Annotated in this window: 39 protein-coding genes and 1 CRISPR repeat array; of the genes, 14 read left to right on the top strand and 25 right to left on the bottom strand. The window is 45.2% G+C overall.

The window, feature by feature from the left end:
- Positions 1 to 61: 61 nt before the first annotated feature.
- Positions 62 to 3,782: direct repeats of the CRISPR family, unit length 29 nt; unit sequence CTCTTAATCGAACTTGGTAGAATTGAAAT.
- A gap of 226 nt (positions 3,783 to 4,008) precedes the next feature.
- Positions 4,009 to 6,297 carry a T9SS type A sorting domain-containing protein gene (locus WD077_01310; GenBank protein MEX0965848.1) on the bottom strand — a complete coding sequence of 763 codons (2,289 nt, stop codon included), beginning with the start codon at positions 6,295 to 6,297 and terminating at the stop codon, positions 4,009 to 4,011.
- Positions 6,298 to 6,442: 145 nt separating this feature from the next.
- On the opposite strand from WD077_01310, the gene WD077_01315 reads away from it, so the two are divergent.
- Both WD077_01315 and WD077_01320 read left to right on the top strand, forming a co-directional pair.
- The gene (locus WD077_01315) at positions 6,443 to 7,015 is read left to right on the top strand and encodes a cupin domain-containing protein (protein MEX0965849.1); all 573 of its coding nucleotides are present in this window, start codon (positions 6,443 to 6,445) and stop codon (positions 7,013 to 7,015) included.
- A gap of 112 nt (positions 7,016 to 7,127) precedes the next feature.
- The gene (locus WD077_01320) at positions 7,128 to 7,955 is read left to right on the top strand and encodes a DUF3883 domain-containing protein (GenBank protein ID MEX0965850.1); all 828 of its coding nucleotides are present in this window, start codon (positions 7,128 to 7,130) and stop codon (positions 7,953 to 7,955) included.
- An 81-nt stretch (positions 7,956 to 8,036) separates the two neighbouring features.
- Here WD077_01320 and WD077_01325 read toward each other — a convergent pair whose 3' ends face one another.
- The 4 genes from WD077_01325 to WD077_01340 all read right to left on the bottom strand — a co-directional run bounded on the left by WD077_01325 (position 8,037) and on the right by WD077_01340 (position 11,947).
- Complete coding sequence (locus tag WD077_01325) at positions 8,037 to 9,425, bottom strand: gliding motility-associated C-terminal domain-containing protein (protein ID MEX0965851.1); 1,389 nt, start codon at positions 9,423 to 9,425, stop codon at positions 8,037 to 8,039.
- 213 nt (positions 9,426 to 9,638) lie between these two features.
- Positions 9,639 to 10,658 carry a cation transporter gene (locus WD077_01330; protein ID MEX0965852.1) on the bottom strand — a complete coding sequence of 340 codons (1,020 nt, stop codon included), beginning with the start codon at positions 10,656 to 10,658 and terminating at the stop codon, positions 9,639 to 9,641.
- On the bottom strand, positions 10,636 to 11,313 hold the full coding sequence (locus tag WD077_01335; GenBank protein ID MEX0965853.1) for a transporter substrate-binding domain-containing protein: 678 nt from the start codon (positions 11,311 to 11,313) through the stop codon (positions 10,636 to 10,638). The genes WD077_01330 and WD077_01335 overlap by 23 nt, the downstream gene beginning before the upstream one ends.
- A gap of 199 nt (positions 11,314 to 11,512) precedes the next feature.
- Positions 11,513 to 11,947, bottom strand: a complete 435-nt coding sequence (locus tag WD077_01340) for a response regulator (protein MEX0965854.1) — start codon at positions 11,945 to 11,947, stop codon at positions 11,513 to 11,515.
- Positions 11,948 to 12,478: 531 nt separating this feature from the next.
- Here WD077_01340 and WD077_01345 point away from each other — a divergent pair.
- Both WD077_01345 and WD077_01350 read left to right on the top strand, forming a co-directional pair.
- Positions 12,479 to 14,095 carry a peptide chain release factor 3 gene (locus tag WD077_01345; GenBank protein ID MEX0965855.1) on the top strand — a complete coding sequence of 539 codons (1,617 nt, stop codon included), beginning with the start codon at positions 12,479 to 12,481 and terminating at the stop codon, positions 14,093 to 14,095.
- Between the two features lie 57 nt (positions 14,096 to 14,152).
- Positions 14,153 to 14,458, top strand: coding sequence for a hypothetical protein (locus WD077_01350; protein ID MEX0965856.1), 306 nt, complete (start codon positions 14,153 to 14,155; stop codon positions 14,456 to 14,458).
- Between the two features lie 75 nt (positions 14,459 to 14,533).
- Here WD077_01350 and WD077_01355 read toward each other — a convergent pair whose 3' ends face one another.
- Together WD077_01355 and WD077_01360 are read right to left on the bottom strand one after the other, a co-directional pair.
- Positions 14,534 to 15,676 carry a hypothetical protein gene (locus WD077_01355; GenBank protein MEX0965857.1) on the bottom strand — a complete coding sequence of 381 codons (1,143 nt, stop codon included), beginning with the start codon at positions 15,674 to 15,676 and terminating at the stop codon, positions 14,534 to 14,536.
- A gap of 117 nt (positions 15,677 to 15,793) precedes the next feature.
- Positions 15,794 to 16,705 carry a class I SAM-dependent methyltransferase gene (locus WD077_01360; GenBank protein MEX0965858.1) on the bottom strand — a complete coding sequence of 304 codons (912 nt, stop codon included), beginning with the start codon at positions 16,703 to 16,705 and terminating at the stop codon, positions 15,794 to 15,796.
- Between the two features lie 299 nt (positions 16,706 to 17,004).
- Between WD077_01360 and WD077_01365 the strand changes: the two genes are divergently transcribed.
- The 4 genes from WD077_01365 to WD077_01380 all read left to right on the top strand — a co-directional run bounded on the left by WD077_01365 (position 17,005) and on the right by WD077_01380 (position 19,610).
- Entirely contained in the window at positions 17,005 to 17,415 is a 411-nt protein-coding gene (locus WD077_01365) for a secondary thiamine-phosphate synthase enzyme YjbQ (GenBank protein ID MEX0965859.1), read from the top strand.
- Positions 17,416 to 17,459: 44 nt separating this feature from the next.
- Complete coding sequence (locus tag WD077_01370; GenBank protein MEX0965860.1) at positions 17,460 to 17,783, top strand: hypothetical protein; 324 nt, start codon at positions 17,460 to 17,462, stop codon at positions 17,781 to 17,783.
- On the top strand, positions 17,783 to 18,502 hold the full coding sequence (locus WD077_01375; GenBank protein MEX0965861.1) for a TerC family protein: 720 nt from the start codon (positions 17,783 to 17,785) through the stop codon (positions 18,500 to 18,502). The genes WD077_01370 and WD077_01375 overlap by 1 nt, the downstream gene beginning before the upstream one ends.
- 151 nt (positions 18,503 to 18,653) lie before the next feature.
- Positions 18,654 to 19,610 carry a cytochrome c gene (locus WD077_01380; GenBank protein MEX0965862.1) on the top strand — a complete coding sequence of 319 codons (957 nt, stop codon included), beginning with the start codon at positions 18,654 to 18,656 and terminating at the stop codon, positions 19,608 to 19,610.
- Between the two features lie 154 nt (positions 19,611 to 19,764).
- Here WD077_01380 and WD077_01385 read toward each other — a convergent pair whose 3' ends face one another.
- The 12 genes from WD077_01385 to WD077_01440 form a co-directional block, all read right to left on the bottom strand.
- Complete coding sequence (locus tag WD077_01385) at positions 19,765 to 20,406, bottom strand: response regulator transcription factor (GenBank protein MEX0965863.1); 642 nt, start codon at positions 20,404 to 20,406, stop codon at positions 19,765 to 19,767.
- 212 nt (positions 20,407 to 20,618) lie between these two features.
- The gene (locus tag WD077_01390) at positions 20,619 to 22,061 is read right to left on the bottom strand and encodes an adenylate/guanylate cyclase domain-containing protein (GenBank protein ID MEX0965864.1); all 1,443 of its coding nucleotides are present in this window, start codon (positions 22,059 to 22,061) and stop codon (positions 20,619 to 20,621) included.
- A gap of 28 nt (positions 22,062 to 22,089) precedes the next feature.
- Positions 22,090 to 22,548 (bottom strand): hypothetical protein, encoded by a 459-nt coding sequence (locus WD077_01395; protein MEX0965865.1) that lies wholly within the window; start codon positions 22,546 to 22,548, stop codon positions 22,090 to 22,092.
- Between the two features lie 10 nt (positions 22,549 to 22,558).
- Positions 22,559 to 23,581 carry a hypothetical protein gene (locus WD077_01400; protein MEX0965866.1) on the bottom strand — a complete coding sequence of 341 codons (1,023 nt, stop codon included), beginning with the start codon at positions 23,579 to 23,581 and terminating at the stop codon, positions 22,559 to 22,561.
- 151 nt (positions 23,582 to 23,732) lie between these two features.
- Positions 23,733 to 25,115: a mercuric reductase gene (locus WD077_01405; protein ID MEX0965867.1), complete on the bottom strand. Its 1,383-nt coding sequence runs from the start codon at positions 25,113 to 25,115 to the stop codon at positions 23,733 to 23,735.
- A 171-nt stretch (positions 25,116 to 25,286) separates the two neighbouring features.
- A complete protein-coding gene (gene recO, locus WD077_01410; GenBank protein ID MEX0965868.1) occupies positions 25,287 to 26,015 on the bottom strand; it encodes a DNA repair protein RecO in 729 nt (242 codons plus the stop codon).
- Between the two features lie 2 nt (positions 26,016 to 26,017).
- Complete coding sequence (locus WD077_01415; GenBank protein ID MEX0965869.1) at positions 26,018 to 28,285, bottom strand: two-component regulator propeller domain-containing protein; 2,268 nt, start codon at positions 28,283 to 28,285, stop codon at positions 26,018 to 26,020.
- 572 nt (positions 28,286 to 28,857) lie between these two features.
- Positions 28,858 to 29,256 carry a type II toxin-antitoxin system VapC family toxin gene (locus tag WD077_01420; GenBank protein MEX0965870.1) on the bottom strand — a complete coding sequence of 133 codons (399 nt, stop codon included), beginning with the start codon at positions 29,254 to 29,256 and terminating at the stop codon, positions 28,858 to 28,860.
- A complete protein-coding gene (locus WD077_01425; GenBank protein ID MEX0965871.1) occupies positions 29,253 to 29,558 on the bottom strand; it encodes a hypothetical protein in 306 nt (101 codons plus the stop codon). Before WD077_01425 ends, WD077_01420 begins: the two co-directional genes overlap by 4 nt.
- A 133-nt stretch (positions 29,559 to 29,691) precedes the next feature.
- On the bottom strand, positions 29,692 to 33,438 hold the full coding sequence (locus WD077_01430; protein MEX0965872.1) for a T9SS type A sorting domain-containing protein: 3,747 nt from the start codon (positions 33,436 to 33,438) through the stop codon (positions 29,692 to 29,694).
- A 185-nt stretch (positions 33,439 to 33,623) separates the two neighbouring features.
- Positions 33,624 to 37,376 carry a T9SS type A sorting domain-containing protein gene (locus WD077_01435; GenBank protein ID MEX0965873.1) on the bottom strand — a complete coding sequence of 1,251 codons (3,753 nt, stop codon included), beginning with the start codon at positions 37,374 to 37,376 and terminating at the stop codon, positions 33,624 to 33,626.
- Positions 37,377 to 37,463: 87 nt separating this feature from the next.
- A complete protein-coding gene (locus tag WD077_01440; protein MEX0965874.1) occupies positions 37,464 to 38,108 on the bottom strand; it encodes a protein-L-isoaspartate(D-aspartate) O-methyltransferase in 645 nt (214 codons plus the stop codon).
- 86 nt (positions 38,109 to 38,194) lie between these two features.
- On the opposite strand from WD077_01440, the gene WD077_01445 reads away from it, so the two are divergent.
- Positions 38,195 to 38,587 (top strand): SxtJ family membrane protein, encoded by a 393-nt coding sequence (locus tag WD077_01445; GenBank protein ID MEX0965875.1) that lies wholly within the window; start codon positions 38,195 to 38,197, stop codon positions 38,585 to 38,587.
- Positions 38,588 to 38,593: 6 nt separating this feature from the next.
- On the opposite strand, the gene WD077_01450 is transcribed toward WD077_01445, so the two are convergent.
- Genes WD077_01450 through WD077_01460 form a run of 3 tightly spaced genes read right to left on the bottom strand, consistent with a single transcriptional unit; the run spans position 38,594 to position 40,218 of the window.
- Entirely contained in the window at positions 38,594 to 39,286 is a 693-nt protein-coding gene (locus tag WD077_01450; GenBank protein MEX0965876.1) for a TrkA family potassium uptake protein, read from the bottom strand.
- Positions 39,276 to 39,908, bottom strand: a complete 633-nt coding sequence (locus WD077_01455) for a uridine-cytidine kinase (protein ID MEX0965877.1) — start codon at positions 39,906 to 39,908, stop codon at positions 39,276 to 39,278. Before WD077_01455 ends, WD077_01450 begins: the two co-directional genes overlap by 11 nt.
- A gap of 55 nt (positions 39,909 to 39,963) precedes the next feature.
- A complete protein-coding gene (locus tag WD077_01460) occupies positions 39,964 to 40,218 on the bottom strand; it encodes a Rho termination factor N-terminal domain-containing protein (protein ID MEX0965878.1) in 255 nt (84 codons plus the stop codon).
- A gap of 228 nt (positions 40,219 to 40,446) precedes the next feature.
- Between WD077_01460 and WD077_01465 the strand changes: the two genes are divergently transcribed.
- Positions 40,447 to 40,917 (top strand): cytidine deaminase, encoded by a 471-nt coding sequence (locus WD077_01465; GenBank protein ID MEX0965879.1) that lies wholly within the window; start codon positions 40,447 to 40,449, stop codon positions 40,915 to 40,917.
- 285 nt (positions 40,918 to 41,202) lie between these two features.
- Here WD077_01465 and WD077_01470 read toward each other — a convergent pair whose 3' ends face one another.
- Together WD077_01470 and WD077_01475 are read right to left on the bottom strand one after the other, a co-directional pair.
- Complete coding sequence (locus WD077_01470; protein ID MEX0965880.1) at positions 41,203 to 43,548, bottom strand: TonB-dependent receptor; 2,346 nt, start codon at positions 43,546 to 43,548, stop codon at positions 41,203 to 41,205.
- 232 nt (positions 43,549 to 43,780) lie between these two features.
- Positions 43,781 to 44,140 carry a hypothetical protein gene (locus WD077_01475; protein ID MEX0965881.1) on the bottom strand — a complete coding sequence of 120 codons (360 nt, stop codon included), beginning with the start codon at positions 44,138 to 44,140 and terminating at the stop codon, positions 43,781 to 43,783.
- 670 nt (positions 44,141 to 44,810) lie between these two features.
- On the opposite strand from WD077_01475, the gene hflK reads away from it, so the two are divergent.
- From hflK to WD077_01495, 4 genes are all read left to right on the top strand, one after another.
- Positions 44,811 to 45,803, top strand: coding sequence for an FtsH protease activity modulator HflK (hflK, locus tag WD077_01480; protein MEX0965882.1), 993 nt, complete (start codon positions 44,811 to 44,813; stop codon positions 45,801 to 45,803).
- 35 nt (positions 45,804 to 45,838) lie between these two features.
- Positions 45,839 to 46,783, top strand: a complete 945-nt coding sequence (hflC, locus tag WD077_01485; GenBank protein ID MEX0965883.1) for a protease modulator HflC — start codon at positions 45,839 to 45,841, stop codon at positions 46,781 to 46,783.
- 85 nt (positions 46,784 to 46,868) lie between these two features.
- Complete coding sequence (locus WD077_01490) at positions 46,869 to 47,837, top strand: glycosyltransferase family 2 protein (GenBank protein MEX0965884.1); 969 nt, start codon at positions 46,869 to 46,871, stop codon at positions 47,835 to 47,837.
- Between the two features lie 147 nt (positions 47,838 to 47,984).
- A complete protein-coding gene (locus WD077_01495) occupies positions 47,985 to 49,040 on the top strand; it encodes an oxidoreductase (GenBank protein ID MEX0965885.1) in 1,056 nt (351 codons plus the stop codon).
- 34 nt (positions 49,041 to 49,074) lie between these two features.
- Here the strand turns inward: WD077_01495 and WD077_01500 are convergent.
- Positions 49,075 to 49,461, bottom strand: a 387-nt coding sequence (locus WD077_01500; GenBank protein ID MEX0965886.1) for a gliding motility-associated C-terminal domain-containing protein, incomplete at its 5' end; no start/stop codon positions are given.

Below are 49,461 nucleotides of genomic sequence, written 5' to 3' on the forward strand. Positions count from 1 at the left end.
GAAATAGACCTAAACTCTTTTGAAAAATCTCTCCAAGAAATAGGGGTCTAAGACATAATGACTCTTAATCGAACTTGGTAGAATTGAAATTTCAATGCCGTAAAGGGCAAACTCGGAGCGCTGGGCCTCTTAATCGAACTTGGTAGAATTGAAATGGGCATACTTTGACGGATTCCATATCCGGATGGTGCCTCTTAATCGAACTTGGTAGAATTGAAATGCCTTGAGGAGGGCGACTCAAAGACCATCCAGGACGCTCTTAATCGAACTTGGTAGAATTGAAATCTGTGTGGATGATGTGGACGTTTACCTGAAATTGCTCTCTTAATCGAACTTGGTAGAATTGAAATAGAACCCTGATGATGTAGTGATCAACTACCCCAGCCCTCTTAATCGAACTTGGTAGAATTGAAATGCCTTCAAGCTGAACGACTTCGGAATGGAAGAATGGCTCTTAATCGAACTTGGTAGAATTGAAATGAATTAACAATAAAAGAAGATAAGGATACAAAAAGCTCTTAATCGAACTTGGTAGAATTGAAATGAAGAAATAGAAGATATATTGGATTTATCAGAAATACTCTTAATCGAACTTGGTAGAATTGAAATACCTGGAGTTATGAGCAATATTATCAAGCTATAAGACTCTTAATCGAACTTGGTAGAATTGAAATAAAGAAGGATCATTTGAATTAGATGGTGATATAATGCTCTTAATCGAACTTGGTAGAATTGAAATACAAAAAGAAAGAAGAGAATCCTTTTGAGAAACTATTCTCTTAATCGAACTTGGTAGAATTGAAATCTTGGTGGAACTTTAATGATACCAATTCTTGTTTTTACTCTTAATCGAACTTGGTAGAATTGAAATCTATTTATTTAGTAATTTTGTCTTGAAGCTTGCTGATCTCTTAATCGAACTTGGTAGAATTGAAATGGAGAAGATCCTGCTGATCCCAAAACTCTCAACACACTCTTAATCGAACTTGGTAGAATTGAAATTTTACAAGGAGCGGCACATTGGTTTTATCAGCTGGAGCTCTTAATCGAACTTGGTAGAATTGAAATCTTGTTTGTTGTCACCAAAATCAAATAAAGAATCACTCTTAATCGAACTTGGTAGAATTGAAATTTCCAATCATCAGACAAATATTCAAACAAAAACTCACTCTTAATCGAACTTGGTAGAATTGAAATTTTTCAAGTGCTTTTCTGAGTCTATTTGAAGACTGACTCTTAATCGAACTTGGTAGAATTGAAATCTCATCCTAAAATCAATGATTTCAATGAGTGTACCTCTTAATCGAACTTGGTAGAATTGAAATTGTGCCAGTTGCCATAATACCATCTACAATCAATACTCTTAATCGAACTTGGTAGAATTGAAATTTCTTTCGTTGTATAATCTCAATGCTTCTTCTGATTCTCTTAATCGAACTTGGTAGAATTGAAATCAAGGAATTACCTTATAGGAAAGGAATTGTGCCAACTCTTAATCGAACTTGGTAGAATTGAAATTACATCATTAGTAATGTGGAGATATCCGATTCGCGAGCTCTTAATCGAACTTGGTAGAATTGAAATCTGCTCTGGTAGGCGGTGTCGAGCGCTTCGTACTGGTCTCTTAATCGAACTTGGTAGAATTGAAATTTCTCAAAAAAAACATATTTTCCATCTTACAGTCGCTCTTAATCGAACTTGGTAGAATTGAAATACAGAATCTAATACAGTTGCCGTGCTTAATCCCTGCTCTTAATCGAACTTGGTAGAATTGAAATACGGATTTAAATTCATGTTCATATTCTTTTGTTTCCTCTTAATCGAACTTGGTAGAATTGAAATTGCAACAAGCTGTTATTGAGGGAAATGCAAATTTACTCTTAATCGAACTTGGTAGAATTGAAATTTTGAAGGATTAGCGGATGCTTTAGACGAATTAAACTCTTAATCGAACTTGGTAGAATTGAAATCCCATTACACCACACCAAAAGACAAATCAGATCAACACTCTTAATCGAACTTGGTAGAATTGAAATTTCCCTCCGGAACATCCCTATCAACATTATTGAAAACTCTTAATCGAACTTGGTAGAATTGAAATTCCAGAGAGGGCCGGGCTTCCACGCCCGAAACAGAAGCTCTTAATCGAACTTGGTAGAATTGAAATCCCCTACAGGTGATGTTGGGCCTGCCGGTCCGCCCCTCTTAATCGAACTTGGTAGAATTGAAATGAACGTAACCCTCCGCCACTGCCTCTCCATCAACACCTCTTAATCGAACTTGGTAGAATTGAAATGCAGCTATTAATCAATCAGAAGAAGCATTGAGATTGCTCTTAATCGAACTTGGTAGAATTGAAATCAGGGTCGCCCGCGTCCATAATTGCGTAGAGGTCTCTCTTAATCGAACTTGGTAGAATTGAAATCAGCCAGCGCGGTAATTGAGGGACGATGAACGCTGACTCTTAATCGAACTTGGTAGAATTGAAATATTCAAAATGAAACGTCAACACACCGGGGCACTCACTCTTAATCGAACTTGGTAGAATTGAAATGTAGTACGGATTGTGTGTAGTCCTCGCTCGCGGAGGCTCTTAATCGAACTTGGTAGAATTGAAATGTGTTTTTGGGGCGGATAAATCCGATGGAATTGGCCTCTTAATCGAACTTGGTAGAATTGAAATCGGTGAGGGAAAGTGGTTCCGCTGTGGGTGGGATGACTCTTAATCGAACTTGGTAGAATTGAAATTCGGTGCCGCCTACTACTGATCCGATTCCTGCGGTATCTCTTAATCGAACTTGGTAGAATTGAAATTTTCGAAGCCTCCCCAAACCCCCCAGCAATCGCCCCCTCTTAATCGAACTTGGTAGAATTGAAATTGCCTCCGGTGTCTTTGAGGTGGTACCAGTGCGGACTCTTAATCGAACTTGGTAGAATTGAAATTTACGATTCCGGAGGGCATCACTATTCACATGGTTCTCTTAATCGAACTTGGTAGAATTGAAATTTAGAGCATCTTATCAGCGTTACCGGTTCTTCACCCTCTTAATCGAACTTGGTAGAATTGAAATTTAAACTCCGTAAATGTGCAGGCGGTGAGTATGAACTCTTAATCGAACTTGGTAGAATTGAAATCACCAAAAAGAACTATGGTTTCAACGATAAATGTACTCTTAATCGAACTTGGTAGAATTGAAATTTTGAAGCCAGCGAGCAGTTTTGAGGAAGAGGAGTCTCTTAATCGAACTTGGTAGAATTGAAATCCTCCACCTGGTAACGGTGGCGATCCACCTCTATTTCTCTTAATCGAACTTGGTAGAATTGAAATCCAGGGGTTACACCTTTAATGCCGGATACATCAAGCTCTTAATCGAACTTGGTAGAATTGAAATGGTTTGTTCTTCTACCTGCCGTTTTATATTTGGTTTGCTCTTAATCGAACTTGGTAGAATTGAAATGTCGCTTATCTTCTACATTCAAGTAGTCCAGCGCATACTCTTAATCGAACTTGGTAGAATTGAAATAAAGTGCTTTGCGGGTATCCTTTTCCACCCAGGCACTCTTAATCGAACTTGGTAGAATTGAAATTGAGCAGGATCCGGTTCACGTCCAGGTCAGATCCTCTCTTAATCGAACTTGGTAGAATTGAAATATTATAGCAGACCCGATCCGGTTAATCCCATCTGCAACCTTTAATCGTACTTCGTAGAATTGAAATACTTTGTGCCTGCGCTGGATGGTCTTCTCAGCCTCCCTTTAATCGTACTTCGTAGAATTGAAATTTATCAGCCGTTTGGCCTTGTCCTCGTTCTCTTAAATAAACTACAAAGTCGCCTCCAGGCATGCGCCCTTACAAGCATTTTGCATCATTTGATATTTTTGCAGATTCGTGAATGTTCGGTCGGAGCAATTGAAAAAGTAAAATAATTATAGTTTTAGCTTTTAAAATACAAGGGCTTCGTATTCCATTTATCCATACTATGTTGAAGAAAACCACACCCCAATCAGCTACTCCCCCTTAATCCACTTGCTTATGTACGTCATCTGCTCAGTAGCAACTTCAATAATGTAAATCCCGTTTTTCAGGCTACCGAAATCCTGCGACACTACCTTAACCTGACCATAGTTCGTTTGCTGGATTTTCCTTCCATACAAATCGTACAGAATGAAGATGGCCTGGCTGGCGGCTACAGGCAGTTCTACGGTTACCACGCCTGTTGATGGATTGGGGTACAGCTTTATTCCATCAGCCTTATCAACTCTATCAACCGACTGCTCAAGCGGAATCTGAACTTCCACCTCATTGGTAATGACCGGTGGATTTAAATCGAAGAAAATCCCCGCCTGATTATAGATGAAATCGCCCTTATTAGCTGATGAATCAACCTCCACTGAAAACTTTACAAAGCCATTGCTCCCCACCCAATCCGAGCCGCTGTCAGGTAGCATGATGTTCATGAATTCCCACACGATTTCATTGTCATTGATATACACATTATAATCATGGCTGGCAGAGATCATTTCAAATGTGGATGGCTTCAGCAGCATATCCAGGGTATCGCGTATCACGATGTTGAATGCAGGAGCGTTTCCGGTATTCTGAAACCTCACTTTATAGGTGAGTCTGCTCCCAGCTTCAATTACCGCTTCCTGACTTGTTTCATGCAGCTTGTCATTTGGATCCCAGGAAGCCACAATTACCTGGCATGTTGTATCATACAGATTGCTGCTGCCGCCTGATGAGCCAAAATCCATGTTTGCTACTGTGCAAGCGGTTTTGCCAATCGTACTTTGATCAATTGAATTCTCAAGAACAAGCAATATCTGCCGCTCTTCTGAGGGATACATATCGCTGAAATCAAATGAATACTCATTGTCATTAATTGCGTCAGGTGCCGGGGTAGCTGAAACATAATCGAAAAGTGTATCCAAATGGTAAGTCACCGTTCCATCCAAATCGGTATTGCCAGAATTCTTGTAAGTGATGTAATGATTCAGCCGGGTATTGAGGTGGTACGTAGCGGCATCCTGAACGTCAAGTGTAACGGTAGCGCCATCTGCTGAAGCTCCTGTGGCTTCAAGTCCAAAATCCACCCCCGAAGTATCTTCGCCATTTCCGGTAAAAGTTACATTGTATTCAGGAGGTGATGTGGTGAGGGCAAAAGGTCCGTTGGCAACAACAGAAAGCTTGTATGTTCCCGGGCCTACAGGTAAACTGAAATTACCTTGTCTGTTGCTATAGACATAAAAATTCCCTGGCTGTACCAACAGCGACTGATTGATTAGTGGGCCATCATTGTTGTCCTTCACGCCATTTCCATTTCTATCGTAAAAAATGGAACCGTTAATTCTGTTGAGTTTTACACTTGGCGGATGTATCGTACCGGCAATGGCTTTCATATCTCCAATTTCCAGTTCATCCAGCACTTGTCCATTATTCAGATCTATCATCAACAATAACCTTTGGTATGGACTAAGGCTTTTTATACCGTAGTGATAATAAATGTGGGCATCAGGATCAATAACAGAGTTGAAACCCGGATTTCCGGCTGTGGATTGTAAAGGCAGTGAATCCACAATCACATGAATTGCGGGCAGAGAATCTGGAATAAAACCTATGAACTGTGTTTTTCCTCCAATAACGTGAGCCACATAAACCGAATCATTATAAATATGCGTTCGAAGAACTCTTGCCGCCCAATCATACCTGGTTTTATAGGAACCATTGCCCTGCAAGGTGTACTCGAAAAATTTGTCCACCCGCCCTGGAGATGGCGTTTCACCCGGAATATACAGCCGCTCTGCAGCGCCATGCACGGTAATGCCTTCAGGATAGAATGAACCAACCTGACTTGGAAAGTTGATTCCGGTAAAAACGGTTGCTTGCCCATTAGCGGGATTTAACCTGATGGTCTGGGAATTCGAGCCACTCACACGGAATCCATACAGGAAATCATCCTCTGCATTCATTGTAAGGGCATAAACATTGGGAATAGGAACAATATCTATGAGGCTGCCATCAATGAGGCTGATCGCCCAGAGCTGGCGCTGGTTTGCCGTATCATTCCCATAAATGTAATAGGTATTTGAACTGCGGTTAACCAGCCCGGGAGTTCCAAATGGTGTCTTCAGGCTTTTAATCGCTGACAATTCAGTAACTACTTCAGTTTGCACATCCATTGATACAAACTTCCATTCGTCTGTGGCGGTATCCTGCAACAGCCCCCGCAAGTGCTGACCATTTACATTGAACCCAATTAAGAACAGCACCGCGGTGAGGATAATTTTATGCTTCATGATAAATATTCAAATGTTTCGGCCAAGATATTCATTATCTGCTGAACCTGCTTAAAATAATCCCTAAAAAAATTGGTGAGGGAATGCTCATCTCCCCCATCTCTACGAGTAAAAGATTTTGCTATATTGTGCCAAAAAAGCAACGATGGAAATTACTTACCCCTATACCATTGACAATGGCAGCGGAGAACAACTCACCTTTCTGCGCCTGGTTGAAGAAAACGGCAGCGAACCCTGGTTGGAAGTAGAAAATCTGGTTCAACCCAATTCAGGGCCGCCCATGCACATTCACTTTTTCCAGGAAGAGGCGCTGACGGTGGTTCAGGGACAAGTTGCCACCCAAGTGCTTGGACACGAACCGCAATTTTACGGTCCGGGGGAAACCTGCACGTTTAAAGCACGGGTGCCACATAAATTCTGGAATGCAGGCACCGGACCGCTCATTTGCAAGGGCTACATTAAGCCGGCCCATAATGTGGCTTATTTCCTTTCAAAGATTTATGAATCTACAAAGGAAAACGGGGGCAAGATGCCAGATCCTTTTGATGCCGCTTACCTGATGCACCGTTACCGTACCGAATTCGATATGCTGGAGATTCCACCCTTTGTGAAGCGGGTTATATTTCCGGTAACGCGTTTCATGGGAACTTTGCAGGGTAAGCATAAAAAGTTTGCTGATGCCCCGGAACCGGTACGCGAAATTGGATTGCGTAGCTGAAAAAGCAAGACTATAAGTTTTTACGATTTTTCAATAGACTGAACAGCGGGTTTATATTTGTCGGGTACACAATGGATTCTAAATAAATTGGCCACTCAAATTTCAGAGAACTTTGGACTGGACTGCAACAGAGGTTGAACTCATCATTTATGATTACTTCCAAATGCTCACTTCTGAGCTTAAAGGAATTGCCTATAATAAAACGGAACACAGAAAGACACTGAAGCCTCTTTTACAGAAAAGATCGGATGGATCCATTGAGTTTAAACATCAAAACATCAGTGCTGCCCTCGTAAAGAATGGACTACCATACATTAAAGGATACAAACGAAGATGGAATTATCAAACACTGTTAGAAGATAAAGTCGTTGAATACGTGAAAAACAACTACTCGTTAGCATCTAATTTTGACCAGTTTGCCAATCAAGAACTCAGGTTTGAACAGCCTACAGTTTCATTCGAAAACTGGATTGTTCAGCCTCCGGAACTTAGGCTATTTCATGAACCGGAAGTTCGTTACAGAACACCTGTAAAAAGGAATTATCTTGAAATTGAGCAGAAAAATAAAAGTATTGGTGAGTCAGGAGAACTATTATCCTTAGCGTTTGAGAGATGGACTTTAAAAAGAAATGGTTATTCCGCTCTTGCCAAACAAGTAGTGTGGACATCAAAAGAAGAAGGTGATGGTGCCGGATATGATATTTTATCAAAATACCCGGATGGAAGCAATAAGCTTATTGAAGTTAAATCCACCACGTTAGGAAAGGAAACGCCCATTTACTTTTCAAAAAATGAACATGATTTTTCAAAAGACAATGCGGGCAAATTTCACCTTTACAGAGTTTTTGATTTAAAAGAAAAGCCCAGAATGTTTGAACGAAAAGGACTGTTTGAAGATTTCTGCCACATAGAAGCAGTAAATTTCAAAGGCTATTTTTAATCAGGATTTCCTCAATTTTCTCCAAAAGCTCATTTATTGAAAAATCAATTGAAGGTGCCTCTCACAGTGATGAACTCGCACCTACCTCACCAGTTGCACTGTACCGCTGTCCCGAATAATATCACCACCAAGAGTTTGGCCCTGGAAAATCCACAGATAGGTTCCTTCAGGGGCATTGTTACCATTCCAGCCGCTGGTGGTCTCAGCGCCATCGAAGATGAGCTGCCCCCAGCGGTTGTAGATCTGGAAGCGGTAACGGCTCATGCGGCTCGTAACGGGCAAGAACACATCGTTCAGGCCATTGCCGTCTGGGCTGAATGCTGTAGGAATGAAGGCCGCAGGATTACACACCTCCACATAAACGGAATCTTCCGCCATGCAGGGGCCTACCATTGCGCGCACTCGGTACAGACCGGAAGCATCCACGGAGATTGCTGCGGTCGTATCTCCGGTAGACCAGGTGTAAACGGCTCCCGGATTGAAAGCATTGAGCACCAGCACCGGCTCTTCGCAAAGCAGCGTATCATCCGGTAAAGCGATGGCCGGTGGGGGAAAGACAACTACATCCACGGAATCTGTGAAATCGTCTTCCATTGAATGAAAAACGAGCGTAACAGTTTCTGTGGGCGTAATGGTGAAGTTATTGGCGGTGCTGAGTGTATCGGCCGGATGGCCTGCATAATGCCAGTAAAAGCTGCCGGAATAGCTAGTGGAAATTTCTACTTCCGTCCCTTCACAGATCAGTGTATCGGAAACCTTCATCTCAGGGATTTCCCGCACCTCCACATCGTCAATGTAATACCAGGCAATAAAAATATGGTTGCTGCTGGCGGGCCGTATAATTTGGGTATTTGCGTTGTCGAAGAAATTGGCAATCGCCAAATACGCATAAGCCGAGTCCGCTTTAATGACCCCGGAAATCTCTGTCCAATTTGTGGTGTCGGTGATGATGGCTTTTGAATAAACGTGGGAAATGTTATCTGGCTTTAACGAGATGCGGTTCTCATCCCATTGGGTAAACAGCCGCATACCAAGTCCATTGGAATAAAACACCTGCACATCAGGGGGATGGCCACTGCCCCTGTTGTCAATCGCAGAGACTTTCATGCTTAGCCGGTAATGCCGCCCCACCACCAGCGGCCTGGAAAGCCGTGTGGCCGAAAAGGAGCGATTCGTAGGCTGGCCCATTGAGGAATCATAATCATCGTAGGTGCTAATGCCAATATATGCCGATCCATCAGCCGGTTCTTGATAGCCGTCAATATTTATTGGTGTGGAAAATTTGTCTCCGCAGGTATGGTAATATTGGCCTATGCCATACCAGTTTGTTAAGTATTCCCCATGAAAATTATCGCGGTGGACAGGACACTTGTCAAAGACCTCGAATGAGGGATTGGTAACCAGATTTTGCCCGGCTATTGAAAAATAGAAAGTCAAAAAGAAGATCAGAAATGGGAATTGGCGGAGCATATTATTATTAAGCGAATTCCTTTCATGACGGTGAAAACCTTTTAGCGGTTGTACCAACTATTTAAAGGTTGTAGCGTTTCTTAGCCTAAGTGTCCGCAGAAGTTTGTAGTTCAGGTGTTAATAAAATAAGATACCTCTGACTCATAGCTGCTATAAGGGATTATTAGTCTTGTGATCTATTTCATTACGAAGTTTTCGCAGTACCTCGAAGGCCTATACTTTCTCAACTTTCTTAAATCCTTTTACCGGCTGAATAGTCAGATCATGAATTTTCCAGTCAATTTGCCGGATCTCTTTATAGGATTGCTCTATTTTCCCAATTAAATCATCAGTAGTCTGAATGTGGTCGGCAGGTATAATAAATACTTCTCCAAAGAATACAGCGCCATTTTCCCTTAGCCTCACCCTCACATCCTTTACCCAGTCAAGCTCCTTGAAGAATTCGTAGATTTTGAAATCCAAGGAATGTAGCTTGGTGTCCTCATCAATTTCCGTGGGAACCTGCTCCATAATATCTGTTATTGCGCCTTTAGTACGTAAGAATCCATCCTTGGCGATATTTAAAGCTATGAACAGGGCAGCAGCAGAATCAAACCACCATATTCCAAAACCGACTCCAATAATGCCTGCAATGGCAGCACCGGCAGTCTGCCAGTCCGCTTTCTGCGTATTGGCATCTGTAAATAATATCTTATTGTGCAATTCTTTTGCGTAAGATAATTTCCTCCTGCCAAGGAACAATGCCGGTATAAAACTCCATAGCAATGCCGCGATCATCAACCAGCCCATCCAGACGGTATGGCCAAACATTGTGGTATTTCCTATAGTGGGATGTTCTGCCCTTATCAATGCCATTGCAGAATCATATACAGTATATAACCCCATTAACAATAATGCAAAGGATCCGATAAGGAATGCAACTGTGAAAACTTTATGAAATCCATACTGGAACTTATGATCAGGTGGCCGTTTGTCATAGATTGAATAAGCAATAAGAAAGACCAATGCCGGTATTATACTTAAGGTGTCTTCGAGCCAGGCAGTTTTCATTGCCTGAGAAGAGCCAAGTGTCAAATACATTACAATAACCACAGAAATTAAATAAACAATGGTTACCCCTTCCAGCTTTTTTGCCTTTTTCAGTTTATTCCTCTTATCATCAGGCAGTTCATGAGCTTCGGTGCTTAAGAATTTATCACTGTGCTCTTTATTAGCTTTTTCCAGCTTTGACATAATCTTTAATGAATTGTTCCAGATCTGTTAACAAACCATTTTCTCCTTTAGGAACGGCCAGCACATGTGCAATTTCTTTCAGGTCTTTTTCAGATATATTTAAACCCATTGATTTTAATTCATCTTCTGGGGCAACAATAAGCTGAGTGAGGATACCCGGTAAAGAGTCATAAATCACAGGTTCTCCATTATTTTCTAATACTGCCAATAATGCATCAGAACCTCTTTTGACAAGTACCTTTTTGTTTTTAATTTCTTCAGAAATGGTAATATTGGAAGGAGCACCGATCTTTATTCTTTCAGTAAAATAGGGTTGGGTAAACCCTGCATGTGATTTAAAAACAGAAGATTCGGTAAAGCCGCCAATCGCGATATCGATCTGATATTCCTTTAAAAGGCCAATAAGATGTTCCTGTGACCCTGGGTACCATTCTATATTTGCATTTAACGTTTTTGCATAAGCTTTAATAATTTCGGCTTCTATACCTATAGCTTCACCTGTATAATATCCACTCCATTTACCATCTTCGGCTATGCCAACCCTGATTGTCTTGCCTTTGATCCGTTCTAAGGTATTCTCAGGATCCTTTGGAAAATCATCACATGCAAAAAGCAATGTAATTGCTAATAAATAAAAAATCTGAATAAATTTCATCAGCAGCAGGAGTTAATCGCGTATATAACAGAAAGTTTAAATCCTTTGTTGCGGATTTAGGTAGCCGCTGCTGATGGGTGATACGAAGTATTTAACAGGTGGCTTTTAAATCCCTGTCCTACATTTTAAGCTCCTGCCATTCGCTGATAGGAAAATGAATCCCCATAGCTTTTCCTTTTATTGATTATGAATTATACTATCACATCCAGGCCATTTTATTCGGATGGCGGCAAATAATCCAATACTTGATGATCCGGTCCAGCATTTCGGCCATTTCCTCGGATCTCATTGGCTTTTCAAAGTAGCCTTGTACACCATACTGGTATGCCTGGAAAACTTCTTCCTTTGTCGCTGAAGTACTTGAAAAGATAAAGGGAATAGATTTGATCTTCAGCTCTTCATCCTGGTCTATGGCTTTCTTTAATTCAAGGCCATTCATTTCCGGCATATCCATATCTGAAATGATCAGGAAAATTGTCTCCTTTGTATCCTTAAGATACTTCAGCAATTCTTCAGGATTATTAAAATGTTCAACTGCAATATCCCATTCCAGCGCTTGCAGGCTTCTTATTAATAATTCCTTCTCAAAATCTTCATCATCTACTAGTATTAATTTTCCTTTTACCTTCTTCATGGTTCTATAATTCAATTTTTGTATTATTATTTTAACCCTGATTTTAAAATACTTCTTGCAGAACAGTTACAGGCTAATTGCCTGCCGCGCTTCATGCCGGTTCTATGCAAATTTCAACATTCGCCAGGTCCTTTCCTGTCATCAAAAAGTGTTACAAAATCTAATGCAAAGATCATAAAGATGTTTGTTTTAAGGAAACGACAGGAATGTACTGATAGCGCTAAAGGGAACTCATTCCGTTGCATCTGCAAGCTTAACCCCGCCTGCGCAATACCTGCCATGTGATCATTGCGGGCGGTAAGGAGGTCGGTAAAGGAGTGGTGGATCATCCACCAAGCAAATGCATAAAATGCGTAATTTTGCACCCTCTTATGCCAGCGTATCTCAAACATAGCATTACTTCTCCGCCCTGAGGTTCTCCCCCTCTGCTGCAACTGCCGGTGGGCCGGTGCCTGCTTTTCTCCTGTGGTACGGTATTCTATTTTCAGCTTTTAAAAAAGGAGCTAATTGGCAAACGATATAAACAGAAAAATGAAAAGGGAAGACGAAATAAAAAAAAGAAGAACGTTCGGAATTATCAGCCATCCTGACGCGGGTAAAACCACGCTTACGGAAAAACTTCTTCTGTTTGGAGGCGCCATCCAAACGGCCGGTGCTGTAAAAAACAATAAGATAAAGAAAACCGCTACTTCTGACTTTATGGAAATAGAGAAACAGCGGGGCATTTCTGTAGCTACATCGGTAATGGGTTTTGAATATCGTGGGTTTAAGATCAACATCCTGGATACTCCGGGCCACAAGGATTTTGCTGAAGATACTTTTCGCACCCTGACGGCCGTGGACAGCGTAATCCTGGTAGTGGATTGTGTAAAGGGTGTGGAGGAACAAACCCGGAAGCTGATGGAGGTCTGCCGGATGCGGCATACACCTGTTATTGTATTTATCAATAAAATGGATCGTCCCGGCAAAGATCCTTACGATCTCCTGGATGAACTGGAAGCTGAGCTGAATATCCATGTACGGCCCCTGAGCTGGCCCATCGGATCAGGATCTTCCTTTCAGGGGGTATTTAATCTGGCGAACCAGCAACTGCAGCTTTTTACGCCTGGCAAAACGGCCCTTCCTGAAGATACTATTGAAATACCTGACCTTAACGATGAAATCCTGCAGCAGCAAATCGGAGAAAAGGCAACACTGCAATTGCGTGAAGATGCAGACCTGATCAACGAACTATATGAACCCCTGGATGCATCACTTTACCGCGATGGCTATCTTGCACCGGTATTCTTCGGAAGTGCGCTTAACAATTTCGGAGTCCGCGAATTGCTGAATACGTTCGTAGACATTGCCCCGTGGCCACTGCCCCGCCCGGCCATTGAGCGCGAAATAGATCCGTTTGAAGAACAGTTTTCAGGATTTATATTTAAAATACACTCCAATCTTGATCCTAATCACCGCGACCGCCTGGCCTTTTGCCGTGTATGTTCGGGCAAGTTCCAGCGCAACACTTTTTATTATCATACCCGCCTCGGCAAAAAACTCCGGTTCTCAAGCCCGGCCAGTTTTATGGCCAATGAAAAAAGCCTTACCGAAGAAGCCTGGCCCGGAGACGTTGTGGGGCTTTATGATAGCGGTAACTTCAAAATCGGAGATACCCTTACCGAAGGAGAAAACCTGACTTTCAAGGGAATTCCCAGTTTTTCGCCAGAGATATTTAAGGAACTGCAAAACAATGATCCTTTTAAAACAAAACAATTGGAAAAGGGAATCCGGCAACTCACTGAGGAGGGCGTGGCGCAGCTATTCATCAAGCAGCCGGGAAACCGCAAGATTGTAGGAACCGTGGGCGATCTGCAGTTCGAAGTAATCCAGTTCCGCCTGCTGCATGAATATGGAGCCGCCTGTTCCTTCACTCCATTGAATTACCACAAGGCATGCTGGCTATCCGCAAAAAATGATGCAGCCCTTCGCCACTTTGAAAATGTGAAATCTCAGCATATTGCTTATGATAAAGCCGGGCGACCCGTATTCTTTGCTGAGAGCGAATGGTCATTAAAAACCACCAGAGATGCCTATCCGGAAATTCAGTTTCATTTTACTTCTGAATTTGAACAACCTGCAGGGAGCAGCATTCAAACCCCTGCGTGATAAACTGTTCATAATTAATTCTTTTGAATTACGTTTAACATTCAAAAATTCAAAAAAATGAAACATTCAACAGCTTTATTTTTTAAGAAAAACCGGTCAGTAATCCTGCTGCTGATCAGTGCCCTCCTTATCACCAACTTTCTGTTTTTTATTGATGAAGGATATTATGATTTCAGGTGGATGAAAAGACTCGGAAACTGGATTCCATTCGTGGTTTATGCCGGTGCTATTTTTCTGGCTCAGTTAGGAATATACCACTTGATACTAAACCGGTATAAGGGCCGTGGCAAGACGGTGTTGAGTATATTAGGTGGAGCCACTTTAGGAATAATATTCGTGATCAGTCTGATTTTTACCAATTAAAAAAAACACCCCACAATCCTGAGATAGTGGGGTGTTAAAAGTTTTTATTAAGTATTTAAAATACCTTACCTTGTACTATTCTGCTTGTACGGGCAATATTCTCACGAGTTCATCATCAGCCTGATTGACAAACCAAAGCTTGCCGTCAGGGCCAACCTTCAATCCCATTATTCCCGCTGAGCCTGTGCTGATACGGGCCAGTTCTGATTTGGATTCAGTATCGTAGGCGATAATTTCACCTGTGTCAAAATCACTCACGAAAAGCCTGTTATCCACTAACTCAATCCCCGCAGGGGCAGAAAGACCGGTTTCAGCAAAAACCTCCCATTTCGTATCGCCCATCTCCCAGTGCTCTTCAAGGGGCTCATTGATCAACGGCAAATCAGATTTTTTCACGCCTGAATTAATATCCATCCTGATGATTCTTTTGTTGCCATTATCGGCAATGTAGAGCCAGCCACTGGTTTTATCCAGGATCATGTGGCTTGGTGCGTCAGGGTTCCACTTTACCTCTACATCACCATAGCGATGAACAAGTGCATCCCCGTGATAGTCGTTACCCGGCCCGTGATCATCCACAAAGTCATACCTGACGATGTGTTCATGGTATCCGTCATATACCCAGTATACATTATCTTTTTCGTGCGCAATGCCCATTGAATGAGGGCTTCCATGCAGCATATCAAGGTGGCTGCCATTGCCTCCGGAAGGTTCAGCAAAAATACTCAGGTCTCCTGACCATAACGAAGGTCCGGTAAAGGTTCCGCCACTATGGTTGGCGTCCTTCACCGCTGTGGTTGTGGCAAAATTTCCATTATCGCCAAAAGCGATGGCAGAAGGCAAAGACATGAAGTGCCATGCGTTGCCATCTGTTTTTCTTTCAAAACTCTGTCCGTCAGTTCCTGCTTCAAAGAAAATGGTAACGGAACCTCCGACAGACTCTATAGAGTGATTGATAACCCAAAGTTCGTCAGGCCTTTCAAAATTAAAATCCAGATCCCAGGGATCCTTGATTATCGGTGAGCCGGCAAGTACTTCAAACTCGGGTGGATGAATTCCATATTCATCTTCCACCGCCTCTTCATAAAATTCAGGAACAGTATTGAGCATCTCCTCCTCCGGATCAGGCAGTGGCGGATCGGGTTCCTCGTCCTTTTTACAAGATGAGAGGGCAACAAGCCCTGCACAAATAAAGTAGATTAGCTTTTTAGTCATCATTCTGTTATTTTAGTTATTAAGTGTTTCGTTGTTTCAAAAATAATACTTTGCTCAGACAACCTTTTTCAGAAAAGTCTGATTATGTCTTTCTGAATTTTCCTGAGGTTGTCAGATGTGTCATGATTTATCGGTTGTTTTCCAGAATTCGATGCCGACCGGTGTATAAACAGGATCCCATTTCCCCCACGGCATTCCAAGATTTCCTGATTTAAAGTACAGGGGGGCAAGATTCTTTTGTAAATACTCAGAGGCTTTAACTGATTGGAAAGCTGCGTCATAACCGTCTGGGTCAGGTTCCATATTCTTGCCAAAAATGCGATTCAGCGCGGGTCCGTCAAAGCACCAAGCCTTTGAGGGCTCATGATACCAAAGTTCCTTTGCTGCATTTGTCGTGATAAACATGGGCTGTCCAGGCTTCAACACCCGTTTTAGTTCTTTAATGGCCTGGGCAGTCGCCTCAATCTGAGGTATATGCTCTATTGCGCTCGTTGAAATAATTGCATCCACCGAGTTATCCTCGAGAATGGACAAATCCCTGAGATCAGCCTGAAGGAAAGTGATATTGCCTTTAACGCGTTTTCTGGTTGTTTCCTTCACCATGGAGGTAGTCAAAGCCCGGTAGAGCAATTGTCTGTACTTGAATGCCATTGATGGTTGAATAGATTTTTGTCCTGCCTTTAAATGCTGCACATACTCTTCGGTTGAAGTGAAATGCTCTTTTTTCTCAATCCGGAAAAGCAGCGTTTGCAGCCGGGAAATCGCGCGGGGAGCATAGTCTATACTTATTAAATCATAACCATTAGCCGCTAAAAGAAACTGCATCAAACCCTGGCCCGCTCCTGCGTCCAGAATTTTTGCACCCCGCCCAAGCTGTAGTTCTTCTATTTTCTCCAATTGCCAGATCAGGTCGAGCACATAATGCCACCCAAGCTGTGCATTAAATATATTTCTCCAGTATTCAATCAGCCGAAGCGCTTTATCGTTTTCCAGCAGCCGCGGAGTAAGCAGCCTCCAGTTATCCTGTTTCATTATTTTATGCTAAAAATTTCTTGTGCTATTGAGCCGTGCAGTTTGGCTTCCGGTTTCACGCTGGAATTAGTGGCTCCTGAACGAAGAGAAAGCCAAACGGGCAAAGATATGTAAGAAGAAAATACAGGGCGGCATATTGCAGTATCAGTATTTCCATGATTTACAGGTTCCTGATCTTAATTCTGCAAAAATTCAAGAGGCAGCCGGAGCCCGAATAGCCATTCAAAGAAAACGTTGCCGTCACAAAAATGCTTTACAGATATCACAAAACATGCTCATTGCACTGCATCTTTGCACCTGTGATTACCCAACACGAATTTATACTCCCGCCTCATCCACGAGGCTTCCATATCATTACCCGCCAGGTTGAGGAAGCTCTGCCACCTCTGCCGCAGGCGGGCCTTCTTCATGTTTTTATTAAGCATACCTCCGCAGGACTGGCGCTGAATGAAAATGCTGACCCCAGCGTCCGCAGGGATTTTGAGAACAGCTTTAACCACTTGGTGCCGGAAGATGAACCTTATTACACCCACACAATGGAAGGCAGCGATGATATGCCGGCCCATATTAAAGCTGCTTTGACAGGCAGCAGCATTACGGTTCCGGTTTTTCGCGGGCGGCTGAACCTCGGCACCTGGCAAGGCATTTATCTTTGCGAATTCCGCAATCATGGCGGCCCACGTAACATTGTACTAACGCTGATCTCCTAATGGTTCGGACAACTCCTTTGCAGCGCTTATTATCTTTACCTGTTATGGCAGTTCTTGTTCTTTTTGTGTCTTGTAACTCCAATAACGAAGAGCACCATAGTGAAGCAACATGGACTGATGAAGACAAGGAATCATTTCTGGAAAATTGCCTGATGAACTCTGCATCGTATCCTGAAGTGGATGCTGAAAAATACTGCGAATGCGTAGTGGAGAAAATGCAGGATGCCTACTCCCCGGAAGAACTTGGCCGGTTGTCAATGGGCGAGGTGACTGAGGAGATGGGTGAATTTGGACGAGCCTGCCTTAAGGATCAGGGACTGAATATCGCTGATTTAGAAATAGAACCCACCGACTCAATAACACAATAATGTTCGAATTCTCTGTTTTTGCTACTCCGGAAGCCTGGATCAGTCTCGCTACTTTGACGCTGCTTGAGATTGTGCTGGGAATAGACAACATCGTATTCATCTCCATCATTGCTGCCAAGCTCCCGAAAGAGCAGCAGGATCTTGCACGAAAGGTGGGGTTGATCCTTGCGCTGGCCGGCCGCCTGGTAATGCTGGGCGCCATTGCCTGGCTCATTGGCCTGGAGAAAAGTCTCTTCACCGTTTTTGAACGGGATATCAGTATCCGCGATCTTATCCTGATCCTGGGAGGATTATTCCTGATGGCGAAAAGCGTAACGGAAATTCACGCTAAACTACAGGGATCCGAAGGCGATCATACGGTGAACGTGAAAGCGAAGTTGAGCAATGTGCTTATCCAGATCATATTGCTGGATCTGGTTTTTTCGCTGGATTCTATCCTCACAGCTATCGGACTGGTGGAGGAACTGGTGATCATGGGCGTGGCCATAATGATTGCAATAATGGTAATGCTCGTTTTTGCCAGGGCCATAAGCGATTTTGTGAACAAGCATCCCACGATCAAGATGCTGGCCCTCTCGTTCCTGCTCATGATCGGGATGCTGCTTGTTGTGGAAGCATTCGAGGTGCATGTCCCCAAAGGCTACGTTTATTTCGCAATGGCATTCTCCCTGTTCGTAGAGTTGCTGAACCTGCGGTTGCGGAAGCCGGAGAAAAAATAATCGCTCCCGCATCTTCATATTTCAGACTCCGTATGTTTCCCCCAAAACATAGGTGCGACATTGCGCAAAATTTCTTTTGGGTATTTCTAAATAAATGAAGAAATCTTCATTTTCATTTAATACTTTTATCCCCGAATTAAAATTAACTACCATGAAAAAATTATTACGAATTCTCCTCATCATTGCCGGAGTAGTGGTCCTGCTCGTTGCAGCCGTTGCCATTTATAATATTGCAGCACCCCTGCCTACCTATGAAGCCCGCGATGTGAACATCAACGTTTCTCTCACCTCCGCGCAGCTTGCGAAAGGAAAACTGCTGCTGACGGAGTGCTCCCATTGCCATGCGGGTGAAAACACTAACGCTTTCGTAGGCAGAGAACTGAAGGATATGGCGGCTTTCGGGACCATTTATTCCGCTAACATTACCCAGGATAAAGAAGATGGTATCGGCAACTGGACTGACGGCCAAATTGCTTATGCTTTACGTACCGGCATCAACCCTGACGGCAAGTATCTCTCTCCGCCAATGCCCAAGTGGCACCTGCTTGCTGATGCCGACATAATGGCTATTGTCATGGCTTTGAGGTCTGACCATCCCGCTGTACAACCTGCCAAAACAGATCATCCTGAGATGGAGCTAAACTTTCTTGGCAAAATGCTCACGCGCTTTGCTTTTAGACCGCTCGATTATCCGGAAGCCCCTATGCCTGTTCCTGACACTAACAATACGGTGGAACTGGGCAAGTATCTTGTCCATGCCAAATATCTGTGCTTCGAATGTCATTCAAAAGATTTCTCCACCGTAAACTATTATGAGCCAGAAAAATCAGAGAATTTTATGGGTGGTGGAAATGTAATGTCTACCTGGGATGGTGAAAAAATTACAACTCCCAACATTACGTTTGATGAGACCGGAATAGCGCATTATACCGTGGAAGACCTAGGCAATGCCGTGCGATTTGGAAAGGCTCCTGACCGCCCTTTGATCCAACCTATGCCCAAATTCACAACGCTGGACGACAAAGAGATAGAAGCCATGTATGCATACATGAAGACCATAAAAAAGATCCGGCACGAAACTCCTGTTGGCGTACATAAGGAAGAATAGCTGCCGGCAATCCTGTTTTCATTCCTGATTATAAAGGCGCAAAAGATGGATTAATTCCAGGATTCAAAAAAAGCCTGAGGTTTCACATACTAAGTGAGGTCTCAGGCTTTCTTATAATTAACTAAGAATAAATGGATGAATAATGTTATGAATTTCAAATGACACGCTGCGCATACAACTGCAATTCCCCAGGTTCTCTGAAGCTGAGTTTCTGCGTCAGGTTCCGGATATAACTTTCTATGATAAATAAACTAAAACCTATAAGCCGTGCTATTTCCAACGGGGCCAGGCCGGCTCCGAAAAGCTTCAGTACTTGTTGTTCCTTTTGGGTAAGGAAAACTCCCCTTCTTTCTAGAGGCTGATAATCCTCAGCATTCTGGGAGGAAATTCTTTCCTGAACAAGCTGCGTAACATCCTGCGAATAATATTGCCCTCCATCTGCTACTATCCGCAGTGCCGTCATCAACTCCTTTTTGCTGGTATTTTTAATCAGATAACCATCCGCTCCACATTTCTTTAAAGTCCTCAGGGTTTCATCTCCCAGCACCATGCTGAGAAAAATGACCTTCACCTGCGGGAATAATTTCTTTAGTCTGAGGGTAGCTTCTGCACCCCCCAGCAACGGCATCCTGAGATCCATCAGCACCACATCCGGCATTAAGTCGTTGATCATCTTTAGTGCTTCGGAGCCATTTCTGGCGTGACCTAAAAATGCTATTGAGGGTTGATCCTGTAAAATCCAGGTCAACGTCTCGGCATAGACTTCATGGTCTTCGGCAATTAATATCCTGATCACGGGCAGCAAGAATTAGGAGGAATATGAAAAGGTGCTATGTTAGGGACAATCTTAAAATATCCGTAACAAATATGCGGATGATCGTAATCGTCCCTATCCCTGGAATTCAGGATATGGCTATCCCTGAAAACAGTGAAAATTATTTGTTGGCAAAGGCTGAAAAAGCCTGGTTAAAGAATATGGCTACTCCTTTCATGAGATTGGGCCGGGCGCTACGATTTCTGATCCTGAACCAGAATAATCTCCTCAAGGACAAAATACATTTCTACCTGGCCTTTGTGCTTGGCCTCCACCTTTCCGCGCGATTTCACCTTGAAGCAGTCTTTCACCAGACCGTAGGTGGTACCTGAAATGTTGATCTTTCCGGCTTCTCCGCTTTGCTCCATCCTTGCGGCAGTATTTACCGTATCGCCCCAAATATCGTAGGCGAATTTCTTGCTGCCTACTATCCCCGCCACCACCGGCCCGGAATGTATCCCGATGCGTGCTTCGAAAAACGGCAGCTTTTCTTTTCTGCGCGAATCCTGGTATTCATGCAGGTATCGCTGAATTTCGAGGGCAGCCCGCACGATATGAAAAGCATGGGTCTGGTTAGGAGAAGGCAGGCCGCTCGCACAGAGATATGCATCCCCGATCGTTTTTATTTTTTCTATCGGATAATTCCCAATAATCCGGTCGAAAGCGCGGAAAAGCAAATCAATTTCAGCAACAAGGCGTGAAGGCGTAAGATGCTCAGCAATGAGCGTAAAATGACTGAAATCCACGAACATCACCGTCACCATATCGAAATTCTTAGGCTGCGATTTTCCAAATTTCTTTAATTCCTCAGCCGTCTCCTCCGGCAAGATATTGCGCAACAACTCATCAGAGCGCCTTCTCTCCTTTTCTATCGCAACATTCTTTTCTTCAAGATGCAGCAGAGTGTTTTCCAGCTCATTATTCTTTTGCGTCAGACGTTCTTCGGCTGTAGCGAGGCCCACCACCATTTTATTAAAAACCTGTGTAAGCTCTCCGATTTCATCCTTGGAGCGGGTTTCTACCCGTTGGGAGAGGTCGCCCGCTCCTACCTTCAGCGCGGCATCCCTTATTCTCAGCACCGGGATAGATATGGTGCGCGCCAGCCAAAGCCCCAGCAAAATTCCAAATACGAATACAATGAAACTCACCACCACAGCCACCAGCCGTATTTCCATCATGTTCTTCCTGATCTCGGCTGTGTTAAAGCCAGTGATAATGTTCCCGTTGAATACAGACGACTGAAATGCGGCCCGCTTCACGATGAGGTTTTCAGAAGATTCTACTCCCGGATCAATTTCCACTGTGTCAGGATAAACCTCTATCACGTTTTGCCTCAGGGTGTAGTTACGATAGTTTTCATCCCATACGGTATCCGACTGCACAATCGCCACAAACTCCAGCCGCGTGTCATTCTTCACAAAGTCCATTGCGGTTTGCACGCCTTCAAAGTTTTGCTCCGTGAGGGCAATTTCAACCCCGAGTGCCACGGTATTGGCCAGGTTCTGTACTTCCTTATTAAAATTACTGGTAAAATACTTTTGCTGTTGCGTGGGTACAATGTAGAGGAGGAGGAGCGTAAAGAAGAGAACGATGCTCGCTACAGTAAACCAAATTCTGCGGGTAAGGGTAATTTTCATGTTCCGGAATTTCCCTTTCTTGAGATCATTACAGCTTTTCCGTTCCGGTGATCGTCAGTATCTTAAAATTGCCTTCCGTGCCGGCTGAGACAATTCCTATAGCTCCGGGCGTTGTGCTGACATAATTTATCAACTCCGGCTCGGAATTGAAAAAATTGGGAGCCTTGGCTTTCCCCTGAAAAACTACACTTAGCCAGTACTTATTAAGCTCATTACCCGACATTGCATAAATGCGCTCAGCCGTAAGTTGGCCGGTGGGATGAGAAGTTTTCATCAGGGCAATACTCACTTTAGTGCCATCATCCCAACGTTGTTTTTCTCCTCTGATTATTCTTATGAACTCCTGATAGCTAACCGTTTCCTGCACACCCGAATTAACAACTATTGACAGATCAGTTGCAGGAGGCGCCATTGCACCCATGAAAAGGAACAAAACCATTCCGAGGATAATTGGGTACAGCACCACGATCTTTATTTTTTTATCCATGATTTCTGTATTAAAATCCAATGGCAAATTGAAAATTGATCTGGTTATACGATCCCGCAGTCTCTGTCTCAAGATACGAATATTCTAGCTTTGCCACAGCCAGAAAATTAAATTCATATCGCAAACCTGCCGTAAGTCCCAGTTTGTCATTTGCGTTGTAATAGCGCTCTTTATCATCCTGATACGCAATGTAATCAACCCGTACGTACGGCACCCATTTATTATCCAGCACGTAACCGGAATATGCATACATGGCAACAGTATTAGACGCATCGAAGCGTGCATAGTCATTAATGGCGTAGGATGCCTCGGCAAGGAATTCGAATTTTTTTGCAAAATGAGCAAGATAAAAGGAATAGATCATTTCATCCAGTGCAAGCGAATCGCCAAGCTGGCCTGAGCCGTGGCTGTGGCCTCCACCCTCTGTTGGTGAAATATGGTCGTAGTATCCGGAAATGCCGATAGTGGTCGGGTCAGCAGGCTTCATCTGAATGCGTGCGGTAACAGATTTCGCCAGGTTATCATCGGATATATCGCCTCCGCTGCGGCCGTTGCCCAGCATCAGTTCGTAGCCAAAACGGTATTTCCCCAGGTTCAGCCCCTGAATGCTCATGCCGGTGGTATGCAGGTCAAATATCTGATCTGAAAAAAGCTGCGGCCGGTTGATGGTCGGGAAGAAAACGCGCCCGTGATGGTAGGTATCATTCCAATAACTGAGGGGCGTATGATGCTTTCCAAAAAGAAGGTTGTGGTTTCCTTTGATATTATATTTAATAATGATCCGCTCGATGCTCACATTGTAGCCGGTACTGGAAGTGGACGAGGGCTTGAATACGGATTCTCCCAGGAAAGTGATCCGGTCAGTAAGGTCAGAAGTGATGAAAAGATCCTGCTCGCCAATTGAGAAATTCAGCCGTTCATCCTCGATATCATAAAGCGTCTCAAAATGAGCAAACCCTCTGATCGTAGTTTCCTGGGCTGAGGTGAACAGCGGCAGGACCAGCAGGCAAAAAACAGCGAACCATTTTAACATCTCTGTGGGAATTGTTGTACAATTATCCCCCGAAATTAGCAGAAAAGAAAAGGTTTTTAATTAATGTCTGCCGCTGTGGAATATCTGAAAGTCGAAATACAGCCTGAACAGCGTTTCAAAATTCAGCAAACACTTGCTGCACCGGCACCCATTAAAAGACCTTATTCAGTGATTCCGCATACAGCGGATGGGAGAAGATAGCATCTCGCAGTTGTTCAGCCTTCAGGCCGCCCATCATTGCTATTTGCACCATGCTGGCAATTTCCCCACCTTCATGGCTGAGGGCAGCAAAACCGAGGATCTTGCCTGTATCCTTTTCCACCAAAGATTTCAGAAAGCCACGCGTGTGGTTGGTTTCCACTCCCCGGCTGCTGTTTTCCATCATCAGTTTTTTCACTTCAAAATTTTTTCCCTGTTCCCGCGCCTGCCGCTCGCTCAGGCCAATTCGGCCCAACTGCGGATCCGTAAAAACGGTGTAGGGCAACATGCGATCATTCGTAGTATGCGATCCGTTTTTCAGTAAATTGTCACGCACTACCCTGAAATCATCATAAGAAATATGCGTAAACATGGGGCCTCCCTTTACATCACCCACGGCATATATTCCCTCAACATTCGTCTGCAACCGCTCGTTTACCACAATTTCCCCATGCTCACCGGTTTGCACTCCGGCATTTTTCAGCCTGAGTTCAGCCGTATTGGGTTTTCTGCCTGTAGCCAGCAACAAATGTGTGCAGGTAATATCCCGCACTGCGTTGTTATCAAAATGAACTTTGACCTTTCCGCTACTAAGGCGCGAAACGGATTTTACGCTGAGATTCAGCAAAACATTGATCTCCTCCCCTTCCAGGATGTCTTTCATTTCTTCCGCCACATCATCATCTTCTTTCGCCATCAGTTGATCTCCGCTTTCTATGATGGTGACTTCGCTGCCAAAGCGTGAATACATCTGGCCCAGTTCCAGTCCGATATAGCCTCCGCCAAGCACCACGAGGTGTTCCGGAATTTCAGTAACGTCAAGCAAAGTGGTCGATGTGTGGTGCGGCACCTCATCAAGCCCTTTCAGTGCTGGAATATTCGGAATGGTCCCGGTATTTATGAAGATTTTCTCCGCTGTACAACTCAGCCTGCCGCCATTATTCAACGCTACCTCTACGCTATTTTTATTTTTAAAAAATGCCTTGCCTTCTATCAGGCTGATATTGTCGTTATTCACCAGGTTTTGCTTTGTACTCACCCTGAAAGATTCAACTATATCATCTTTTCGCGCTACGATTTTTTGCAGGTTGGGCGAAACATTTCCCACATGCACTCCCACTTTATTTGCATTCCTTGCAACGTGGGCGGCCCGTGCACTTGCGATCATCGTTTTCGTAGGGGTACAGCCGAAATTGATGCAACTTCCGCCCGGATGCGCTGCCTCAATGATTGCCACTTTCCACCCTTCATCTGCAAGAGCTGAGGCCAGCGGATTGCCAGCTTGTCCTGAGCCGATTATTATAGCATCAAATGGTTTTATTGAATCTTCAGACATAAAAGTTTTAGGTTTTATATTTTTAATTAAAATGAAATGGATTTAATAAATATAATGTTTGGAAAAATATATTGTCATCTTAATAATTTGCACTCTTTGGATATTTCTGTCCTGCTCCACTTTTTTATTAAAAAAACCAACGCGCCTTAATATTTTAACAGCCCGGAGCATTTATTTTCTCATTACCTCCCGCAGGATTTCATAGGATCTTAATCCATGAAAATTGTCAGAATGAAGCCGGTAATAATATATCATTTTCTGCATCAGTTCATGGCGTACGGCAACCGGGATTTTTAAAATATCCGGATCCTCCATTTCCAGATCCATCAGTTGCCTGAGATATTGAGACGCTGGCGGAGCAATGATGGAATCTTCCGTCCCGCCTTCTCGGGAAAAAATGCCTTCTTCTAACCGGAAATACATTGCGTTTTCTCCTCCCTCCTCCTGGGGGAAAAAACCCAGGAATCTGCTCATTTCTACCATAAAATAAAGTGGCAGGTTTCCAAGGCCCGCTGAAGCAGCATCAAGATATTGTATAAAAGAATGTAAAAAAGAAAACAGCGCCTCATTGGCTTCTTCCTCTTTCACGGTTTTGTATATCAGCTCTGTGGCAAACATTGCGATTGACGACTTCTGTACTTCGTAAGGAATGGTGTTGATAACAAATGCCGGCCTTGCTTCCCGTATAATTTGCAGATCCCTGTTGCCCCGGTACTGCACCACCATATCCAAAAAACTGAGCGGCTGCAGAAATGCCGTTTTGATTGAGGATCGTTTTGATTTTACGCCTTTTAATATAAACGATTGCATGCCCCATTTCCGGGTATAGATCTTTGCAATAAGGCTGGATTCAGAGAAATCTGTAGTCCTGACAAGAATGCCCTGGGTTGTAAAGAGCATGTTTAGCGGATGATCAACACTTTGGCGACATTGCGCTCCTGTCCTGCGGGATCAGTGGAAAAGATGAGGTAAACGCCTGACTTCACCAGGTCTCCCTGGAAGTTGGTTCCCTGCCATACGGCCTGCCCTCCATCGGCTGTGAGCTCAAATACCATGTTTCCGCTGATGTCGGTGATCTTAACATTGGCATCCTGTACCAGGCCTTTAACGGCTATCGGGCCCAGGTATCCCTCGCGGACAGGATTAGGATAAACGTATACATCACTATGCACCGCACCGGCTTTTGTGGCCGTTCCCCGGTAAGACATCAAGCCTTTATCCGTGGCAAAAAAGACCTCACCTGATTCATTATTTACGGCAATGTCCAAAATCCTGCTGCCGGGTAGCGGACTATTATCTGCATTAAAATTAGTAATGATCCTTGTACCATCAGGAGAAGTGAGCCAGGCTCCGTTTTCACTGCCAAACCATTTGCGGTTGGCTCCATCCACTGCAATGGCCGTTACCGTTTCTCCCAGCAACAGGATCCCGTTTTCATCGCCAGAACGCAGGAAAATTTGCTGCGCATCGAAGTTGTTGTCGGTAAACACAAGAGAAGGATCATAGAATACGGCCACACCATCTCCCGTTCCCACCCATATTTCCCCATCCCGGTCTTTGGCCAGCGAATGCACCTGGTTCTCTGGCAAGCCTCCCTGGCCTTCGAGCGTGTTTAGCAATAAATACTGCCCATTCTCCAAAGCATTGCTACCGGGGTCATACACTACCAATCCTCCACCAAACCTGGAAATCCAGAGGTAACCATTATCGTCTACCACCATTTCTGATAAATCGCGTACGGTACCAAGATTAAAGGAAGCCCATTCGCCCCCGGCAGACCGCAACACCAGAGGCTGTGGTGCCTGAATATTCGATATCCAGAGATTATGATCCTGGTCAAAAGCCATCCCTGCTACCTTAGTGGAACCATCGAATCCAAGCTGCAGGGCGCTGTTGGCGGTGTCATACACAGCCGCGATGTTATCATTCTCCAAAAATGCAATGCCAGAGAGATAGGAACCAAACCAGGCATTCCTGTTTCGTGGGTCAGGCGCTGCCACGATCACATCCTGAAACAAATGATCCTGAAGCAAAGGCTGGTTGCCCATATTATAGTTTTTCCAGGTGCTGTTTTCATAAATATAAATGCCCGCGCTGTTGTAGCTGTTGTTTTGGGTAATGGTCAGTCCTCCTCCGGTGGCGTAAATGATATTCTCATCTGAAGCCAAATCCCATGTAGTACCGCTGGCGGGTCCATTGGGCAGGCGATAATTGATTCCTTGCGCATCCAGTCCCAGCATTCCCAGGAGAGGATGTGCCACCCATATTTTGCCGTTTTCATCCAGGATCGCATGTCTTTGTCCGGGGGAGACTATTTGCGAAAAACTGCCGGCACCATCCCATACGGTGATCGTATCCGGTTCCGCCAGCACCAGGCTACCATGATTCACTTCCATGCTGACAAGGTCAAAATGGCGCCCCGGAAACGGGACAAAAGTGTCACCGTTATACTGGAACAGGGTATCATTTACGAAAGCATAAACGCGGGAGTTAAAAGTGCGGATGGAAGTGGCGGTTCCGAGCTGCTTTTTATGCCAGACCCTGTAGAAAAGCAAGTTGGGCTCATTGAGCGAAGCCGCTAAAATCCCTTTCTCCGTAGCAGCAAAAATGGTATCGCCCAATACTGTAACGCTGTGAATTTCCACCGTTTCCACAACTACACTGTCCGGATTGACCTGGTCAGCCCAAATGCTGCCATAAGTTTCTCTGAATTCTTCTCTTTCAATATCATACACCACAATGCCAAAACCTGTGGAGATATAGACATAGCCCTCATAAAAATAAAAGTCGTTGATATTGCGCCTTCCCAGGCCTTGCTTCCTTGCAATATCCGGCACATTCCGGATGGTATTGCCTTGCTGAATATCCATATTGCCATCCGTATATCCGATAAAGAGCAGGTCATGGACAGGGTCATACCTGATGATTTCCGCAGTTACATCGCTGTAACCGTTAATCTTGCTTAGTGGTACCAGGGCGTTGTCATCCTTGCCGTAGTAGAACATACCATTACGGCTAATGCAATAGTAGCGGTCAGGGGTTTCAGCAAGCATCAACCCGGATTTATAACTCAGATGAGATCGCCATTCACCGATCGGGTACTCTGGTTGCTGTGCCATCGCAGGGAACATCAGCAACATTGCAAAGGCCAGGAGATTGAATTGCTTCATTATAGAATTCCTAAAGGTTTGACTTGGTGAAGAATTGTGAGAATTAACGCTCTTCCTTCTGCAAAATTACAGGCAAAAAAAATTACCCTTCACAGTCGTTGTGCTGTTTCGGAGAGATACAAGAAGGGATTTAGACACTAAGGCACCAAGACTCAAAGGAACACTAAGCTTTCTCAAACAAACTTGGTTCAGTGTTCAGCGTTCAAAGTTCACTGTTTCACTGTTCACTGATCACTGTTCACTGTTCACTGTTCACTGATCTCACCGTTCGTACCTCTTGTGAATTTACGAGTTGGAGCAGATAAGTACCAGCAGCCAGGACCTACGTATCAATGTTAAAGGTTGCTCCCGTGGGCACATGGTGGAGGAGGGACAGCGTCCGGCCTTTGACGGAAGAATCGGGTGTTCGAATTGGCGCGTGTATAAATATCATCCCTTTCAGCCGCCCTTTCCCGGCCTTTGAATGGCGACAAGGAAGGGATAGGTGATGGTACCTGAAACTTCACGCGTTACGCTTCGCTAAACACGCGATAAGAGGTGACTAAGTGAGAGTGGCAGCGATTTAGCCTGAATTATACTGTCCAGTTTTCAAGCCTGATTCCTTTTAACCGCTCAAAATGTCTCTCATTATTGGTTACGAGGGTTAAATTGTTGATGATGGCTGATGCACCTATCAGCAAGTCAAAATCATCAATCGGTTGACCTTCTTTCTTTAGTCGCGCCTTCTCCTGCGCAAAAATATCCAGCGCATTAAAAATGGGTAGAATTTGTACTCCCGATAAAAAATTGTTTAGCGTTTTATTATTTCGAGTGGGATTTGTACTTTTTGCTACTCCATACTTGAGCTCTGCTAATGTGATTTCAGAAATGAAAAGTGCATTTCTATCTTCTATTGATTCGAATTTTTTATCCAGGTCGAACCTACCCTTCATATAGTAAATACAGATATTTGTATCAAGCAGGTATTTCAAAATTCCTCAATTCTTCTATTCGTATTTCTGCTCGTTCGTAATTTTTCAATAATATCTTCAGCCGATTCCTCCGAATCCCAAGCCCCATAAGAAGATTGAATTTTTGAATTATATCCAATGCGGGATTTTACGGATTCCTTAAGCTGCTCTATTAAATTCAGTTTCATGGCAGGGCTTAACTGCTCCAGTAGCCGCAAGTAATTATTCAATATTTTCTTATCAATTGCGTCCATTCTAAGATTGTATTCATATTTCCCTGTAAACTCTACAAACCGGGAAAAAGTTATAACATCAGGTGTCAAAAATAGCCTTTTTTCATAAGTTGTACTTTTAGCTTATGCCTTGGTGAGTTGGCTTATGTTAGCCTGGTAACGGGCCTGGTGACTCAGTGAATGTCCGCCTTCGCGGGAAGAACAAGCGCTCTTACCAAACCAATCACTTCACAACTCTCACAATATGCACACCATCCGCATTTACAAGCTGGAGCAGGTAAGTGCCAGCGGCCAGGCCCTGCATATCAATACTCAGGGTTTCTCCCGGGGCCAGTTTAATTTGCGCTTGTTGGTAAAGCACCTTTCCCTGCAGGTCAAGAAGCTGGATGCGGCCATTATTCCACGCCTCCTGCACCACTATGTTCAGGCTTTCTGAAACCGGGTTGGGGAAAATCCTGAATCCCTGGGCAGCGGCCTCAGCTATGCCGGTTAGGTCCAGCACTACTTCAAAATATGCAGTATCAATGCATTGAAACTGGTTTTGGGCTGTTATGTAGGCATTATAGGTGGTATCGCCTTGCGGATAATTATGCACAGGGCTGGCCAGGATGCTCGTGCTGCCATCGCCAAAATTCCACAGGTAATTACTGAGGGTATCGCCTGTAATGAGCGAAAACCTCACTTCTGTGGGCGGATTGATCACCTGATAGTCCGGGGTAAAATCCGGCAGTGGGTGTACCGTCACGTCCATGGTATTAGAAGCCGCACACTGGCCGGTATCAGTAAATGAATAGTTGATGGTGAAAGTGCCAATACCCGCTATCGAAGCATAAAACGAATCGTTCTGAATTCCTGTGCCGCTCCACGTGCCGCCTGTTGGTGTTGCGAAAAATGCAATAGGTTCATCCGTAAGGCACAACTCAGTATCAGGTCCGGTATCTACTACTGGTGCTGTTACTGTAACCAGCAGTGTGTCAGTATTTTTACAACCCAATTCATATTCGTAAATAAGTGGGTGCGTCCCGGTTACCGCCAGCGATGGATCGAATTCATTGTTTGATACTCCGATGCCTCTCCAGGTTCCGCCCGTGGGGGTTCCGCCCAGCGATATGGAAGCCCCGCTTTGGCATACGCTGAAGTTTGCACCCGCATCCACCGTGGGCAGCGTCTTTACTTCTGCAATTACTGTATCACGTGATGCACAGCCATTGGAATCAGTATAATGGTAAATGAGCGGATGGTTGCCAACGCCAGCCAGTGCTCCATTCAGGGTATTGCCGCCCACAATGCCCGGCCCGTTCCAGGTGCCGCCTGCGGGCTGGCCGCCCATATTCCTGCTTTCATTCAGGCAGATTGAAAAATCAGACCCTGCATTCACTATCGGCAGCGCATTCACATTTGCTACAATTGTATCGCTGTTATAGCAGCCATTTGAGCCCCGGTAGGTGTAAACGAGCGGATGGCTGCCTGTACCGGCAATTTTTGGATGGAAATGAAAGGGCGCTAATACGCCAGTTCCCCTCCATGTCCCGCTAAGCGGGCGACCAAATGAAAACAGCGAAATCGAATCAGCATTGATGCATAAAGGCTGAAGGTTGCTCATCGTCAGGGCAGGCAGTGGCTTTACCGTCACTTCCACCGAATCAGTATAAATACATTGAAATGCATCGGTATGGACAAAGTGGAGGAGATGTGTGCCCGTATCGGCCACTGCCGGATAGAACATGCTGTCCACTACGCCCGGTCCCTGCCAGGTTCCATTTAGATTACAGGTATTTTTTAAATTTTTAATCTCATTCAGGCAAATGTCAAATGATGAAGGACAACTAAGGAATGCAACAGGATAAGTAGTTATCCTAACTGTATCACGGGCAGAGCATCCTTCGGCATTACTGAAATATACATGAACTGTGGTATCATGAACTATAGCGTATTCCACCGAATCGGCATTATAGGCTGAATCGCTCAGACTCCAGGTAAAAGTATAGGGTGCAGAACCGCCTTGTGGCAAGGCGCTAATAACGTTATGAGAATTTGCACAGACAGAACCGGGAGCAGTAATTTCAACACTGGCAATCTCCGTCACCACAATGGTATCGCGGTAATGAAAAGTGTCCGCAGATAGGAGGGAAGTGATGCGCAGTTCCACCGGGTAGCTGCCATTCACCGGAACTTCGGCCATTAATGTTGCCTCGCTACCGAGAATCGTGTCATTGAACCGCCAGGCTAATTCTGTGGAGGGATGTATATGATTGCTGTCAAGCATAAACCGGAGGGCACCACATGAATCAGTATAAGTAATCCAGGTAGGTGAGGGGACGTCCCAAACTTCAATATAAATGGTATCCTGCCAGGTACAGCCCAAAGAATCAGTTACGGCTAAAATTATATAGCCGGAAGAGTCAGGCGATGCATACAGGGAATTGGAAGTACTGGAATCCGGCAGCCACAGGTACTGTAAAGGCCCGATTCCCGCTTGAACAACGGGCGTAAGCAACATGGAATCGCCCCGGTAGAGAAGGGTGTCAGCAGGGAGTTCAACATTAATTATAGGATCAACTACCAAAGTGTCATGCGATACCGGGCTACAGTCAGTTCTTCCTTTTATTTGAAAAGGGTAGGTACCGCCCTGAAGAAACTGGTGCGTAAACTGATACGATCGTGCGTCCTGGCCGCCATTGCCTTCGCCTATTCCTCCTTGTCCTGACCACTCAATATTTGTCCCGCCAGGGAATATACTGTCAATCTGGAAAGTATAGCTGCCACAGCCGTTATTGGTAACACTGTAATCAATATGTACAAAGGGCACAACCCTAATATAGAAAGTCTTAAAGATTGTTGCGCTAACCGGGCATCCGTCATCCTGCAATTTCACGGTAAAGGTATATGGCTCAGTCCTAATATCCGATTCGGTTGGCGTCCAGGAAAAAGTACCGGTTGGGATTCTCCCGGAACTTAGGGTAAATGAGGAACCGGGTATTCCTTCGTTCCAGGTCATTGTTAGGGTATCAGTAGAATCCCCATCGCTACTATTAATGGTAAAGCTCAGATTGATTCCTGGGCAGGCATTAATATGAACACTGTTTCCACCATTAATTCCGGATATTACAGGATTGTCATTGGAAGGACAATTCATTATCGTCAAATGCATATCCCGCGTTATCTCACCAGTCTTAATTCCGTTTTTGTAAATATCCACCTTCACTGCCATTTGTGAACGTTGTGCCTGCATCGGCCTGAAGTATAAGTTCCCGGTTGATGCATCCAAATGAAATCCACGGCAAAGAGGTGGATTGAACGGAAGATTTGCATTGGGAAATCCGTTAAAATAAATAGGATAAAGATCACTATATGGAGAAGCATAAGATATTGGGGAACCGTTTGAAGAAAGCGGGGGAGTTAACGAATAATCAAGTGAATCTCCTATGGAATAAGTAACACCGGGAGGGTAATACTGACAATCTCCTTCACACATAATACCGAGGGGCTCAAATGAAAATTTCGGAGAGTTACTGCATGATGCCAGGCACCGGTTAAAGCTGCTCTCAATATAGAAACCGGGCGAATAAGGAAGACTGTTCCTGCAACAAGCGGTATATGAAAAACGCAGATTGCACCCGCTGTAATTGCCTGCATCCACCATTACCGTCAACACCCGCTTTTTGATGCTGTATGGAAATGCGGCACCGGAAGTGTCGCATCTGGTACTTACTGAATCGCATACATTGGTCACTTCTTCTTCTGAAACGAGGGTAAGCCCTATGCTATTAGTGCCCAATGAGTCAGTTACTTCGAGGTCAGTACTTATCGTATAGTTAAGGCCGCACCGGGTATAAATCGTGGCTGAAACAAGAAAGGAATCATTGCCCGCACATTCCCAGGTAATTACACCGCCCAGGTATTCCGTTTGGGCGAAGAGGGAAGATTGCAGCAGTAATAATGAAAGTAACGTGTAAAAGAAATATTTCATAGGGTTTAATATTTATAGCTAATTACGGCTTAGTAAAGCGCTGAAAATTAGAAGAAGCAAGCACTTAATCTCATAAGCACAAAAAATCAAAATATAAAAGTTGTCCTTTTTGGTTAAAATACAAAAAATAATCAAAATCCTGAAGTTCTTTTAAATTATTCAATGTGGTTTTTATTTTATTAAAATCACTTCACAATTTTTACGGTATGCACACCCTCCGCATTTACAAGCTGGAGCAGATAAGTGCCAGCAGCCAGGCCCTGCATTTCAATGCTAAAGGTTTCTCCCCGGGCCAGCTTTATCTGCCCTTGTTGGTAGAGCACCTTTCCTTGCAGGTCAAGAAGCTGGATGCGGCCATTATTCCATGCATCCTGCACCACTATGTTCAGGCTTTCTGAAACCGGGTTGGGGAAAATCCTGAATCCCTGGGCAGCGGCCTCAGCTATGCCGGTTAGGTCCAGCACTACTTCAAAATATGCAGTATCAATGCATTGAAACTGGTTTTGGGCTGTTATGTAGGCATTATAGGTGGTATCGCCTTGCGGATAATTATGCACAGGGCTGGCCAGGATGCTCGTGCTGCCATCGCCAAAATTCCACAGGTAATTACTGAGGGTATCGCCTGTAATGAGCGAAAACCTCACTTCTGTGGGCGGATTGATCACCTGATAGTCCGGGGTAAAATCCGGCAGTGGGTGTACCGTCACGTCCATGGTATTAGAAGCCGCACACTGGCCGGTATCAGTAAATGAATAGTTGATGGTGAAAGTGCCAATACCCGCTATCGAAGCATAAAACGAATCGTTCTGAATTCCTGTGCCGCTCCACGTGCCGCCTGTTGGTGTTGCGAAAAATGCAATAGGTTCATCCGTAAGGCACAACTCAGTATCAGGTCCGGTATCTACTACTGGTGCTGTTACTGTAACCAGCAGTGTGTCAGTATTTTTACAACCCAATTCATATTCGTAAATAAGTGGGTGCGTCCCGGTTACCGCCAGCGATGGATCGAATTCATTGTTTGATACTCCGATGCCTCTCCAGGTTCCGCCCGTGGGGGTTCCGCCCAGCGATATGGAAGCCCCGCTTTGGCATACGCTGAAGTTTGCACCCGCATCCACCGTGGGCAGCGTCTTTACTTCTGCAATTACTGTATCACGTGATGCACAGCCATTGGAATCAGTATAATGGTAAATGAGCGGATGGTTGCCAACGCCAGCCAGTGCTCCATTCAGGGTATTGCCGCCCACAATGCCCGGCCCGTTCCAGGTGCCGCCTGCGGGCTGGCCGCCCATATTCCTGCTTTCATTCAGGCAGATTGAAAAATCAGACCCTGCATTCACTATCGGCAGCGCATTCACATTTGCTACAATTGTATCGCTGTTATAGCAGCCATTTGAGCCCCGGTAGGTGTAAACGAGCGGATGGCTGCCTGTACCGGCAATTTTTGGATGGAAATGAAAGGGCGCTAATACGCCCGTACCGCTCCAGGTACCATTCAGGGGGGAGGCACGCGAAAAGAGCGACACCGAATCAGAATTAATGCATAATGGGGGCAGATTGGTGACGGTGACGGCTGGCAGCGTTTTAACCGCAATACTCACAGAATCCCGGTAAACACACTGATAAATATCCGTATATGTAAATTGAATGATGTGATTGCCAATGCCTGCCTGCGATGGATAAAACATGCTGTCAACTACGCCCGGCCCCTGCCATTCGCCATTATAGTCACAGACATTGTTTAAATTAAAATTCAGGGAATTGATGCACAAATCCAATGAGGACTGGCAAATAATGGGGGTTGTGGGAAATGTAATGATATTTAAAGTATCATGGGCCGTACAGCCTTCTGCATTTATAAAAATTATATTAAGAGTAGTGTCATCTTTAATTAAATAATTAACACTATCGGCATTGTATGAAGAATTGCTCATGCTCCAGGTGAAATTATAGGGCATGGAACCACCCTGTGGCAAGGCCCTGAACAGTTGCGGCCCCGATGTGCAAACCGTATCGGGTGCGGAAATTTCAACCGTAGCAATTTCTGAAACCACAATTGTGTCGCGGTATTGAAAAGTATCATTGAAGAGTGGCGAAGTAATAAGCAGTTCCAATGGATAGCTGCCATTTGCCGGTACAGTTGCCGCCAGCCAGGCCCCGTTTCCGGTAATGGTGTCGTTGAACTTCCAGGAAAATTCGGAGGACGCATGTACATGGGCACTGTCCACAATAAACCGTAAAGATCCACACGAGTCATTATAGTTAATCCAGGACGGGGACGGCACATCCCAAACCTCTATATAGATGGTATCCGTTACTGTACATCCACTCGTATCGGTGGCCAGCACAATGATAGAGTCAGAGGATCCAGGCGAGGCATAAATTGAACTTGAGGTAAGGGAATCTGGCAGCCAAAGGTACTGAACCGGCCCCTGCGTGAACTGGGTGTTTGGCGTGAGCAACATGGAATCGCCCCGGTAAAGAATGGTGTCCGCAGGAAGTACCACAGTAGGTACCGAATCCACTTCCAGAGTATCACGGTAGATGGTGACGCAATCACTAATTACCTTAAGCTGAAATGGATAAGTGCCGCCTTTAAGGAACCGGTGGGTGAATTGACGCGATTCAGCGTCCAGGCCGCCATTTCCTTGGCCAATCCCGCCCTGGCCTGACCATTCCACCAATGCATTGACAGGAAAAGTACTGTCCACCTTGAAGGTATAGCTGCCACAGCCGTTGTTCACCACCTCGAATTCAGCAGTGGGAAGGGGCTTCACGGTAATGCGAAAGGTCCGGATTGTTGATGTATTTATAGGGCAGGCATCATCTTTTGCCTCCACCGTAAAAGAGTAAGGTTCCGGCCTTGCATCGCCTACTTTCGGTGTCCAGGTAAAAGTGCCTGTGGGCGTTCTTCCCGTTCCTACAGTAAAGGTGGCCCCGAATATTCCTCCGTTCCAGTCCATCGTCAACGTATCGCCACTATCCTGATCATCAGAATTGACATTGAAAGAGAGCGTCTGGCCCGGACAAGCCTCTGTACTAAAACTGTTTCCACCATTGATCCCCGTGATGACAGGAACATTATTGGGGGGGCAGCTTATTACATTTAGGTGCATGTCCCGTGTTACGTCACCCGTTTTGATTCCGTTAGTATAAATATCAATCTTGATGGCCATTTGCGAACGCTGTTGCTGCATGGGCCTGAAAAATAAATCCCCGGTAAAACTATCCAGTCTGAAGCCCCTGCACAGGGGTGGTGTGGGAGGAAGGTTGTTATTGGGAAACCCATTAAAATAAATAGGTTTATCATAGCTGTAAGGAGAAGGATAATTAATGGAGGCATTGGTGTCAGAAAGTGAGGGCGTCCATGCAAATCGTAGCGAATCTCCCCCCATATCTGTTGCATTGAATGTATAAAGCACGCACTGTCCGGCACACAAAACCCCAATCGGGTTCTCTGCAAACTCCGGTGAACTCCCGCAGGGCGCAAGGCAACGGTTAAAGCTGCTCTCAATGTAAAAGTCCGGGGTGTAGGAAGGGGTCCCGCTGAAAGGCTTTCGGCAGCAATCAGAATAAGACAAGCGCAAATTGCATCCGGTGTAGTTGCCCACATCTATGACTGTCCTAAAGATGCTTTTCCTTGTGCTGTAAGGAAAAACAGCATTGGCCGAGTCGCATTTGGTGCCAATGAAATCGCATACATTGGTAATATCTTCCTCTGAAACAAGGTTTAATCCCACATTGTACGCACTTAATGAATCCGTGACAGTAAGGGTGGAATCTATGGTATCATTCGGTCCGCAGTGGGTATATACCGTTACGGTAACCTCGAATGAGTCGTTGCCCAGACATTTCCAGGTTATCTCACCGCCCAGGTATTCAGTGGCCTGGGCTGAGAAAGAGAAGATCAAAAATAAGAGTGTGTACAAGTGTTTCATAAGGATTCGGGTTAAATAATAAAGTATAAGATAACAAAGGAACAGAAGAATTCTTTTACTAGTTCTGAATGTTAGTAGAATAAAAAGTCACCACCCCTTTTCACCGATCAACGGAACGAAGCGAAAATCATCCATTGCTTCGGTACGGAAATCATGATCACCGGTGCGGGTGATGCGGTACATGGTCTGAAGCTCGCGACTGCCTACCGGCACCACGAGGATGCCGCCCATCCTCAATTGCTCAATAAGATGTTCGGGAACATGAGGCGCAGCAGCAGTCGATAGAATTTTATCGAAAGGAGCATGTTCAGGAAGTCCGCGGGTGCCATCCCCGAAATAAAGTTTGGGCCGGTAGCCCATCTCCTTTAAGACCAACTTAGCCCGCTCATGCAGCGACCGGATCCGCTCAATGCTATGGACTTCAGCGCCCATCTCAAGCAGGATGCTGGCCTGGTAGCCCGAGCCGGTACCAAGTTCCAGCACTTTGTCTCCTTCCCGTACTTTCAGCAATTCGGTCTGGTACGCCACCGTATAGGGTTGCGAAATCGTCTGGCCCTCCCCTATCGGGAAAGCCTTATCCTCATAGGCCTGCTCCAGGAAGGCCGAATCGAAAAAGAAATGGCGCGGCACATTTTCAAAGGCCTGCAGCACGCGGAAATCCTCAATTCCCTTTTTTGAGAGCGACTTTGCAAGTTTTTTCCGGAGGCCCTTGGCCTTATATGTATCTTTCATTGGGAAGGAGCTTGAAAATAAAAGGACGTCAAAGTTCTAAATTATACCCACATATTTGCCGCAACTTTACTTTATAGCTTTTGAATTTGGAACATAAAGATAAAACCCGCATTTATTCCACCATCCTTGTCATCGTTACAGGATTGCTTGTGGCCTATCTGATTTGGGGATATTCCCCGGAAGAGGACGACAACATACCCTGGCTTGTAATCATTGCCACAACATTGGGGTTGGTTTCGCTTATCTCACCTGCTGTTGCCAGGCTCATCGTATTGGGTTGGGAAAAACTGGCACTGGCACTGGGTTACGTCAATTCACGGATACTCCTCAGCATTATCTTTTACCTGATACTGTTCCCTTTATCGCTGATGGCCCGCCTATTCAACAAGGATCCGCTGCAGTTGAAAAAGCCGGAAAAAACCAACTTCAAAGTGCGCAACCACACCTATAAACCGGAAGACCTGGAAAAGATGTGGTAGGGCTGGCTATGAATAGGCTTCAAGGAACTTTCGGATATGATTGCGCTTTCCCATTAGTATCAGCGTATCATTCGCGAAAATTACGGTATCGGCTTTGGGCACTCCTATCAGGTGGGATTTGGCAGTGACTTCCTCACCTTCTATTTCCTCGTAAGATCGCTGGATGGTGATCAGGTTCAGGTTAAACCGTTTCCTCAGGCCGGCCTCTGCCACCGTTTTACTGATGACTGCCTTTGGAGCCGTAATTTCTGCTATCTCATATTCGTCTGGCAATGAAAGGAACGTAACAATATCAGGATTGAGCAGCCGGTTGGCCACCAGCATTCCTACCTCATCCTCCGGTGAAAAGATCTCCTGGACGCCCATGCGCTGCAATATCTTGAGTTGCGTATCATTGGATGATCGTGTAATGATGCGCTTTACCTTCATTTCCAGCAGGAGCACTGTGCAAAGCAGGGTTGCTTCGAAATCGCTGCCGATGGCCACCACTACGGCATCCATATCCTGGACATTGTGGGCTTTCATGGCTTTCGGATCGGTGGCGTCCATTGCCACGGCATAGCTCACGTCCTCACTTATCAGGTCCACCTTCTCCATGTCTGCATCAATCGCAAGCACCTCTGCTCCCCTGGCAGCAAGCGTCCTCGCTATGGTTTGCCCAAACAGACCCAACCCAATGACAGCAAACTTATTCGCCATTGCATATAGCTTTTATGTGATGGCGGAGTAGCTCCAACCCCTTTTCCACCGTATGGTTATTCGTAACAATTAAATCGCATTCTTCACGATACGGCAGAAGGTATCTCCGATAAGCCGGCACTACGTGATAATCCCATTGATACATGACGGTTTCTTCGGGAATTCCCCGCTCCGTCATGTCGCGCCTCAGCCGCCTGCTGAGCCTGATGTCTTCGCGCGCATCCAGGAATACTTTCAGATCGAGCTGCCGCATTATTTCAGGAAAATAAAAGATAAACAGCCCCTCCACCACAATTACCGGTGCGGGCTGAAGCACTTTGGCCACCGGCCGGGCTTCAGGATTATTAAAGGTGTATTCCTGAACGGTTATGGTTTTTCCCTGATGCAGCGCCTGCAGGTCATTCCGGAATTTTTGCACGTCAATGCCTTCAGGAAGATCAAAATTCACTTCATTTTTCTCATCCTTAGGTTGCTCTTGCAGGGGGCGGTAGTAATCGTCCTGAGATATAATACCAAGATCGGTTTCAGGGAAACGCTCCCGTAATTGCTGCAACAAGTATGTTTTTCCCGAAGCACTGCCTCCGGCTATTCCTATCAGGTAGGTGGATTGAGTCTTCTTCAAACTGCCGTAGTTTTGGCTGCGAATTTAAGCGAAGCAGCCCTTATGAATTCAGCCATCAATGATTGCGAAGTTTATGGATCAGGTCGCTCTTGCTCATATCGGAGCGGCCTTCAATTCCCACTTCCTTTGCTTTTTCGTACAACTCCTCCTTTGTCCAATCCTCATAAGAGCTGCTCTTGCCACCCTTCTGCCCTGCTTTTTTGCCTGAAGTATTGGCAATACGTGCAGCCTTTTCCTTGCTTTCGCCTTCTCTTCGCAAAGCTTCATATCGCTTGTCGTCCTTAATCTGAGGTCCATGATCTTTAGCCATAACTGATTGTTTTTGGTTAAAATTTAAAAACAACAGGCAGGAACGAATGTTGAAAAAATTAACCTTTTAAATTTATTTTAAAAACGCAATAAGTTTATTTTAATATTAAAAAACTAAAGTAAAAAAGCTTTTATAATTAAATGCCTGAAATGTGGCTATGAACGGTAAACTATTACGCTTATATCGCCTGCCCCTGCCTAAGTTTGCAAACCCGATCGCAATTCAATTATGAAAAAACTAACGCGGACTACAGAGTTATTTATTTATGACAACATAGAGGATCTGCCTGCAGAAATCCGGGAATTGATCCATGAGAGCAAAAGGGCCGCAACTACGGCTTATGCGCCTTATTCTCATTTCCGGGTGGGAGCGGCTGTAAGGGTTGCCAGCGGTGAGATTATACCGGGCAGCAACCAGGAAAATGCGGCCTATCCCAGCGGACTTTGTGCGGAGCGGGTGGCGGTTTATGCTGCTGCCGCAAAATGTCCCGGCCAGGTAATCTCAGCCATTGCTATTCATGCCGCGGATTATCATTCTGAAGAAATCCCGGTCTCTCCCTGCGGAGATTGCCGGCAAAGCATTTTTGAATATGAACACCGGCAACGGCAGCCCATTCCTGTGTATCTTACAGGCAGTGGTAAAACTATATGGAAGTTTCCATCCCTGCGCTCGTTGTTGCCATTTCCATTTGAATTCTAAAATTAAAACCGCTAAATTTTAAACACCACTATGGGATTCTTTCTTTCATTAAAAAATAAATAGTAGTTAAGGATTTCTATTGAACTAAACAATTCATTAGATATAACTCATATTATTCCATTTCCTTGTGCAAGCAGGATTAGCCAGAAACAACACTCAAAATGAATGGGTTTTTCATGCTTTTGCCTCAGAACACTTTGATTATCCAAGAATATAAACAGATCAATTCTTGTTGATTTATCCGGGTTAAAGACAGATTGCCAGTTACTAAATGCCAATCGCCAATTAAAACCCTTCACCTTCTCCTCCATCGCCTTCCTGCCGTGGGGCGTTTTTCTTATTTTGATTGATCCTGTAGCTAAAACTCAGAAGCACCTGGCGGGCACGCCACTGGAATTCTGATTCTGCATAATAGTCCGCAGTTTCAGTAATGCTGCGCCACTTGCGGCTGTTCAGGAGATCGCGGCAACTCAGGGTGAGCGTTCCTTTTCCTTTGAGCACTTCAGTGGAAGCACCTGCATCAACCATATACAGAGACTTCCGTCTGCCCTGCGTGGTGATGCGCGGTGCGCGGTAGAAAAATGTGGTTTGCAAATCCACCCGTTGCTTTATTTTGATTTTTGAAGAACCCCTGGCTGACCATGTATAGGTGTCGCTTCCAAGAAGTTCTCCCTGATAGGAACCTTCCGTGATGGCGCGGTAAAAATTAAAATTAGCGGTTATTTTCCACCATTTCCGAATATCATAATTGCCATTAAACTCAAGTCCGTAAGCATTTTGCGTAGACAGGTTTACCGGGAACATGGTAACGAACCCGGTAGTGTCAGGCAACTGGATGCGCTCTATTACGCCTGTGCGATGCCGGTAATAAATCGTTGAGAGGATTGAACCATTCTTAAAATATTTAAGGTGGCCCAACTCAATGGAGTGCGTGTATTCCGGATCAAGGTCGGGGTTGCCGGAACGGAAATTACGGGGATCGCTGAAAGAAAAGAAGGGCAAAAGGTTCCTGAAGTGCGGACGGCTGAGCCTGCGGCTGTAGCTCAGTTGCAGTGTATTCTCCTTTTTCATTTCATAAGAAAAATGCAGGCTCGGAAACCAGTCGAGATAATTGCGTGGATTGCTGATCTGTGTTTCAACCAGCTCCGTGGTAATATCTGAATATTCTGCCCGGATGCCTGCCTGGTAAGAAAAATCCTTTATTTTATTTCCCGCCATTAAATAGCCTGCAAAAATGTTTTCTTCATAAGTGAATTCATCATCGAATTGCGGCAAAATGAGCCAGTCGCCAGACGCCTCCTGTTGTTCTACGGTATAGTCGTTCAGGATTCTGCGCATGGTACTTCTTGCCCCCATCTCCAATTTCCCGTCCTCGCTAAAGGGATGGATATAATCTGTCTGGAACAGCCAGTTCTGTTCATCCTCTTCATTGCTTGACCGCTGGTTGAGCGGGGGTCCTCCAAGATCGGTCGTTTCCACAATGTCAGACAATTCGGTATCATCATCTGATATCCATTTAAAATCGGCTGTGAATAACTGGTCCTTCTTTTTGAATGTTTTGCGGTATCCCAGCGACACCTCAATTTCGTTTTCTGTTTCCAGTTCCTCATCCTCCCGCGTAACGGTTTGAACCAGGCCGCCTTCCTGATTAAAATCGCGGTAGATTACTTGCGACCGGTTTGTTCCGGTGCCGTAGCTATAGAGGCCCGAAAGCGTAAGAGTGTTGTGCTCGTTCAGGAAAAAATCCGTTCCCAGTTGCAAATTATTGGAACGCTCAGAGCGGGTATGCTCACGCAAACGCTCATAAGAAAAGCTGGTATCCGGCAGCATAAATTGCTGAATTGAACTTCCCTGGCCGGGCGCACTGCGATAGTTGAGGCTATAATTTGAAAATACATTCACCCATTTTCTGCGGTAGTTCAGGTTGCCGCCAATACCATGATTGTGAGGCCATCCGGTAAATGCCTCAAAGCTGCCGTTAAAGCCATTTCGTTTTTCCTTTTTAAGGATAATATTAATAATGCCCACTTCGCCTTCCGCCTCATAGCGTGCTGAAGGATTGGTGATGACTTCGATGCTTTCAATCATATTTCCCTGCAATTGCCGCAGGGCATCCACGCTGGCCAGGCCCGAGGGCTTTCCGTCAATGAGGATGCGTACGTTCTGGCTCCCACGCAGGCTCACGTTCCCGTCAATATCCGTAGAAACAGAGGGTACATTCTCCAGGATCTCAACCGCATTTGAACCCTGGTTGCTGAGGTCGGTGCCCACATTAAAAACCCGTTTATCCAGCTTCAGCTCCATTTGGCTCCGCTCCTCAGTGATCTCAGCAGCTTTCAGCACCACTGAGCTTTGCCGCAACGTGATCCTTCCCAGATCCTTTGCCGAACTCTCAATGAGAATATCGGAGATAATTTCTGTTTGATATGAAACAAAACTCACGCGCAGATAATAGGAACCGGGGCGCGCCTCGATCAAAAACAGACCTTGCCCGTCAGTAGCGGCACCACCGGCCATAGATGAATCGCTGCTGTTAAACAGCGCTGCCGATGCATACATTATTGGACTTCCTTCCGCATCCACTACAGTACCCGTCAACTCCACCTTGTCACCGGATTGCGCATAAGCCATTGAAAATGAAATTAACAGACAAACAGTTAACAGAATATTGTACATAAAAAAATCAAAATCAGGTTGTGTGGCGGTCGGTTATGCCATAATAAAGCCGGGAACAACGGGGAATGTTGCACCCCTGCTCCCGTCTTTTTCAATTTGCTAAAACACAACTAATCGCGATAAATATCACCGATTTTGCGCCTGTCATTTTCTTTTCCTGCCTGTGGTGGCAGAGGTTCAAAAGGCGCTACTCCTGACCCACTTTCTTATTCTTCTTCATAGCCTCAATCAGGATCTCGACCAGTTGCGAAAAGATCTCCTCTTCCTTCTCCTCGCCCAGCAGCGGAATGTTGATCTTCTTATTGATGAAGCGGGTCAGATTATTCTTAAGCGCAGTGAAATCTGCTTCCCGTCCCGGCTCAAAACCTTCAGCAGAATCCTGCAGGGCGGCAAGCAATTCCTTTGGCAGTTCCTTCTCAAGGAGGTCCATGACCTTTCGTACTGCAAAATCCAGGATCCTGGCTTCCAGCTTTTCACCGATCACAGGCAGGTTGATCTTCACATTTAGCTTTTCTACAATCCATTGAATTTGTTCTTCGGTTAACATGATTTGTTATTTTAAATGATTACTCAAAATTATGCTTTAAAATACTTACCGCGGAAATTAATTTTTGAGATCGGATTTTTAGTCAATCTTCATTGTTTAAATTCTTGTTCAGCAGTGTAAAATTTCACTTATTTTTAAATTTAACAAAAATATTTTCTTTAATAATATTAATAATAAAATAATTCAACTGAGGGAAGATAATTCGACAATTTTAATGATCGTGTAAAAAAAGCTTTGCCAGAATATTATTACACCCTTTTGGGGTTTGTCCGGGGTTTTGTAATTGGTGTTTCTATAAACCTGACGTCCAGGCGAGGTTTTTCAGAAATTCCAAAGGAATGCAAGAAAAATAGCCAAAAGCAATCAGCGATTATATTGAACCCCGTAATGGAGATTCGCCATTGCCCATTGCCAATTACCCTTTGCGCCAAACTGTCAGCGAATGCTTTTATTGGCGGAAAACCTGCATCTAACAACATCCGGCAAGGCCATTGCCGTACGCCACCCGGCTTCAGAAATTGCTGAGCTAAAATGCTAATTTTTCGGTGGCAATTCTTGCCTTCTGGGGACTGAGGATATTTGGAAAGACAATATCCGCAGAATTGAGAAGTATGGGTTTCCGTACCTTCATCCCCGAAATTCATCCATTTAAATTAAAATAACCAATCTAATGGCAGACCAACAATTTTCAAATTATGACCGGGAGGATGTGAACAGGCTGGTGCGCAAGTACCTGAAACCTGCTATCACCATCATCCTTATACTGGTGCTCCTGTTCAGCACCATTTTCCAGGTAGAGCCTGAAGAAGTAGGCGTGATAACTCGTTTCGGAGCATTTGACCGCACCGTAGAATCAGGGCTGAATTTCAAGCTTCCCTTTATTGAAGATGTACAAAAGGTGGCAGTAGAACGCCAGCAAAAGCAGGAGTTCGGATTCAGGACAACAGGCGCAGATGTTCGTTCCTCCTATACGCGGGAAGGCAGCCGGGACGAATCCCTGATGCTGACGGGCGACCTGAACCTGGCAGATGTGGAATGGGTGGTGCAGTACCGAATCAGCGATCCTTATCAATACCTCTTTAAGGTACGGAATCCTGAAAGTACGCTGCATGATATTTCTGAAGCTTCCATGCGGCAAATCGTGGGAGACCGCACCGTGAACGAGGTATTGACCGTGGGCCGTACAGAAGTATCGGCAGAGGTACAGATACTGATGCAAACCCTCTGCGATGAATACATGCTGGGCCTGAAAATAGAGCAGGTTGTATTGCAGGATGTGAACCCGCCTGAACCGGTTAAAAATGCATTCAATGCCGTAAACCAGGCCCAGCAGGAAAAGGAAACGCTGATAAACCAGGCAAAATCCGAATACAATAAAGTAATTCCAAAGGCAAGCGGACAAGCGGAAGAAACGATTCAAAAAGCGGAAGGCTATGCCACGGAACGCGTAAATAACGCACAGGGCGAAGTGGCCCGGTTCAACGATCTGTATGCTGAATATATGAAAGCTCCGGAGGTTACCAAACGAAGGATCTACCTGGAAACCCTGGCGGAGGCCCTGCCTAAACTCGGCAACCGCATCATCCTGGATGAGGATGGCGAAAATGTGTTTCCGCTTTTGCAAATGCAGATGAAGGGAAAAACATTAAATTCAGTTGAATAATTAAAATTAAGAATTAAATTTTTAAACCAATCGAAATGAATACGAAGAAAATAATTTTTGGAGCCGTCATAGCCCTCGTCATTTTTATCCTGGCGATGCAAACGTTTTATGTTGTAAATGAAGAGGAGCAGGCCGTGATTACTCAGTTTGGCAGACCCGTAGGCGAAGCCATTACTTCACCGGGAGTACAGGTTAAAATTCCCTTTATTCAAAAAGTAAATTATTTTGACAAGCGATTTTTAGAATGGGACGGGGACCCGAACCAGGTGCCTACAAAAGACAAAAAGTTCATTTTTGTGGATAGTTATGCCCGCTGGCAAATTGTGGATCCTCTTCAGTTCTTTAAGCGCCTGACGAATGAGCGGGGCGCACAATCACGGCTGGATGATATACTTGACGGAGAAACGCGGGACTTCATCGCCAATCATTATCTGGAAGAAGCTGTCCGGTCGAGCAACAGGGAGCCGCTGGAAGCCGGGGCCATCAGTGAAATCATCGAGGATAGCCTGCCCGATATTTCGGTGGGCCGCCAGAAAATTCAGAATATGATTCAGGAAGCAGCCAATGCTGAAGCGGCTGATCTTGGCATCCGCATCCTGGATTTTCATTTTAAGCGCATGAATTATGTGGAAGAAGTGCAAATGCAGGTGTATGAACGAATGAAAAGCGAGCGATACCGCATAGCCGAGAAATTCCGGTCAGAAGGCCAGGGCGAGGCTTCGCGCATTAATGGCGAAAAGGAACGGGAACTGAAAACTATCCAGTCTGAAGCATTTAAAGAAGCACAAACAATCATGGGCCAGGCTGATGCAAAAGCTGCCAACATTTACGCCAGCGCCTACAATCAGAGTGCAAGCGCCCGTGAACTCTACAGCTTTTTAAAATCAATGGAAACCTTTAACACGACTTTTGATAAGGAAACCAATTTAATTATTTCTACTGATAGTGAATTATTTAAATATTTAAAGCAAATGCAATAGAAAGGGGATTTTTTAAAATGTGGGGTTTTACAATAATTTCCGTTTCCATTGCATAAAAGTTACCGGGCTTTTAAATATTTGATAAATGCCACCAGCGCCCCTGATCTCCATCCTGATGCCGGTGAAAAATGCCGGGAAATATTTACAGGAGACACTGGATTCCATTGCGGGGCAGACATGGAAGCACTGGGAATTAATTGCCATTGATGATGGAAGCGATGACGACAGCCGTGAAATTCTTTCGGCTTTTCAAAGCTGCAACCCCAGGGTGCGGTGGTTTCAGAACTCCGGCTCGGGCATCATCCCGGCTCTGAACCTGGCGTGGCAGAAAAGCATCGGATCCTTCATTACCCGAATGGATGCCGATGACCTGATGCCGCCAGAAAAGCTCCGCATCATGCTCCAGGCAGTTGAACAGAATCCCGGAGCCGTGGTGACAGGCCATGTGCAATACTTTTCCGGCAGCGGCCTTGTCAGCGATGGTTACATAAAGTATGCACAGTGGCTGAACCACCGGGTGGATCTTGCCGACCACTGGCAGTGCGTTTTCCGCGAATGTGTGATCGCCTCGCCCAACTGGCTTATTTCACGCAGGGATTTGCAGCAAACCGGAGCCTTTCACGGGCTTCATTATCCTGAAGATTATGATCTCATATTTCGTTGGTACCGGCATAAACTCCCTGTAGTTGGAATTCCTGCCATTACCCATCTTTGGCGCGAACATCCTGACCGCACCTCCCGCACATCACACTTTTACAGCCAGGAAGCTTTCTTCAGGCTGAAGGCAAAATGGTTTCTTAAATTGGACTATGATCCTGAAAGGCCTTTGCTCATTTTAGGCGAAGGCCGGAAAAATCAGTTGATCCAGCGAAACCTGATTAAACACCGAGTCCCGTTCAGCGTCATCACCAAAACCGGCATTGGCCGGTTAAAGCAAATCCTTAACCCACAAATACTGGTGGCCGTTTACCCGCCAAAACCTGCCCGGGAGGAGATAGAAAAATTATTCGAAAAACTAAATCTGGAACACGGCCGGCACTACTGGTGGTGGTGATGAGTTCGTATCTGTAACCAACGAATCCTTTGATCTTTCTCCCTTAAAATACACTGCGGAAAAATAAAAAAGGCCGGGATTCATCCTGGTTTCCCAAAAGCTGATATTTGAATAATTGCAACCATAGTTTTTATTTAAATTTTGACCATGAAAATGTTAATGCTTTGTCTCGCCAGCGTGGTTTTTATCACCTGTACGCACCGGCCCCGATCCGAAAACTCCATAAACCGCATCATTAGCTCCATTGATACTTTTCCGGTTCCAAGCAGCGTGCGGGCACTTCAGGTGGTGGATGAACGGACGATCTGGTTTGCCGGATCGAACGGGGTCTATGGATATACGGAAAATGGCGGAAGATCGTGGCAGATTGACAGCATCCCGGGAGATTCCATTGCACCGCACTTCCGCTCAGTAGCCGTAACCGCAGATGCCGTTTTCATGCTTTGCATTGGCTCGCCCGCAATTGTTTATAAGTCCGGAGACAAAGGAAATACCTGGCGCACCGTTTACCGCGAAAACCATCCGGATGCGTTTTACAACTCCATGAAATTCTGGAACGACCAGGAAGGCATCGCAATGGGCGATCCTACTGATGGCTGTCTCTCCATTCTCATTACAAATGACGGAGGTGAAACCTGGCGAAAACTACCTTGCAGCCAGTTGCCCGCCACAGCAGAAGGAGAAGCGGCTTTTGCCGCCAGCAATTCCAACATAGCACTTTCCGGCTCCCATGCCTGGGTTGTTACGGGAGGTGCTAAAGCGCGGATATTTCATACGCCAGATAAGGGACAAACATGGGCGGTGTACGAAACGCCCATCGCACAAGGCGGAAAAATGACCGGGATTTTCAGCACAGATTTCTACGATGAAAATAACGGGATAATCTTTGGCGGCAACTGGGAAGCACAACAGGAAAATGCCCGAAACAAAGCCATCACGCAGGATGGTGGTCGCACATGGAAACTTGTGGCAGATGGAAGCGAACCCGGATACCGTTCCTGCGTCAAATATATTCCGGGAGGTAATGGCAGGGAATTGATCGCGGTAGGTACGCCCGGAATTTCTTATTCAGGAAATGGCGGACAAAGCTGGAAAGAATTAAGCGCTGAAAGCTTCTACGCAATTGATTTTTCAAAGGATGGCAAAATCGCCTGGGTAGCCGGCAACAATAAAATTGGAAAGATCACCTGGAGCTCTAATTGAAAGGGCATCCAGGTAATATCCGGCAACCCAATCCCTACTCCACCACCGTCACAGTCCCCACCTCCCTCAGCACCTCACCATCAAAACCATTCACGGTGATGCGATAGAGGTAGACGCCAGACGGAGCGTTTGCGCCATTCCAGGGTTGGGAGGATTCGGTGGTGTAGATGAGTTCTCCCCAGCGGTTGAAGATTCGCATGGAGTAGGACTTGATCCAGGCGCCAGCGGGGCCGAAGCTGTCGTTGATGCCGTCTGCCTGGCCGGGCGAGAAGGCGTTGGGTATCCACAGTTTGGGGGCCTGGCGGGTGCAAACTACGATGGATTTGCTGCGGGCGAGGCTGTCGGAGCGGTGGGCGATGACCTGATAGCAGAAGGCAGGCAGGTCTTCCGGCAGGTCGCTGTCGGTAAAGCTGAGGCCGGT

It is taken from the genome of Bacteroidia bacterium (assembly GCA_040880525.1).
Classification (GTDB): Bacteria; Bacteroidota; Bacteroidia; order CAILMK01; family JBBDIG01; genus JBBDIG01.

What these genes read in the sequence shown, in the direction of transcription:
- WD077_01310 (MEX0965848.1), bottom strand. Translation starts at nt 6,297, where the DNA reads ATGAAGCATAAAATTATCCTCACCGCGGTGCTGTTCTTAATTGGGTTC.
- WD077_01315 (MEX0965849.1), top strand. Translation starts at nt 6,443, where the DNA reads ATGGAAATTACTTACCCCTATACCATTGACAATGGCAGCGGAGAACAA.
- WD077_01325 (MEX0965851.1), bottom strand. Translation starts at nt 9,425, where the DNA reads ATGCTCCGCCAATTCCCATTTCTGATCTTCTTTTTGACTTTCTATTTT.
- WD077_01330 (MEX0965852.1), bottom strand. Translation starts at nt 10,658, where the DNA reads ATGTCAAAGCTGGAAAAAGCTAATAAAGAGCACAGTGATAAATTCTTA.
- WD077_01335 (MEX0965853.1), bottom strand. Translation starts at nt 11,313, where the DNA reads ATGAAATTTATTCAGATTTTTTATTTATTAGCAATTACATTGCTTTTT.
- WD077_01340 (MEX0965854.1), bottom strand. Translation starts at nt 11,947, where the DNA reads ATGAAGAAGGTAAAAGGAAAATTAATACTAGTAGATGATGAAGATTTT.
- WD077_01345 (MEX0965855.1), top strand. Translation starts at nt 12,479, where the DNA reads ATGAAAAGGGAAGACGAAATAAAAAAAAGAAGAACGTTCGGAATTATC.
- WD077_01350 (MEX0965856.1), top strand. Translation starts at nt 14,153, where the DNA reads ATGAAACATTCAACAGCTTTATTTTTTAAGAAAAACCGGTCAGTAATC.
- WD077_01355 (MEX0965857.1), bottom strand. Translation starts at nt 15,676, where the DNA reads ATGATGACTAAAAAGCTAATCTACTTTATTTGTGCAGGGCTTGTTGCC.
- WD077_01360 (MEX0965858.1), bottom strand. Translation starts at nt 16,705, where the DNA reads ATGAAACAGGATAACTGGAGGCTGCTTACTCCGCGGCTGCTGGAAAAC.
- WD077_01370 (MEX0965860.1), top strand. Translation starts at nt 17,460, where the DNA reads ATGGCAGTTCTTGTTCTTTTTGTGTCTTGTAACTCCAATAACGAAGAG.
- WD077_01375 (MEX0965861.1), top strand. Translation starts at nt 17,783, where the DNA reads ATGTTCGAATTCTCTGTTTTTGCTACTCCGGAAGCCTGGATCAGTCTC.
- WD077_01380 (MEX0965862.1), top strand. Translation starts at nt 18,654, where the DNA reads ATGAAAAAATTATTACGAATTCTCCTCATCATTGCCGGAGTAGTGGTC.
- WD077_01390 (MEX0965864.1), bottom strand. Translation starts at nt 22,061, where the DNA reads ATGAAAATTACCCTTACCCGCAGAATTTGGTTTACTGTAGCGAGCATC.
- WD077_01395 (MEX0965865.1), bottom strand. Translation starts at nt 22,548, where the DNA reads ATGGATAAAAAAATAAAGATCGTGGTGCTGTACCCAATTATCCTCGGA.
- WD077_01400 (MEX0965866.1), bottom strand. Translation starts at nt 23,581, where the DNA reads ATGTTAAAATGGTTCGCTGTTTTTTGCCTGCTGGTCCTGCCGCTGTTC.
- WD077_01405 (MEX0965867.1), bottom strand. Translation starts at nt 25,115, where the DNA reads ATGTCTGAAGATTCAATAAAACCATTTGATGCTATAATAATCGGCTCA.
- recO (MEX0965868.1), bottom strand. Translation starts at nt 26,015, where the DNA reads ATGCTCTTTACAACCCAGGGCATTCTTGTCAGGACTACAGATTTCTCT.
- WD077_01415 (MEX0965869.1), bottom strand. Translation starts at nt 28,285, where the DNA reads ATGAAGCAATTCAATCTCCTGGCCTTTGCAATGTTGCTGATGTTCCCT.
- WD077_01430 (MEX0965872.1), bottom strand. Translation starts at nt 33,438, where the DNA reads ATGAAATATTTCTTTTACACGTTACTTTCATTATTACTGCTGCAATCT.
- WD077_01435 (MEX0965873.1), bottom strand. Translation starts at nt 37,376, where the DNA reads ATGAAACACTTGTACACACTCTTATTTTTGATCTTCTCTTTCTCAGCC.
- WD077_01440 (MEX0965874.1), bottom strand. Translation starts at nt 38,108, where the DNA reads ATGAAAGATACATATAAGGCCAAGGGCCTCCGGAAAAAACTTGCAAAG.
- WD077_01450 (MEX0965876.1), bottom strand. Translation starts at nt 39,286, where the DNA reads ATGGCGAATAAGTTTGCTGTCATTGGGTTGGGTCTGTTTGGGCAAACC.
- WD077_01460 (MEX0965878.1), bottom strand. Translation starts at nt 40,218, where the DNA reads ATGGCTAAAGATCATGGACCTCAGATTAAGGACGACAAGCGATATGAA.
- WD077_01465 (MEX0965879.1), top strand. Translation starts at nt 40,447, where the DNA reads ATGAAAAAACTAACGCGGACTACAGAGTTATTTATTTATGACAACATA.
- WD077_01470 (MEX0965880.1), bottom strand. Translation starts at nt 43,548, where the DNA reads ATGGCTTATGCGCAATCCGGTGACAAGGTGGAGTTGACGGGTACTGTA.
- WD077_01475 (MEX0965881.1), bottom strand. Translation starts at nt 44,140, where the DNA reads ATGTTAACCGAAGAACAAATTCAATGGATTGTAGAAAAGCTAAATGTG.
- hflK (MEX0965882.1), top strand. Translation starts at nt 44,811, where the DNA reads ATGGCAGACCAACAATTTTCAAATTATGACCGGGAGGATGTGAACAGG.
- hflC (MEX0965883.1), top strand. Translation starts at nt 45,839, where the DNA reads ATGAATACGAAGAAAATAATTTTTGGAGCCGTCATAGCCCTCGTCATT.
- WD077_01490 (MEX0965884.1), top strand. Translation starts at nt 46,869, where the DNA reads ATGCCACCAGCGCCCCTGATCTCCATCCTGATGCCGGTGAAAAATGCC.
- WD077_01495 (MEX0965885.1), top strand. Translation starts at nt 47,985, where the DNA reads ATGAAAATGTTAATGCTTTGTCTCGCCAGCGTGGTTTTTATCACCTGT.